We start from the raw sequence: 56,415 nt of genomic DNA on the forward strand, positions 1-56,415 counted from the left end.
CCATGCTGCTTGCCGTTTTTGAAGGTGCCTTCGTAGATGCCACCGTTTTCATATTGCTTGGTTTGTCGGTCTTGTGCACTCGCAGGTGAAACCGCGATCACGCAGGCCAGAAGAACAGGTAAAAGTCGCTGCACGGTGGTTGCCCCCAAAGATAAAATGACCAAACGGCGCATTGGTCGCTCTGCGTTTGCAGACTAAATCAGGGATAAGACAGGGACAATGCCTTATCGGCTGGCCCTTCCCCTCGGGCGGTGATCTGCTAAAGCGGGGCAAGCAATCTATGGAAGTCTGACATGAGCAACCGTTTTCGCCTGACGATGGCCCAGTTGAACCCCACCGTCGGGGACCTGAAGGGCAATGCGCAAAAGGCCCTGGACGCGTGGGCGCAAGGCCGCGATGCAGGGGCTGATCTGGTGATGCTGCCCGAGATGTTTATCAGCGGCTATCAGGTGCAGGATCTGGTTCTCAAACCGCAGTTTGTGCACGATTGTGAAGCGGCTTTGGCGCAGCTGGCGGAGCAGGTCGCGGATGGCCCCGCCCTTGCGATTGGCGGTCCGCGTATGATCGAAGGCGCGCTGTTTAATGCCTATCATGTATTGAAGGGCGGTGCGCTGGCTGTTGTGACGCTCAAACACGAATTGCCCAATTTCAATGTGTTTGATGAAAAACGGCACTACACCGCAGGTCCGATCATGGGGCCTTACAGCATCGGGCCCATTCGGATCGGCTCGCCCATATGTGAAGATGCGTGGCATGAACAGGTGCCCGAGACGATGGCCGAGACCGGGGCAGAGGTTCTTTTTGTGCCCAACGGGTCCCCGTATTTCAGTGACAAGCATGAGGTGCGGTTGAACCAAATGGTTGCGCGGGTCGTAGAGACTGAACTGCCATTGGTCTATCTGAACATGGTTGGCGGACAGGACGATCAGGTTTTTGATGGCGGCTCGTTTGTGCTGAACCGTGGCGGCGCCCTAGCGTTGCAAATGCCGTGGTTCGACGAGGCGCTGGCCCATGTGGATTTCGAAAAGACGGATGATGGCTGGACCGCACGGGACGGCGTACGCGAAACGGTGCCATCGCGCGAAGAACTGGACTACCGCGCAATGGTCGAATCCTTGCGCGACTACATGCGCAAGACCGGGTTCCAAAAGGTGTTACTGGGCTTGTCTGGCGGCATCGACAGCGCGATTGTTGCCACGATTGCTGCGGATGCCCTTGGCCCTGAAAACGTGCGCTGTGTGATGCTGCCCAGTGAATACACCAGCCGCGAAAGCCTTGATGATGCAGGCGCGGTGGCCCGCAATCTGGGATGCCATCTGGACGAGGTCAGCATCGCCGGTCCGCGTGCGGCTGTCACCCAAGCCCTTGCGCCGCTCTTTGAAGGGCTCGACGAAGGGCTGACCGAAGAAAATATCCAATCCCGTCTGCGCGGCGTGTTGCTTATGGCGCAGTCCAACAAATTCGGGGAAATGCTGCTTACCACGGGCAATAAATCCGAGGTCGCCGTGGGCTATGCCACGATCTACGGCGATATGTCGGGGGGCTATAACCCCATCAAAGACATGTATAAAACGCGGGTGTTTGAAACATGCCGTTGGCGCAACGCGCATCACCGTCCGTGGATGATGGCCCCTGCAGGCGAGGTCATCCCGACGCGTGTGATCGACAAGCCGCCCACGGCAGAGTTGCGCCCTGATCAAAAAGACAGCGACAGCTTGCCCCCTTACGAGGTGCTGGATGCAATCCTTGAATGCCTGATCGACTATGAGCAATCGGTAGCCGAGATCGTTGCGGCAGGGTATGAACGCGCTACGGTCAAAAAGGTCGAGCATTTGTTGTATATCAGCGAATATAAACGCTTTCAGTCGGCACCCGGTACGCGGCTGTCGCAAAAGGCGTTCTGGCTGGATCGGCGCTATCCCATCGTCAACAGGTGGCGCGATGAAAGCTAAGGGGCTTCTTGCTTTTGTGCTTGTCACGCCGTCGCAAGCGGTCGCACAGGTCTGTTCGACCTACCGCCCCAATTGGACGGGGTTGGACGGGGTTGTGACCCCCTTGGGCGAATTGGGCTATTTTCTGTTTTCACCAGTGGGCATCGGTGTCATCGCCTTGACGCTGCTGTGTGTTGTGCGTCCGTCCCATCTGGCGCGGTTTGTGACGCTGATCTTGATGGCCTTTGCCGCGTTTGCGCAACTCGAAGGCATCATGGGCGGGCCATCTATTCCCGCACTGGCCTATTCAGAAGGCTGCCAAGGCGCGCCTTGGGTCACCCTGCCAGTGCTTGCAGCCTTGGCAGGGGTCGTGTTGTGGCGCAAACCTGCGCCGCGGGTTACATCAACTGATAGCTGACAGGCACATAACGGAAACCGTCCTCGCGCGTATCGACAAATCCCGCACCGGGGAACGGCATGTGGTATCCGATCATCGGCATTTTTTCCGCAGCCAACATGCCCAGAACCTTGCGGCGCGACGCGGCAGCGGCGGCTTTATCGGCATCAAAGCGCACTTCCCAATCAGGATAGGCCAGTGACCAGACATAGTGGTTGGCCAAATCCGCGATCAGCATCATCTGTTGGCCACCGCTATCAAGCATGTAGGTCATATGCCCGGGCGTGTGGCCAAAGGCTGCCATGGCCCGGATACCGCCTGTTACGTCGCCGCCGTCTTCCAGAAAGCTCATTTTTTCGGCCAGTGGTTTGACCTTGCCATCAAAGCGTTCGTTGCCTGCTGCGGCCCAGTGATCATACTCGGCACGGCCTGTCACGTAGTTGGCGTTGGTGAATGTTTCCGCGCCGCTATCATCGCTCAGCCCGCCGATGTGGTCGCCGTGCATATGGGTCAGCACCACTGTGTTCACGTCGGATGGTGCATAGCCCGCAGCGGCCAGCGCATCTGTGATGCCGCCCGCGTTCAGACCAGTGTCGAACAAAATCACCTCCGAGCCTGTGTTGACGACCGTGGGTGTAAAGAAAAACTGCGCTGAATCGGTTGGCAGGAAGTTTGCTTCGCTCACCGCGTTGAATTCTTCTGCGTCCACATTCATGCCGAAAATGCCTTGGGGTTCTTCGCGCTTGGCTGACCCTGCCAGCAGCGTTGTTACTTTGAAGTCCCCGATCATGAAGTCACGCGATTTGGGCAGCGATGCGCTGTGGCCCGCAGCAAAGGTTGGCGTGCCTGCAAGAGCGGCAGCAGGAAGGGCGGCGGCACTGGTAAGCGCTTGGCGACGGGTAAATTTCATGGGTAGCTCCTGTTGTGTTGTGACCATGACGTAGGGCCGTGCAGGCGCAGGTCACATGCAAATACGCACATGTGATGAGCGTATTTGGAAAACTGGACAAAAGCGCCGCGATATGAAAAGCCGCGCTCAACAGGAGATCACCCATGACCACCACCCGTTTTGCCCCATCGCCCACTGGCTATATTCATGTCGGAAACTTGCGCACTGCATTGTTCAACTATCTGATCGCGCGTCAGGCAGGCGGCACCTTCATCTTGCGCATCGATGATACGGACCCTGAACGCTCAAAAGAAGAATATGTCGATGCGATCAAGGAAGACCTCGAATGGCTTGGCCTGACATGGGACCGCGTTGAGCGCCAGTCAGAGCGTCTGGACCGCTACGCAGAAGAGGCCGACAAGCTGCGCAGCATGGGCCGCTTTTACGAGGCGTTTGAAACACCGACCGAATTGGACCTGAAGCGCAAAAAGCAGCTGAATATGGGCAAACCGCCTGTCTATGATCGCGCAGCACTTGAGTTGTCAGACGATGAAAAGTCCAAACTACGCGCTGAACGTGGTGGCCACTGGCGGTTTTTGCTGGATCACGCGCGTATTGAATGGACCGATGGCATCTTGGGCGACCTGAGCATTGATGCGGCCTCTGTCAGTGACCCTGTGCTGATCCGCGGTGACGGGCAAGTTCTCTATACACTGGCGTCGGTCGTCGATGACACGGATATGGGCATCACCCATGTGGTGCGCGGATCCGACCACGTGACGAATACGGCGACACAAATCCAGATGATCGAAGCCATCGGCGGAACGGTCCCATCCTTTGCGCATCACTCGCTTTTGACAGGGCCGCAGGGCGAGGCGCTGTCCAAACGTCTTGGCACTTTGGCGCTGCGCGATCTGCGCGAACAAGGCGTCGAGCCGATGGCGCTGCTTTCGTTGATGGCGCGCCTTGGGTCCAGTGATCCTGTTGAGGTGCGTGGATCGATGCAGGACCTGATCGACGGATTTGATCTGTCGAAATTCGGCTCGGCGCCTACCAAGTTTGACAAAGACGACTTGTTCCCGCTGTCGGCAACTGTGCTGCACGGAACCGACCTGTCCAAGGTGAAAACGGATCTTGACGCGCTTGGCGTGCCTGCGGATTTGCAAGACCAGTTCTGGACCGTGGCACGCGAAAACATCACCACACGCCATGATATTGCTGCGTGGTGGGTGCTGTGTCGTGATGGGGCCGACCCTGTGATTGACCCCGATGATGCAGAGTTTGTGGCGCAAGCCCTGGCCATGTTGCCTGATGCGCCATTCGAGGCGGACAGCTGGAAAACCTGGACCACAGCCGTGAAAGAGGCAACGGGCCGCAAGGGGCGTGGGCTTTTCATGCCGCTTCGCAAGGCGCTGACGGGTATGGACCACGGGCCTGATATGTCGGCGCTGATGCCGCTGCTGCAAACCGTCCGCGCCAAAGCATAAAGGGGCGTGGCCATGGCAGACGCGCAAGCCAAGTTTCTGTCAGGCAATCTGTTTAGGCATGTTTCAATCATGTCGCTGACAGCCTCGCTTGGGCTGATGGCTGTCTTTTTGGTTGATTTCGTCGATATGATTTTCATTTCGATGCTTGGCAAAGCAGAGCTTGCCGCTGCCGTGGGATACGCAGGGGCGATTTTGTTTTTCACCACCTCGTTCGGGATTGGCATGGCAATTTCGGCAGGCGCCCTGGTTGCGCGTGCTTTGGGTGCAGGCGATCAGGATCTGGCCCGCCAACGCGCCACCAATGCGCTGATCTACGGTGTCTTGTTTGGATCTGTCTTTGCGCTGCTGGTCTGGCTTAACCTCGACCATCTGGCGCGGCTGATGGGGGCGCGCGGCGAAACGCTGGCGCTTACAGTGCACTATCTTGCGATCATCGTGCCGACCTTGCCTTTGTTGTTGGTGGGTATGATGGGCGGCGCAATCTTGCGGGCGCACGGCGATGCGCGTCGCGCGATGATGGCCACGCTCTATGGGGCGGGGGTGAATGCGGTTCTCGATCCTATTTTGATCTTCGGGTTGGACCTTGAACTGACAGGCGCGGCCCTTGCCAGTGTTTGCGCCCGTATCACGATTGCAGCAACGGCTCTTTTGCCGATCCTGCGCCACTACGGAGGGTTCATGCGTCCGACGCCCCAGTGTCTGCGGCTTGATCTGCCACCCGTTCTGGCGATTGCGGGTCCGGCTATTCTGACGCAACTGGCCACACCTGTTGGCCAGGCTTTTGTCACGCGGGCCATGGCCGAGTTTGGAGAGGCTGCCGTTGCCGGCATGGCGATTGTCGCACGGCTTACGCCCGTTGCCTTCGGTGTCATTTTTGCGCTGTCGGGGGCGGTCGGGCCAATCATCGGGCAAAACGCGGGTGCGGGTGATCTGGACCGCGTCAAAGGCGCGTTTCGCGCGGCGTTGCAGTTTACCGCCATCGTCATTCTGAGCGTCTCGGCGCTGTTGTTTGTGCTGCGCGGCCCGATCGGGGCGATTTTCGGGGCGGATGGTGTGACCCTTGCGTTGGTTTATCTTTTTTGTGGGCCGCTTGCGCTTTTGTATTTCTTCAACGGGCTGATCTTTGTCAGCAACGCAGCCTTTAACAATTTGGGCCATCCGTTTTATTCAACTTGGATCAATTGGGGGCGCAATACGCTTGGCACAATCCCTTTCGTGATGCTCTTTGCGATGTGGTTCGGTGCGGCGGGGGTCTTGATCGGGCAAGCCGTGGGGGGCGTTATTTTTGCAGCCGTCGCGTATCTTTTGGCACGCAAGGTAATCGCAGATGGCGCAAAGCCCCAGATCGCGCCGTTTCAGCGCCAATCGCGGCTTATGTCCATTTTGCACCTACGGCGCTGAGGTTTTCATCAACCAGCCGCGTTTCGGTGGGGCTCAGCATCTGGTGGCGCGGATAACGCGGTGCGGCACGGTCATTCAGGATCGGTGCATCCCATCCATCGGTGGTGGCGAAAAAGTCGCTGACACCTTGCACCCCAAAGACCTGAAAATATCCCTGAACGACCACATCAAGATAGCTGAGCAATATGGGGTGCTGCTGGCTTGGGGGCTGGTGATCATGGTCAATCGCATAGATGGCGGCATCACCATAGCTGGTTTTTGCCGCGTGGCGGCGGTAGGCCGCTTCGCGTTCATCCAGCGCCATCCAGTCGCCATCCGGAACAGCAGCGACCAAGCCCGATATGGTCGTGTCAGGGCAGGGCACGGCGGTCAGAAAGGCAACATCGCGCAGCCCTGTGTGCCGCCACGCGCGCCGCCAGCCTGAAACCTCGGCTGGTCGTGCATAGGGATAGGCATGGGTGCGCGTATTCACCAACGAACCGTATCCGAAAAACTGAGGGCCGTTTTGCGTGGTCACAAAGGAGAGGCCCAAACAGTGCGCATGTTGCGCCCCACGTTGGCCTGCGGGTTGGATTGTTTGGCCACAGGGATGCCTTGCGCCGTTTCAAACGCCAAGACGTTTGCACGGGTTGTCTGGTATATGTCGCGCAGAGCCCTGTCTTGCACAAAGGCCTCGCGCAGTGCTTTGGTATACCACGTGTTTGTGTTGTCATTTGAACACCCAAATGACGTTCGGTTAGAGGCTGCCGCCGTCATGATGATACGGTCAGGATTTTGCAGCGCAGGGATAAGGGCGCCCGAATAGCAAGCCTGCAGAATGATCACATGCGGCTTGCCATTCAAAGGTTGGAAAATCTGGTTCAAGGCCCGTGCGTCCACAAGGGCGTAATCTTCGTCATTGCCGGCGACCAGACCTTGGGGCAGGCCATGGGTAGTGATGAAGCTGACATAAAGATCAGCAGCAGGCAGCGATTTATAATGCGCGGCCATGATCTCAAAATTCACCAGCTTGCCGCCCTTGCCGTCAATGGCAAAGACTGTGGGTGCAATCCGCGCGTCACTGGCCTGATCCAGAGCGCGCACAACGGCGCGGGTGTCGCGGTCAAACACGGCGTCGTCCCATAGGGCAGATGCGGTGACATTGATGGTGCCCGTGGATGACCCTGTAGATGAAGCAGGCGCGCTGGTTGGCGTGTCTTGTGGTGTGACACACCCCGCCAAGGCCAAAAGGCTTAATCCTAAAAACAAGCGTCGAAACATACCGTCACCTTATCAAATTGCAGCCGCGCGCATTATTCTTTGGCACGCAAGATCTGTGCGGGTCGTGCCGCCAGCGGACGCCAAGCATATAACAGACCCGCAACCAAGGTTGCCACAATTCCGCCTGCGATGATACCCAAGGCTGATGGCCAGACAATGGCAAAGGAGACCTCCATCACTTGGGTGATGACCGCCCAGGAAAAGCCGATCCCTGCCACCAGAGCGACCGCCCCCGCAGCCCCGCCAAGCATGAGAGAGCGTAGCGCAAAACTGCTCAGGATTGCGCGCCTGCTTGCGCCAAGGGTTTTCAGCACTGCCGCCTCATAGGTGCGTGCCCCTTCGCCCGCGGCGGCCGCACCGATCAGCACCAGAAACCCGGTCAGCAAGGTGGCCGCTGCGCCGTAGGACGTGGCCGCGGCAAGGCTGGTCAGCAGATCGGCAACACGGTTGATCGCATCGCGCACGCGAATTGCGGTGATATTGGGATAGGCGCTGGCCAGATCACGCAGAATTTGCGCCTCTGCCTGTTCTTCGGCGTAGACCGTGGCGATATGTGTATGCGGCGCGCCTGACAATGCAGCGGGGTTCATCGACAAGATAAACCCGATACCAGCCGTGCTGAAATCAACCTCCCGAAAACTGGTGATCGTGCCTGTGATATCGCGTCCCAGAATGTTCACCGTCATTGTGTCCCCAAGGCTCAGCCCCATTTCTTCGGCCTCTTCAGCGGCAAAGCTGATTTGGGGTGGGCCTGTATAATCCTCTGGCCACCATTGGCCCGCTGTGACGCGGGTATTTTCTGGCAGGGCGTTGGTATAGGTCACGCCGCGGTCGCCTTCCAACACCCAGTGACCGCCCGCAACCTCGCGGGCGGGACGCCCGTTGATTTGGGTGATGATGCCGCGCAACATTGGTGCGCTATCCACGCGGCTGACAGCTGCATCACCATCCAGACGGGCGCGAAAGCCCTCAAGCTGGTCATTCTGGATATCGACAAAGAAGTAACTTGGCGCAACATCGGGCAGGTCGCGTTCGATCGCGCTGCGCAGGTTGCCGTCAATCTGCCCGACGGCTGCAAGCACGGACAGCCCGAGACCAAGGGACAGGACCACCGAGGTTGCTTGCTCTTTCGGTCCGCCAATCGCACCAAGGGCAAGCCGCAGCCCTGTGCGTCCGCGCAAGGCAGGCAGGCGTGTCAGGCGGGTTGAAAGCCAGCGGATCCCGCGGGCTGCAATTGAGAGTGCAGCAAGGACCGCCACGATGCCGCCAAAGGTCCATAGGGTCAGCATGACGGTGCTGGAAAAGAAGATCGCCACACCAACAAGAGCGGCCAGCAATACAAAGATCGCCAATAGGTAGGGCGCACGCGGCAGCGGTGCATCGTTGCTCAACGCATCCCGAAAGAGCGTGGCAGCGCGGATCGTTTCGGTCTGCGCAAGCGGCCAGAGTGTGAAAATGGCTGCCGCCAAAACCCCATAGATCGCGGCTTCGAACAAGGGGGCCGCATAGACGGTGAACACCGCTGGAACAGGCAGATTGGCCTCGATCAGGGGGGCGAAGGCAAGCGGCGCCAAGGCACCAATCAGCAGGCCAATCGCAAGCCCAAGAAGGGTAAGCACGCCGATCTGAAATCCGTAGGTCAGAAAGATCGTGCGGCGGCTTGCCCCAAGGGTTTTAAGGGTCGCAATGACGTTGGTCTTGCGCCCAAGATAGCTTCGCACAGCGGCACTGACCCCCACGCCGCCGACGGCCAGCCCAGACAGGCCCACCAAAACCAAAAAAGCCCCCAACCGGTCCACAAATTGCCGCACGCCCGGTGCGCCGTTGCGCGCGTCGGTCCACCGCAGGCCTGCATTTTCAAACTGCGCTTCGGCATCGGCCTGAATCGCTGCCAGATCGGTGCCTTCGGGCAACGTGAGCCGATACTTCGTGTCAAACAACGTGCCTTGCGCCAGAAGACCTGTGCCTTCTAATGCTTGCGTGCGCAGGATCGTGCGAGGCCCCAAAGCAAAGCCGCCGGCGGCGCTGTCTGGCTCGTTCACCAAGATGGCGGACAGGGTGAAATCCTTGGCCCCAAGGCGGAAGCGATCCCCCACGGCCAATCCCAATCGGTCTGCCAACACGCGTTGCATAATCGCGCGGTCCCCGGCCAAGGCCTGATCGAGTGGTTGCGCGGGCTCAAGCGTGACGGCACCAACAAGCGGATAGGCAGTGTCCACAGACTTGATCTGGGTCAGCGCGCGTTCTGTCACCCCGTCGCGGGCCACAACGGCCATAGACCGAAAGTCCGTGATTTCAGAGGTTTGGATGGCATTGGCGTCCATCCATGCGCGTTCTTCGTCTGTGGCAAACCGGTACGTGAAGCCAAGCTCTGCATCGCCGCCCAAAAGGGCCGCGCCTTCGCGGTCCAATCCCGTCAGGATTGCCGTGTGCACAGAGCCCACAGCGGCAATCGCGGCCACACCAAGGGCAAGGCATGCCAGAAATATTCCAAAGCCGCGCAACCCTGATGCAAAGCCTGCGCGCAATTCTCGTGCGGCCAATCGCCAAGCCGTCATCATTGCGCGGCCAATGCGCTGTCAGGGGCCAAACGCCCGTCTTGCAGGCTTATGACCCGATCGCATCTTTCGGCAAGATCGGGGGCATGTGTCACCATCACCAATGTTGCGTCATGGCGGTCGCGTAGGCCAAACAGCAAATCCATGATGGCCGCGCCGTTGGCCCCATCAAGGTTGCCAGTGGGTTCATCGGCCAGCAAAATTTCGGGGCGGGGGGCCAAGGCGCGGGCCAGGGCTACGCGCTGTTGTTCGCCCCCTGACATCTGGTTGGGATAATGATGCAATCGCCCGCCAAGTCCTACTGCGGCAAGCTCTTCTTCGGCGCGATCAAACGCATCAGGTTTGCCCGCCAACTCCAGCGGGACAGCGACGTTTTCAAGGGCGGTCATCGTTGGGATAAGATGAAAACTTTGAAAGACAACGCCCATATGATCGCGCCTGAAGCGCGCAAGCGCATCTTCATTCAGCGCCGTCAAATCGCGGCCCAAAGCGGTGATGGTGCCGCCTGTTGCCAATTCCAGCCCACCCATCAGCATCAGCAGGCTCGATTTACCTGATCCCGACGGGCCAACAAGCGCCAGTGTTTCTCCGCGCATCACCTTTAGGCTGATCTTGTGCAGAATATCGATCCGCCCCGCATTGCCATTTAGCGAAAGATCAACATCTTTAAGGGTAAGCACTGGATCGAGCATAAGGGGAGTCCTGACAATGGGGCGTTGGTTTGGATATGGGGCGCGGGGCGCATACCGCAACCTGATTGCATTGGTTTTTATATGTTTTGCAGGTGTTGTGCGTGCAGAGACCGCAACCGTCGCTGTTTTGGGCGACAGCCTTATTCAAGGCTACGGGCTGGTCCAGCAAGAGGGGCTGGTGCCGCAGCTGGAAAGCTGGTTGCACGCGCAAGGGGCAGACGTTGCGCTGATCAACGCGGGGGTGTCTGGTGATACCACGCAAGGCGGGCTGAGTCGGATCGCCTGGACGTTGACGCCAGAAGTGGATGCGGTGATCGTAGCACTTGGGGGCAATGACCTTTTGCGCGGCATCGACCCTGCGGTCAGTCGCGCGAATATCGAAGGTATTGTCGAAGTGACGCAACAGGCCAACCTTGAGGTGTTGTTGATCGGGATCGAAGCCCCGCTGAACTACGGCGCAGACTACAAAGCGGCATTTGACGCGATTTTTCCGCAAGTTGCCGAAATCTATGGCACGGCTTTCCACCCCGGTTTGTTCACCGCTTTTGACGGGCTGGATTTACAGGACGTCATGCAAAGCGACAGTATTCATCCTAATGCCAAAGGTGTTTCGCTGATTGTGGAAGAGATTGGCCCGGATGTTCTGGCTCTGATAAACCGCATCCATTAAAATCGCTGGCTTTTTTGTGGGCGCACACTCGACAAACCAAAGCGCTGCCCCATCTAACTGTCAAATAGGAAGAGGGAACCCTGACAATGACGAATATGGAAAATATGGACGCGCAGATGGCTGAAAAAGAACGTCAGCAAGCGGTCTATGAACGAGCGATGGCCGAGCTGAACGCGGCCCCGCGCCCCCGCGCGATCAAGACCTATGTGACGTCTGATGTGAAAACAGAAGAGCCGTTGATGTTTTCCGAAGGCATGTTGGGCAGCATGGCCCATAGTGCGCAATTGTTCTGCATTGCCTTTGCGATGATCACGCCTATTGTGTTCTTGTGGGCCATCATCTTCTGATCGCACAACAGCACGTAAAAAAGGCGCCGTGGCAAATGCTGCAGCGCCTTTTTCTTTGTCTTATGAGGGGCTTATGTGCCCCTTTGTCACTTACGACAGAGCGAGGTTGATCGCGCTCTCACGACCGTCACGGCCGTTTTCGATGTCGAAAGTTACTTTTTGGTTGTCAGCCAGACCTGTGAGGCCCGAACGTTCAACAGCTGAGATGTGAACAAACACGTCTTTGCTGCCGCCATCGGGTGCAATAAAGCCGTAGCCTTTAGTTGTGTTGAACCATTTTACGGTGCCAGTAGCCATCCCGTATCTCCTTAAATTATGTGCCCGCGGAAGTGCTGCACGTCGGCTTAGTCAGTGATCGAAGGACTGTAGCCGGTGAAGGTAGACAGGGATCGAGTTCTTAACGTTCGCACCCTTGCATATGGGCAGAGCCCGCCAGAAAGCAAGGGGAAACATTCAATAAGGACGATTTGGCAAAGTGTTGCGCAACACGCCACACGCCGTCTGACCCGATGTATGGCAGAGCGTCTGCTCACGGTATGGCAATGCGTCAGACGTTCGGTGGTGTAAGGATTTGGTAAGGTTTGGGGCAGGGGCCGTGGACGGAGAGCCTGAAGGTCACGATGCATGTCGGCAAAGCAACGGTACAGCTCTCCAAGGCGATGAGGCCGCGATATCAAGCGCGGCTGAGCCTTGTGCCGCGGTATTATGTGCATATGCGACTGGCGGGGTATCTGATGCCGGATGTGGAGGAAGTGAAGGAGGAGTTGGGTTAGGAGGTGAACTAGTGTATGGCTAGTGCGGAATGAAGCATCGGGTGAACTCTAGCTCTAGCTTCTGGCGTTATCGACGTTTCAGGAACGGGTTTCTGTTCTTTGAAAAACCAATGAATAGGCTCTTCCTTATGAGTGTTTAGACCAATGATCCCAGTCAAATGCATGCTTTGAAGTAACGCTCTTGCGATATCTAAAATAGCATCGTCGCTTGCCCCGCGCTTAGAATACGTTCTATCAACAAATAGATATACAGGATCTTTGAGAAATTCCTCTTGCTCTGCAAATGCCTCGATCAAGTCGTCTAAAAGTCTTGATGTGAGCAAGTTGCCTACAATGAAAGAACCCTGTTTCCCAGAAAAATATTTCAGCATTGCTTCGAGGCCTGGAAAGACTGACGACCATTCTTCGATCAATGCTGACTTTCGTTCCTCGGAATAAACACGCTCGGCTTTCAAAACTTCAGAAACTGACAATTTCGACTTGTCATTAGAAGTTCGAAAACATGCATTTAGAAATGAAATGATGTCTCGCGGCCTAAATAAAGACCGTTCCAGAATAAACTCAAATGGTCTTTTTTTATTTATTCTGTCGGGAAATAGATCAATCAAGAAGATATTTTGTGAATCGTATTTGCTTCTAAACAAGTAGTTAATTCTTGAATTAATCAATTCTTGCAGCTGTGAGGAAGACCATTTTATCCTCAAGAAGTAGTCCTCATACTTTTCGGTCTGAAAGCCATCGTGCCTTGTTTCTTGAATCACCCTTTCCAACACGTCTGATCGCAACGAAACAATAACCTTCAAGTTTCTGATTTTCTTGAGTCCTTTTAGTGCCTCAATAAGTGCCTTGATTAATTGATACTTTAATTTTTCAGATACCCATTGATCATCGAGGCCATCCACAAGAATTCGAACTGGAGGAAGGCCTTTTTGATTGCTGTATTCTGCCAGCGTCGCTGTGAGCCGTGCCAGTTCGGATAGTAAATCTCCATCCACAACTTGTTTTAAACGAGCTTGTAACTGTTGTTTCTTAATCTTGCCCAAAGTCTGAACAAATCCCGCATTGAAGCGAAATTTTTCGAGTTCCCCGCCAAAATCAGCATTTATCTTCTCAGAAAGCGCCTGCTCGACTTCCCGAAAACTCTCGTCGAAAGTGACCCAGAAGCGGTTTGAGTAGTTTTCAAGATAAGCTAGTGCCTCTTGACGCGTTTGGTCTCTTCTAAACTGATCTTTAATGGTACTAAGAATAGTTCGGGATTTGTCCTCCGAACCTACACGGAACGCGAGTCGAATATACTCAATTAATAAAACGTGCTTCCATAGAGCTTGGAAAAACAAATCTAGCGACACGTCCATTGAATAGATAAATCTAATTACATCGCTGTTAGAGATAAACGTCATCGAAACTTCGCGTAAATCAATGAAGTTTGCTTGATCATTTTCGTCGGCGATCTTTTTTAGTAAGGCCGTTTTTCCTATTCCAGTACTACCCAGAGCAAAGCATTTTGGGGAATTCATGTCTTCTAGCTCTGTTTTTGCGGGATGATCAAAAAAACACTCCTTCAAAAAATAATCATCGTTTTCTGCGGCCGTACTACCGACATTCATATTTTGGGAAAGAACTATTTCTTTTCGACGCACGCCGAACCTCGTATTTCTTGAGCTAACTAACCCTAGGGTTGCACTTAACGAAAGTCGGTTCAAGCCCGTGCTTGCACGGGCAGCGCCCGGACCTCCCCAATGGGGAGGGCGCTTCTCGCCCACCCCGAGGTCCGGGCGCTGCCCTGATGTGGTGTGTTGGGGGTAAGGGTGGTGTTGTTTGAGCGGGCGTTGAGAGCGCCTAGGTTTTCGGGGGTGTGGGAACGCGCTTTTGCTGAAGCAAAAACGCTGCCTCCCACTGCGTTAAATCCAAAAAGTGTTGTCCGCTTAGCGGGCAAACTTTTTGTATTTAACGCGCTTAGGCTCAAGCGCATCTGGGCCCAGACGACGTTTCTTGTCTTCTTCGTAGTCGGTGAACCCGCCTTCAAACCATTCGATGTGGGCCTCGCCCTCAAATGCCAGAATGTGCGTGCAGATACGGTCCAGAAAGAAGCGGTCGTGGCTGATGACGACGGCGCAGCCTGCGAAGTCGACCAGTGCGTCCTCTAGGGCGCGCAGGGTTTCGACGTCCAGATCGTTTGTCGGCTCGTCGAGCAGTAGCACGTTGCCGCCTGCGCGCAGCAGTTTGGCCATATGCACGCGGTTGCGTTCACCGCCTGACAGCACACCGACTTTCTTCTGCTGGTCGCCGCCTTTGAAGTTGAACGACGAGCAATAGGCGCGGCTGTTCATTTCGGCGTCGCCGAGCATGATGATGTCTTGGGCGTCGGTGATGACTTCCCAGACGGTTTTGTCGGCGGGCAGCGCGTCGCGCGACTGATCCACGTAGGACAGATCGACGGTATCGCCGTATTCGACCGAGCCTGAATCGGGCTGTTCCTGCCCTGTCAGCATTTTGAACAGCGTCGATTTACCCGCGCCGTTCGGCCCGATCACGCCGACGATGCCACCGGGCGGCAGCGAAAAGGACAGGTCCTCGATCAGCAGTTTGTCGCCGTAGGCTTTGGTCAGGTTTTCAACCTCGATCACCTTGTTCCCCAGACGTGGGCCGTTGGGGATGATGATCTGGGCGCGGCCGACTTTTTCACGTTCTGACTGGTTGGCCAGATCGTTATAGGCGGCGATCCGTGCCTTGGATTTGGCTTGGCGGGCTTTGGCGCCTTGGCGCATCCATTCCAGTTCGCGTTCCAGCGTTTTCTGCTTGGATTTGTCGTCTTTGGCTTCGCGTTCCATGCGTTTGGCTTTGGCTTCCAGCCATGACGAATAGTTGCCCTCGTGGGGGATGCCCGACCCGCGGTCGAGTTCCAAAATCCAGCCCGTGATCGCATCAAGGAAATAGCGGTCGTGGGTGACGATCAGGATTGTCCCTTTGTAATCAATGAGGTGCTGTTGCAGCCAAGCGATGGTTTCGGCGTCCAGGTGGTTGGTGGGTTCATCAAGCAGCAGCATGTCGGGGGCATCGAGCAAGAGCTGGCAGAGCGCGACGCGGCGTTTCTCACCGCCCGAAAGCGTTGTGACATCGGCGTCATCGGGGGGGCAGCGCAGGGCTTCCATGCTGACATCGATTTGCGCGTCGAGATCCCATAGGTTCTGGGCGTCGATCTCGTCTTGCAGCTTGGCCATTTCATCGGCGGTCTCATCCGAGTAGTTCATCGCCAGTTCGTTGTAGCGATCAAGGATGTCCTTTTTGGCCTTCACGCCAAGCATCACGTTGCCGCGCACATCCAGCGATGGGTCCAACTCGGGCTCTTGGGGCAGGTAGCCCACGCGCGCGCCTTCGGCGGCCCATGCTTCGCCCTGAAACTCAGTGTCTTGCCCTGCCATGATGCGCATGAGGGTCGATTTACCCGTGCCGTTCACGCCGACCACGCCAATTTTGACCCCGGGAAGGAAGTTCAGGCGGATGTTTTCGAACACCTTTTTGCCGCCGGGATATTGCTTGGACACGCCGTCCATGAAGTAGACGAATTGATTGGCCGCCATTGTCGCGTTCTCCTGAAGGGAAATCTGTTTTGTGCGGTGTAGCGTGATCAATCGCGGGGGGCAAACGCTTCGGGCGGCGGGCGTTAACGTTTTTTCATTGTTTTCATGGTGAAAGACAGGGCGCGCTGGATTTTGAGAGCTTATGACGAACGTTACCGGATACATGCTGTTCGATACTGTGGACGACGATCTGCTGTCGCCGGGCGATGCGGTATCGGGCGGGCAGGCGACAGCAACTGTGCCCACCGCAAGCGTGTCGCCCACCCACTTTATCTATGTTGATTACCCGTCCCTTGGGCCTGTCAGCGGGTTCGCCTATTGGAGCGGGACGGACTATTGGTTTGTGCCCGACGACCCCACGGGGTTTCCGCCCAACGAGTTGGGAACTGTCATTCGCCAAGATGATATTTCCGGCGATACGGGCACAGCCGGTAATGACAGTTTTTCGGGCGCATCGGGTGGCGAAACCTATAGCGGTCTGCAAGGTGACGACACTATCGCCACAGGGTCCGGAGATGATCGGGTCTTTGGTGATAGTGGTGATGACAAAATCCAAGCCAACAGCGGCAATGATGTTGTCTACGGTGGTCGCGGTAACGACTCGCTTTCCGGTAACGCGGGTGATGACGAGGTTTATGGCGAAGCGGGCGATGACACCCTGCGCGGACGATCGGGCCAAGATACGCTGTCGGGCGGCGGCGGTGATGACTGGATTGAAGGCGGGCTGGACAGCGAAATTGAGGCCGACACGCTGGAGGGCGGGGAAGGGAACGACACGATCTATGGCGGCGGTGGCAATGATGTCATCTGGGGTGATCGCGAGACGCTGTCTATCTCGAACTATGCCTCTGAATTCAGCGGCCCTGCGACCACCCTGACCGTTACAAATTCAACGGATGCACCAATCGAATTGCGTTGGATTGATTCCAACGGCAACGATGTTTTCTACAAAACGATCCAGCCTGGTCAGACCATCACGCAGGCCACTTGGATTGGGCACAACTGGTTTTTAGCAGATCAGGACGGCAACCCGCTACACCTGATCATCGGGGGCAATCAGACGATAGACTACGGGGCCGATGGGCTGGCGGATACGCTTGAAGGCGGCGCTGGCAACGACAGTATCCTTGGCCAGTTCGGCGATGACAGCATCGACGGTGGGGACGGGCAAGACACGATATCGGGCGGCAGCGGGGATGACCTGATCAAGGGCGGCGCGGATGCCGATAGCATCACAGGTGATGACGGCGATGACCAGATTTTCGGCGAAAGTGGAAACGATTCCATCGCCGCGGGCTCTGGCAGAGATACCGTTTATGGCGGCTTGGGATCGGACACCATCAGGGGCAATGGTGGCAATGACACGCTTTATGGCGAGGCCGACAACGACAGCATCGAAGGCAACGTCGGCAATGATTATGTTGACGGCGGTCTTGGCGACGACACGCTGTCAGGTGGAATGGGATCGGACACCGTTGTCGGTGGCACAGGCGACGATACGCTTTCCGGAGATGCTGGCGACGACACGCTGACAGGCGGTGATGGCGATGACACGTTTGTTTACACCGCGGGCGATGGCCAAGATGTGATTACAGATTTCAATTTCGGCAACACCGGTGCGCTGGGTGACGGTGACACGACAAACAACGACTTTATCAACCTGTCGCAATTCTATGACCGCCTGTCAGAGCTTCGCGATGATCTAAGGGACGACGGTGTCCTGAACCAGTCCAACGCTGACACGGTGGATTATGCCGACAACAGCCGGTTCCAATCGGGCGACAGTCTGACGTTTCAAGGGGCTCAGGCCGCAAGCTTTACGGCCGATAACACGGGCGTGCCGTGTTTTACCCAAGGCACGCTGATTGCGACGGCCAACGGTCAGGTGCCTGTCGAGCATTTGCGCATCGGGGATATGATCCAGACTGCCGACAATGGTCTGCAACCGATTTTATGGACGGGCATGCGCGAATTGCACCCTTGGCAACTGGCCCGCCGTCCCGAATTGCGGCCCGTTGTGTTGATTGGCGGGGGACCTTTTGGAAATGATTCGCCGCTGTTTGTCTCGCCGCAACATCGGGTGGTGACCAGAGGGGCGCATGGCGGTGAATGTTTTGTCGCCGCGAAAAAGCTGATCAACCTGCCAAAGGGCAAGACGCGCATCGCACGTGGGAAAACCCATGTGCGCTATGTCCATTTTATGACCCCGCGCCACGAGGTTGTCTTTGCCAATGATGTGCCATGCGAAACCTTTTGGCCGGGGGCGATGGCGCTTGGCGGGTTGCACAGCGCACAGCGCGCGGAAATCGCAGCCCTGTTTCCGTCCCTTTTGGTCAACCACGGGCACAAGGCCACCCCGCGCCTTGCCCGTGTTGGGCACCCATATGGCGCAATGGCCCGCCCGTGCCGACGACGGCTTGCATAAGGTGCGCGATTGACACGCCGCGCGAAATCGGTGCTAACGCGTGTTCTATGACGTCATCGTTTCCACATGCCGCACGTGGCCAAGTGATTGGCTTGCTTGGAGGGTCGTTTGATCCGCCGCACGCAGGGCATGTGCATATCACGCGCGAGGCGCTCAAACGGTTTGGGCTGGACCGCGTGTGGTGGCTTGTATCGCCAGCCAACCCGCTCAAACCCCATGGCCCTGCACCTTTGGCAGATCGCTTGCAAGCCGCACGCGCGATTATGCAACACCCCCGTGTGGCGGTCACCGATATCGAGGCGCATCTGGGCACGCGCTACACCGCCCAAACGCTTGATGCGTTGCGCGCGCGCTATCCGCATGTGCATTTCGTGTGGCTGATGGGGGCGGATAATCTGGCGCAATTCCATCACTGGCAGGATTGGCGCGGTATCATGGAGACCACGCCGGTGGGCGTGTTGGCGCGGCCCGGTGATCGGATATCGGCGCGGATGTCACCTGCGGCCAAACTGTATGATTTTGCCCGCCTGAAAGGACGGCGTGGTTTGCTTTTGGGGCGGCATGGCGCACCTGCGTGGTCGTTTCAAAATGTGCCGATGCGTGCGGTCAGTTCAAGCGCGATACGGGCGCGGGGAGAATGGGCTTCTGGCGTAACACCGCCGCGCTGACGCCCGAGACGATCACAAGCGTCAGCCCGATCAGGGTGGTCGTGTCCGGAAAGGTGTCAAAAATGAAAAACCCAAGGGCTGTGGCCGAGATGAGCTGGAAATAGATCATTGGGGCCAGTCGCGTGCTATCGGTGGTCGCATAGGCCATTAGCAACAACAGATTGCCAAACATGCTGCCCCATGATGACGCAAGCGTCAGCCCGATGACAGGCGCGCTGAGGGCGGGGGCATGCATCAATCCGAAAGGCGCCAGCGCAACCGCGCCCACGATGAGTTGCGTGAACAACAAGGCGCGTGCATTGCCCAACCCCACAAGCCATTTCGATGTGGTCAGGAAGGTGCCGTGAAAACATCCCGCCAGCACGGCCCACCCCAACCCGGGCGAGAAATTGGCACCCGGTTGGACAACGATCAACACGCCCGCAAAGCCCAAAAGCAGCAAAAGCGTTTGGATCAAAGTGACACGTTCGCCCAACAAAAAGACCGACAAAGTGTAGCTGACGATGGGACCGATGAAGAAGGCGGCAAAGACATTTGCCACCTCTTCGGTGCGCAGCGCGGTCAGAATGCAGGCGATGCCGCCTGTGATCAAAAGCCCGCGAAAGATGATCCGCCAGTCTTTGAGCAGCGCCAGACTTCCGCGTGGGGCAAACGGGGCGATGCACAGTGCGGCAATCGCGAACCGGGTCCATGCGGCATAGATCGGATGGGTGCCATAGTCCTGCGCCATCAGTTTGGCGGCACTGTCGGCCGAGGGGATCAGCATCTGGGCTGCGAACATCAAAAGCAGGGCGCGTAACATGACATTTGCTTTAGGGGGCATTTGAACGGTTGTCACGGGCCATGTGCTGCGCTTTAGTCTGAGATATGACGCGCTTGTATTCCCGACGATTTCTGATTGCCTCTTTGTTGGCCTCTACAGCCACGGCGGCCTGTGCCAATGCGCCCGAACGGTCGTTGCGTCCCGCGGTGCGTGGTGCGGATGCGCCACGTGTGGTGGTGGCGGGCAGCGACCGTTTGGTCGCCAACGCAGGCCTATCGGGCGACACGCAATTTGCTGTGGCTGATCTGCGCAGCGGCAAACTTCTGGAAACGCGCCGCGCAAACGCCGCCGTGCCGCCTGCCAGTGTCGCCAAGGCTGTCACGGCGCTTTATGCGATGGAGCAGTTGGGCGAGAATTTCACCTTTGTGACGTTACTTCTGGGCTCGGGTGCGGTGCAAAACGGTATCCTGCAGGGGGATTTGACGCTGGTGGGGGGTGGGGATCCAACGCTTGATACCGACCAGTTGGCAGGTATGGCCGCGGCATTGAAGGCCAAGGGCATCACAGGAATTTCAGGGCGGTTGAACGTGTATGGCGGTGCCTTGCCCGCCATCCCCTATATCGACCGCGATCAGCCTGATTATCTGGGCTATAATCCCACGATCGGCGGGCTGAATGCCAATTTCAACCGCGTGCATTTTGAGTGGCGGCGCGGGGCCGATGGGTACCGCGTGACGATGGACGCGCGCGGCAAGAATTATGTGCCGCAAATTCGCACGTCGGTCATGGACATCGTGAACCGGGATTTGCCCGTCTACGCCTATTCCAAACGCGGTGGCGTGGACCGCTGGAGCGTCAGCCGTGCGGCTTTGGGCGGTGGCGGGGCGCGGTGGTTGCCCGTGCGCAATCCTGCCCTTTACGCAGGCGATGTGCTGCGCGGCGTGGCGGCGGCCCAAGGGGTGAGCCTGCCTGCTGCGCGCGAGGTGACATCCATCCCGCAAGGCAGCGTTCTGGCGCAACACCGCAGTCCGCCGCTGCGCGATATGGCCCGCGATATGCTGTTGTTTTCGACCAATATCACCGCCGAGGTTTTGGGACTGCGTGCATCAAACCGCGATGATTTGCGGGCGTCTGCCCGCGCGATGAGCGATTGGGCCAATCGCAAATATGGCACATCGCTCAAGCTGGTGGACCACTCGGGCCTTGGCGATACAAGCCGCGTGAGCGCAGGTGATATGGTGAAGGTCATGGTGGGCGCAAAGACCGGCCCGTTGCCCCAGATCATGAAAGACATCCGCATGCGCGATGCCAATAACAAGGTGATCGCGGGCCACCCCGTAAAGGTGCAGGCCAAGACCGGAACGCTGAATTTTGTCAGTGCCCTGAGTGGATATCTGACGGCAGCCGATGGCCGTGAACTGGCCTTTGCCATGTTTGTCACAGACGTGTCGCGCCGTGCGGCCATCCCCAAGGCGCAGCGCGAGGCCCCGCGCGGGGCGAAGTCCTGGAACAAGGGTGCCAAAGCGTTGCAACAAAAGCTGTTGCAACGATGGGGCGTGGCCTATCCACGTTGAGGGGGCAAGGGCTTTGCAAAGCCCTTGAACGCGGATTTTCGAAAATCCGCCGCCCCTGAAAATCGGTGGGTTAAAGGGTCATGTGCCGTGCGCGTGCGCCACGCTCAATCGCGGCGGCATGAAGGCGGTCCAGATCCAGCTCGTAACGGATTTCTTCCAGCATCCGCAGCTCTGTTGCCTTGATCGTTCCATCGGCGGCAGCCACGTCACAGGCCAGCGCATAAGCGGTTTCGAACAAAGGTTCGGGCAGGCTTTCACGGATCAAGCCAAACAGCGCCTCAAGCCCGTCTTCTTGCTCAAACAGATCAAAAACCGTCTGGCTGATGCGTGGCAGCTTTTCGGCATCATACCCCGCAAAGACGGGCAAGTTATTGACGATATTGGTGATTTTGACCAATTCGGCCGTGCGGATATCCTCATCGCTGGCCGAAACCGCGATCATAAGGGCGGCAAGACTGTCTTGGGCGGTCATAGGGTGCGGGTCGGTCACGGGCGAAGGCTCCTTTGGGTTCATGCTCTATTTATTGACGGCACCGCGCACTCGCAATAGGGACGGGGCATGTAATCCTTGGAGAGACCTGATGACTGATCTGCGCGACGCCGCGATGACCTCGAAAGCATGGCCCTTTGAAGAAGCGCGCCGCCTGCTCAAACGGGTTGAGCGGATGGGCAAATCAGAGGTGATTTTCGAGACGGGATACGGCCCATCGGGGCTGCCCCATATCGGCACCTTCGGCGAGGTCAGCCGCACCACGATGGTGCGCCGCGCTTTTGAGGTGATCAGCGATATCCCCACACGCTTGATCTGTTTTTCTGACGATCTGGACGGCATGCGCAAGGTGCCCGGCAATGTGCCTGACGCGGAAAAACTGAATGATTACTTGCAGTTGCCGCTGACAAAAGTGCCAGATCCCTTTGGCACGCATGAAAGTTTCGGCCACCATAACAACGCCATGCTGCGCCGCTTTCTGGACACCTTCGGCTTTGAATACGAGTTTATCAGCGCCAAGGATTTCTACGAAAGCGGCCGCTTTGACGAGGTGCTGTTGCGCGCCTGCGAACGCTATGACGATGTCATGGCGGTGATGCTGAAATCCCTGCGCGAGGAACGCCGCCAGACCTATTCGATTTTTCTGCCCATGCACCCTGAAACGGGGCGAGTGCTGTATGTGCCCATCAAACATGTAGATGCCCGCGAGGGCACGGTGACCTTTGATGATGAAGAGGGCCGCGAATGGACCGTGCCTGTGACAGGCGGCAACGTAAAGTTTCAGTGGAAGCCTGATTTTGGCGCGCGGTGGGCCGCTTTGGGCGTCGATTTCGAAATGTATGGCAAAGACCACAGCACCAATACGCCGATCTATGACCGTATTTGCGAGATCCTTGGCGGCAAAAAGCCCGAACACTTCACCTATGAGCTGTTTCTTGACGATCAGGGCCACAAGATTTCCAAGACCAGTGGCAACGGCGTGTCGATTGACGACTGGCTAACCTATGCCAGCACCGAAAGCCTGTCGTATTTCATGTATCAAAAGCCCAAAACTGCAAAGCGGATGCATTTCGATGTGATCCCCAAGGCGGTGGATGAATACCATCAGCAGTTGCGCGCCTATCCGACCCAAGACGCCAAGGCGCAGGCCAACAACCCCGTGTTCCATATTCATGGCGCGGATGTGCCGGCCTCCGATATGGTGGTGCCGTTTTCGATGCTTTTGAACCTTGCAGGCGTGGCGAATGCAGAAGAAAAAGACCAGCTGTGGGGCTTTATCCAGCGCTATGCGCCTGAGGCGTCTGCAGATACGAACCCGCAGCTTGACCAGGCGGCAGGGTTTGCCGTGCGCTACTACAATGACTTTGTGAAGCCCCACAAAGTTTACCGCCTGCCCACGGATCTGGAGCGCGAGGCGCTGACAGAGCTGCGTGATGGCTTGAAATCTTGGGACAAAGGGCTGGATGCCGAAGAGCTGCAAAGCCTTGTCTTTGCCTGCGGTCGCGAGCGGTTTGACCCGCTGCGCGATTGGTTCAAGGCGCTCTATCAGGTGCTGCTTGGGGCCGATCAGGGGCCGCGCTTTGGCGGGTTTATCGCGCTTTACGGTGTGGATGAAACCATCACGCTGATTGATGACGCGCTGGCGGGCAAGCTGGTTTAATTGACGCTTCTCCCTCTCGGGCTACCGTTTTGGCAGGAAAGAGGGAGAAAAAACATGCGGTATTTACTTGTTTTGCTCGTCGCGTTCTGGGGCAGCATGGCGTCGGCGCAGTCGGACCCGACGGCGGATATCCAAAGTGTCATTGGTGGTCAGCTAAAAGCGTTTCAGGCCCAAGACGTTGAAAAAGCGTGGGTTTATGCCAGCCCGACTATCAAAATGCTGTTTCGCGACGAACAGAATTTCGGCGTCATGGTGGAACGCGGCTATCCGATGGTGTGGAATAATGCCGACGTGCGTTTTCTTGATCTGCGCACCGAAGATGGCCGTGTGTGGCAGAAGGTTCGCCTGACGGATCGTTCGGGCGCGGTTTATTTTCTGGACTATCAAATGATCCCCACCGCCCAAGGCTGGCAGATCAATGGCGTGCGTGTGTTGGATGCGCCTGATGTCGGGGCCTAGCCGTTGCGCGTTTGGCCTGCAGAGCGCACGCATCGGTTAACCCTTGTTAACCCCGTAACGCTAGTCTGTTCCAAGTAACGCAGATCTGCCCCTTTCGGGCAGGCATGACATGATGAGAACCGCTGCCCGCGCCACCGCGTGGGCCAGCGGTTCTTTCGTTTTGGAAAGGGACATACCGCTATGAATAAGGCAATTACCGATGGGCTTGTGCTGACACCGCCGGATTTTACCCAAGGTCTGGATCAATGGTCGTCGGGCGATGGGACCGCTGGCAGTGATACATATGCAAATGCGGGCAACGCGGCTTTGGTCCCATCGGACCCGGATTTTAGCGGCTGTCTTGAACTGGTCAAAACCCAAGGCGGCACGCAGCCTTTGCGCTTTATGGGGCAAACCCCTTTGATCCCTGGGTGCTATTTGCAGGTGACTGTGCGCGTCAAAGCGGTCAGCGGGGCGTTGCCGCAGGTGCGCATTGCGGCCAACCCGCGGCGCACCAACAATGCGGCGGTCAACGGTGTGCTGAAAACAGGCCCTGCCGTGCAGCTTGATACCTACGGTCAGGTGGTCGAGATCAAGGCGATCATCGGTCAGGGCGACCGTCCGGGGGTGGATATGGTCTGGGGCATGGATGCCGCCTATGCCTTTGTCGGACTGGACCTGACGGGGCCCACAGGCGGTGTGGTGCGCATTGATGACATCAAGATCGAAGACGCAACATCGGTTTTCTTGCGCGACATGATTGATGTGGTCGATGTGCGCGACTACGGCGCGATCGGTGACGGCACCACCGATGATGCCGATGCGTTTGAAGCCGCTGACGCCGCTGCAGCGGGGCGCACGCTTTTGGTGACAGGGGGGCAATTTTTCTTGGGCCGCAACACCACGATCGACAGCAAAATCCGCTTTGAAGGCACTGTTGTGCAGGCGCCCGAACATCGCCTTGTGCTGCGTCGTTCCTTTGATTTGCCGACCTATGCGGATGCCTTCGGAAGCGAGGTTGAGGGTTTCAAGAAAGGGTTTCAGGCGCTTTTGAACAATGCCGATCACGAGGAATTCAGCCTTGGCGGGCGGCAAATTCAACTGACCGAGCCGATTGATATGCAAGCGGCCGTGGCCAATCGCACGCGGTTTGAACAACGCGCGGTTATCTCGAACGGTCAGTTTGATGCGCGTCCCAGTGCGGATTGGAACACAGTGACTGTGACGTCGCAGGCCAGTTATTCGCCCAATGACCCGCTGACGCTGCGCAATGTAGGCAATATCGGCGCGATTGAGGCGGGATCCCTTGTGCAGGGGTTTGGCGTGGGCCGCGAGGTCTATGTCCACGAGGTGAACGTGGCGGCTGGCACGATCAAATTGTCCAACCCTTTGTGGGGGGCCAATGGCACGCAGAATTATACGTTCCGCCGGTTCAAATATATTCTGGATTTCAGCGGGTTCGAGGCGCTGAGCCGTGTGTTGGTGTCCAACATCGAATTTCAATGCGCGGGCAACGCCAGTGCCATAATGCTGGCGCCCCAAGGCACCGCGTTTGAGGTGAAGGACTGTCTGATCAACAAGCCCAAGGACCGTGGCATCACCTCGCTTGGGCGGGGATGTCAGGGGCTGAAGGTGGATCAATGCACGTTCATGTCGAACGAACAAAATCTGACCGTTGCCGAACGCACGACAACGGTGCTGAATGTGAATGCCAATGACCCCAAGATCCGCAACAACCGTGTGGTGTTGTTTGAGCATTTTGCGGTGCTTTCGGGTGCGGGCGGTTTGCTGGTGGGCAACCACTGGTTTCACGGTGACAGCACCACCGAAGGCCAGCGCAAAGCCGGGCTGATCCTGACCAACCCGAATTCGAAAACGCTGATCACAGGCAACTATGTCGATAACAATTTCATCCTACTGTCAAACGAACATGAGGCCTTTCCCGACCACGACAACCAGTTTTCCTTTGGCGGGCTGACGATCACGGGCAACATCTTTACCGCGCAGAACGCGGCAGATGATTTTGCCTGGATCGTGGTGAAACCGCATGGTGTGGGCCATTTCATTCACGGGCTGGTCATTCAGGGCAATGTGTTCAAAGCCCGCGGCAATAACGTGCTGCGCATGGAAAAGGTGGACGACAGTATCGCGGGTCTGGATTACAACCGGTTCCGCAATCTTGTGATCGATGGCAACACCTTCAATTCGGTTCAATCGGTCACGCAGAACCCTGTGCTGATCGACCACGACCAGAACACAGCGGCCAGCACATGGACCATCGATACTGCGGATTTGCTACCTTTCGGAGCGCGCTCGCGCACCGTGTCCAGCGTTGTGGCCACGGACCGGATCCGCACAAGCGGTGGGGCGGATGTGGGTGGTTTTCCCTATACGCAGGTCGGTGTTGGCGCGGGCGGGCGCGATGTGCGCGTGCGCTGGCCGCAAGCGGTGCGCGGCTCTGTCACCGTGGCGGTGCGCTGCGACAACCCGCTATAGCCGCAGATCGGCGGGGGTGAGGTGAAACGCTTTGCCAAAGCCCCCGTTCAGATGCGCCTCCGTGACATCGAAACGGGCGAAAACGAAGTCTGTGAAATCGATGTAGAGCTTTGATTTGGGATGCGTGGTCAGATAATGGCCGCGCATTTCGGCATAGTCTGGCGTGTGGTGTTCAATGATCTGTGCAGCGCATTGCAGCGTCAACCGCGGGTGGGTCAGCGGGTCGCCTTTTGCCTCGGGCTCACCGACCAGAAGGCTGGCCTGCGGGTTGGCGCGCAGGGCGCGGGTGTGATGGCTGAGGTCGGACATTAAGCTGATGGGCGCGCCATCGGGGGCGGTGCCAACGGCGATGCGGGTCACCATGGGGGCGCCGCCTGACAAGGTGCCAAGCGCACCAAACCGCGCGTCATGGATCAGCCGTCGCGCCAACGCGCGGGCCTCGTCATCTGTGGGGCGAATGGGGTTTGTCATGGGCAAAGGGTGGGGCTTGGCGGCGGCTTTGGCAAGGCTAAGTGTTAGGGATGAACCTGCCAATTGAAAACGTCCAAGACTATCCCCGCCCGCCTGCGCTGGAACCTGTGCCGCAACAGATCCGCATTGTGCATGGGGGGGTGGTGCTGGCCGAAACGCGTGCGGCTTTTCGGGTGTTAGAGACCCACCATGCGCCGACATACTACCTTCCCCCAGATGCATTTGCCGTGCCGTTGCACCCCGTTTCGGGTGGCACCTATTGCGAATGGAAAGGGGTGGCGCAGTATTGGGATATTCAAGCGCCTTCGGGCACGATTGCCCGTGCCGCGTGGTCTTATCCCGATCCGACCGCGGGGTTTGCCCCGATTGCTGATTATCTGGCGGTATATGCGACGAAAGTGGACCGCTGCTTTGTAGGCGAGATGCTGGTCACCCCGCAGCCCGGTGATTTTTACGGCGGGTGGGTGACGCCCAATTTGCAAGGGATCGTGAAGGGCGACGCGGCCACCCGCCACTGGTAATCAGATCGTCTGAAACAGTTTGAGCAACTCGGCCCGTAAGCCATCCAACGCGTCTTCGGCCTGCGCCAGTTTGAGGGTCGTCGGACCCGTCATCTCGCGCGGTCGTAGCGACAAACTATGCCTGATGGCTTTGATATCCGCTTCCATCCTTCTGACATTGGCCATCGCATCAAGCGTGCTGGCCTGCCACGGTGAAAGGGCAAGCTCGTGATCGGGGAGGGAGGAATGAATGCTCATGGCGCTATGGGTAGCGCAGAGGTGGTTAAGATTGGGTTAGTGCCTGTTGGACCTTGCAAAAACCGTTGTCACGGACGGCAACCATTTTTCAAAACCTGATTTACCTTTCATCGTAGCCCTAATTCGAGCAATTACCATTTCCTCGGTTTCATCGACTGTTCCATCTGCAGACGCGATATCATATAAAAATTTCACAACGGTTTTCTGTATGTGCTCAGCATTACAATCGGGGTTCTTCGCCTTGAATTCTTTCAAAGCATGAGCGGCTTGATCAATGCGTTTTGTCGTCTGATTAGCTCTGAGAATGTCTAGCGCTATTTCCACGTAGTCTTGATCCATCCCCCAATCCTGAACGAAGAAGGCAACGAGCTCTTCCTTTTCATTGTCGGAAAAGTCCCCATCCGCATAGCTGACTTTCAGTGCGAGTGTGGCGATGAAGTCGAAAAGCGAGATCGCAAGGGTGTCTAGTGGCGTGTTAATATACGTCGGTATTTCGACAACTCGGCTTGCCCCGTAGTCTTTGAGCAAGCGGGTGATCCCGTAGTATGCACCTGCACTGACGACAGCGGCGCCTGCGACCCAACCGACTGGTGTGACCGCGGATCCTCCAAGACCAACAAGGCTGAGCCAGCCCGTGGGCGCAAAAAACGTTGAGGCAACTGTAGCTGATTGGGCGAAGCCTGCGCCAGTTGCTGCTACCCCGCCGACATCCCACATGGTCTGCAAGCGTTTGCCAAGCCACATGGACGTGTAAGCATCCGACCCGATCCCAAGTTGTGCTTTGAATTTCAGCGGTTCGCGCACAACGGCCTCGATGCCATCGAGTGACGTCAATTGCCGTTGAGCCAATGCACTATCCATCACGCAACCAGTGGCTGATATTTAGCGACAAATGCGTCTATTTGCTTGGCAACCCTGCCAGATAAGAGATCAGAAAGGCCGCCTAGTCCGATGCCGAATGCAGACAGGATTGGCGCCAGAGCGCTACCTAAAACCGTCCCAAGCAACGGTACCGCCGCAATGCATGATGTAACCACTAAGGCAAGCAAACCGCCAAACAGCATTGTTGGTGCAATTTTCAGCAGATCAAAAACAAATGAAACGATAGACCGACCGATTTGGATCACAGCGGATCCAACAGTAACAGTCGTTTGGACGAGTTTATCCAATATGGCTTTCGCATCAGCCGAAAGAGCGATTTGCTCCAATTTTTTTCTTATGTCTCTAATCGGAAGTGCAGTCTCGTTCATCACCGACAGTTCGGTTTTGTCGATCTCCTGAGGGAGCGCAATAGGGGTGTTACTGGTCAATGTAGTGATCTCCAATTCATATAATTACGATGAAATCATAAATTGGCAAACTTAGCTACCGTCCCTTCCTTCTCTTATTCCCACCTCGCATACCTGCACGACCAGCCGTCGAGCGGCCTGCCGCTTTGCTGGCGTCGTCTACGGCTTTTTCGACGGCGGACTGGCGGGCCAGGGGGTCGTCGGAGACCACGAGGTCCACGGTCTCCAAGCGTTTGACCTCGTCGCGCAGGCGGGCGGCTTCTTCGAATTCGAGGTTCTCGGCGGCTTTGCGCATTTGATCGCGCAGCCCGTCGAGGTGCGCAGCGAGGTTATCGCCCGCCATCGGCTTGTCGATCGTCGCGGTCACGCGGTTCATGTCCACGTCGCCTTTGTAGAGCCCCGCAAGCACATCTTCGACGTTCTTTTTCACCGTCGCGGGCGTGATGCCGTGTTCTTCGTTGTAGGCGATTTGCTTGGCGCGGCGGCGGTTGGTCTCGTTCATCGCGCGTTCCATGCTGCCCGTGATCTTGTCGGCATACATGATAACGCGGCCTTCGGCGTTGCGCGCGGCGCGGCCGATGGTTTGCACCAGCGAGGTCTCAGAACGCAGGAAGCCTTCTTTGTCGGCGTCAAGGATCGCGACCAGCCCGCATTCGGGGATGTCGAGCCCTTCGCGCAGAAGGTTGATGCCCACCAGCACATCAAAGGCGCCAAGGCGCAGGTCGCGCAGGATTTCGATGCGTTCGATGGTGTCGATATCGGAGTGCATGTAGCGCACGCGGATGCCTTGTTCGTGCAGGTATTCCGTCAGGTCCTCGGCCATGCGTTTGGTCAGCGTGGTGGCCAGAACGCGCATGCCGTCTTGGGCGACTTTGCGGATCTCATCCAGCAGATCGTCGACCTGGGTTTCAACGGGGCGGATTTCGACCTCGGGGTCCAGCAGCCCTGTGGGGCGGATGACCTGTTCGGTGAACACGCCGCCTGATTGCTCGATCTCCCATGCGGCGGGGGTGGCCGAGACGAACACCGATTGCGGGCGCATGGCGTCCCATTCCTCGAACTTGAGGGGGCGGTTGTCCATGCACGATGGCAGGCGGAAGCCGTGTTCGGCCAGTGTCATCTTGCGTCTGAAGTCACCTTTGTACATGCCGCCGATTTGCGGCACGGAGACGTGGGATTCATCGGCGAACACGATGGCGTTGTCCGGGATAAACTCGAACAGGGTGGGGGGCGGCTCTCCCGGGGCGCGGCCCGTCAGGTAGCGGCTGTAGTTTTCGATGCCATTGCACACGCCTGTGGCCTCCAGCATCTCAAGATCAAAGTTGGTGCGCTGTTCAAGGCGTTGCGCCTCAAGCAGTTTGCCGTCGGCCACCAGTTGATCCAGCCTGATGCGCAGCTCTTTTTTGATGCCATGGATGGCCTGTTGCATCGTGGGTTTGGGGGTCACGTAGTGGCTGTTGGCGTAGACGCGGATTTTGTCGAAGGTGTCGGTTTTTTCGCCTGTGAGCGGGTCAAATTCGGTGATGCTTTCCAGTTCTTCGCCAAAGAAGGACAGACGCCATGCGCGGTCATCAAGGTGGGCGGGGAAAATCTCGAGGCTGTCGCCGCGCACGCGGAAGGCACCGCGCTGGAACGCCTGGTCGTTGCGGCGGTATTGTTGGGCGACCAGATCGGCGATGATCTTGCGCTGGTCGTACATTTTGCCAACGTGGATGTCTTGGGTCATCGCGCCGTATGTTTCGACGCTGCCGATGCCGTAGATACACGACACGGAGGCCACGATGATCACGTCGTCGCGTTCGAGCAGCGCGCGCGTGGCCGAGTGGCGCATACGGTCGATCTGTTCGTTGATCTGGCTTTCTTTTTCGATGTAGGTGTCAGACCGCGCGACATAGGCTTCGGGCTGGTAATAGTCATAATAGCTGACGAAATATTCCACGGCGTTGTCAGGAAAGAACCCTTTGAATTCGCCGTATAGCTGCGCGGCCAGTGTTTTGTTAGGCGCAAGGATGATCGCGGGGCGCTGCGTTTCTTCGATGACCTTCGCCATTGTAAAGGTTTTGCCCGTGCCCGTGGCGCCAAGCAGCACCTGATCGCGTTCCCCGTCGATAACGCCGGCTGACAACTCTTTGATGGCGGTTGGTTGGTCGCCTGCGGGCTCAAATTCGCTGTCCATGCGGAACCGGATGCCGCCTTGCAGTTTCTCGCGTTCTTTGACGTCTGGCGCGGGATTGGAGAGCACCGGCGCGTCGGGGCGTGGCGCCTGACCATCGTTATGGGCATAGGACATGTCTGATTCCTCTAAGTTACCCTAAAGATGGGCCGTTTCGCGGGGCTTGCAACCGCCATTTCCCTAGTGTCAACTTCACCTGACATCTGGCTTGCCAATTTGTCGCAGCTTATTGCGCGGCGGAAAAAAATTAACATATTCAGTCACTAAGGCGCAACTTTTGCAAAGCAAGGACTTGTCTGCCTAAAACAAAGTCGATTTGCTTTTGAGATAAGCGGTCTTTTGGTTAAATTCAAAGAGCAGCATAAGCATTTTGTATGCTAGCCGCGGATTTGACTGTCGGTATCGGTTGTTACCCTACCGCACCCTCGCTCCCCAACAGCCATGCCGACAGTCATTCTCCCCGCTTTTTCGCAGATCAGCCTGCGGCACCACGGGCCGTTGCAATTGGTTGCGATATTTCGGATATAGACCGCACCTTTGGACAAGATGGATGGGCCTGATGCGCGCACGAATTTACCAACCTGCCAAGACCGCGATGTCGTCTGGCGCGGCCAAGACACGCAAATGGGTGCTGGAGTTTGCACCCGCATCAGCGCGTGATGTTGATCCGCTGATGGGCTGGACCTCGTCATCTGATATGCAAAGCCAAGTGCACCTGACGTTTGATACCAAAGAAGCCGCGCTGGATTATGCGGCTGACAACGGCATTGAAGCCACGGTGCAAGAGCCAAAGAAACGCCGCGCCAATGTGCGTGAGCGTGGGTATGCTGAAAACTTTGCGGTTGATCGCCGTGGGGCTTGGACGCACTAGACCAAACGACCATTTAGCTGAAATAGGAACAGGGGTTCGCCACAAGTGCGCAGCCCCTTTTTCTTGTTCTGCGCAATCTGACCTATTGGAATATTATTCCTGTGATTGGGATTTCGGAAGGTTTTTGATCCAATTCATAACATTGCATGTTGGTAATTTGGAACGTATGTCCGCGATGCTGCCTCTTTGCTAGGATTACGTCTATGCTGTATGATCTTGAATTGCTTTCGATCCCGCCTGTTTTGGCTTCGGTCCTGTTTGGCCTCGCACTTGGTGCGGTCTTTGGGGGGCTGGCCCAGATTTCGCGCTTTTGTTTTCGGCGCGGACTGGTTGGAAGCGGATCAGACAGGTCGCAGGCGTTGGGACTTTGGCTTGTGGCCCTCGCGACGGCCGTGATTGGCACGCAATCGCTTGTTTTTCTGGGGTATTTGGATTTTTCGGCACACCGTCTGGCCACGGCTGATGTGCCGTGGTTGGCCATTGCAATTGGCGGGTTGCTGTTTGGCGCGGGCATGGTGCTGACGCGCGGATGCGTTTCGCGCCTGACAGTATTAGCGGGTAGTGGCAATTTGCGCGCCGTGACGGTTTTGGTGCTTTTTGCGGTGGTGGCCCACGCAACGCTGAAAGGTGTGTTGGCCCCTGTGCGTGTCGCGATCGGGTCTGTCACTGTGCCAGTTGAAGCAGGTGCCGTGTTGCCCGTGATGGCGACATTTGTTGTGCTTGCGGCGATTGCCGTGATCGTCTGGCGCAACCGGCCTTCGGTGCGCGGCGCTGCATTTGGCGTGGCGATTGGTGCGTTGGCCCCATTGGGCTGGATGGGCACGGGCGTTCTGCTTTTTGATGAGTTCGACCCCATCGCGTTGCAGTCACTGTCGTTCACATCGCCTTGGGCCGACACTTTGTTTTGGTCCATTGCTTCCAGCGCGGTGCCTGCAGGGTTTGGCACGGGTCTGATCGGTGGCGTGTTGCTTGGCGCATTCCTGAGTGCGGTGATCCGCGGTGAAGCGAAGCTGCAAAGCTTTGAAAGCCCCGAACAAACGCTGCGCTACGGTCTGGGCGCATCCTTGATGGGCGTTGGCGGTGTGCTGGCAGGCGGTTGCACAGTGGGTGCGGGCCTGTCGGGTATCCCGACATTGAGTATTGCGGCGATCGGCGCGATCCTTGCGATTGCAGCGGGTGGTTTGATCACAGACCGTCTGGTGGATCGCAGTGGTTTACATGCTGCGCCAACTTTGGCCTGATTGCGTCTTGCCTTGCGGGGGCGCTGTTGGATAGATGATGTCCAAGCGGTCCCTTAGCTCAACTGGATAGAGCAGCTGACTTCTAATCAGCAGGTTGAGGGTTCGAGTCCTTCAGGGATCGCCAATTCCGACAGATCGTTTCGCGAGTCTACGGGGTCTGCCTATAGATCAGATCGGCTGGTCGGGACTGTGCAATAACCGTCTGGGCATTGGGCAGGTCATTGCCTTGCACGCGTGCGTTCGCCTCCGATGCGGAATGATTGCGAGACAGCCAACGCTGCATCAATCGCGCTGACAGTTCGGAGAGGGGCACATCGATCTGGACGGTCATATCCCAAAGCGGATGCAGAGCGTCCCAAGGCGGCTGATCCAACAGCAGATAATTGCCTTCAACCAACACCGTTTTCGCATGGGCGGTGATGGTATGCGTGTTGGGAACGACCGCATCCATGTCACGATCAAAACCGGGGGCTTGGACGTGTTCACCTTGTTTGACGCGTTTCAACACGTCCAGCAACGCATCGACGTCGAAGGTGTCCGGGGCGCCTTTTCGGTGCAGGCGCCCGCGTTGGGCCAGCGCGTCATTATCCATATGAAACCCGTCCATCGGCAAAAGCACAGCTTGGTCCAGATCGTTTGCCAATCGTTCGGCCAATGTCGTTTTGCCGCTGGCAGGAGGGCCGCACAGCGCAATGATCTGCCGGCCATCAAGCCGACGGGTCAAGGCCTCAAGAAGCGCCTCGTAGCTTGTGAGTGCCGCGCTGCTCAAGCCTGCGCGATGTATTGAGAGATTGCCGCTTCAACACCCGAGGCATAGATTTCGCTGAGCCAACGGGCAAAGGCGTCGGCAAAGGCGGGACTGTCTGCCAGATCGCCATAGATGTTGCGCTGTTCCAGCCAAAGTGACGGGGCGTGCTGCGCGGCTTTGGCCGTTTCGACCAAAATGGCCCACTGCGGATCGTTTGCGTCGATCGTTGATCCGTTTTCGCGTGTGCCTGCGCAATACCGCGCCCAGATGGCGGAGGTCAGCGCCAGACCGCTGACAGGTGTGCCTGCTTCCACAGCTTCGCGTGCCGTTGGCAAAACGAACCCAGGCTGGCGGCTTGAGCCGTCAAAGGCCACACGGCGTGTGGTGTCGTGGATTTCGGGGTTCGAGAAGCGCGAACAAACCAGTGCCAGATAATCAAGCGGTTTGGTTCCCGGCACATCGGCGACAAGCGGCGTCACTTCGCGGCGCATGATGGCATCCAACAGATCGGCAATGCCTGTGTGGGCCATGGCACCGGCGATCGTTTCAATCCCGATCAGATCGGCGGGTGCTGCGATGATTTGGTGTCCTGCGTTCAAAATCCGCAGCTTCATAAGCTCAAAGGAATGGACATCATCGGTCAGGGTTGCGCCGACATTTTCCCATTCAGGGCGGCCCGCGCAGAAATTATCTTCGATCACCCATTGGCGGAAGTTTTCATGCGTCACGGGGGCTTGATCATCAATGCCAAACGTCTGCACCAGTGCAAGCTCGGCGGGTCCGGTGGCCGGCACGATGCAATCCACCATCGAATTGGGGAAGGTGCAATGTTCGTCGATCCAGGCAGCCAGATCAGGGTCTGACATGTTTGCAAGGGTGATGATCGTTTGGCGCAGGACTGTGCCATTTCCCTGCACGTTGTCACAGCTTAGGCCGGTGAAGGGGCCAGTGCCTGCATCGCGGCGCAGTTTCAGTGCGGCAATCATAGCACCAAAGGCCGTGCGCGGTGTGGCAGGGTTGGCCGCATCATGCTGGATGTCGGGGTGGGTGGCATCAAAGCCGCCTGTCGCGGGATCGATGAAATACCCCCCTTCGGTCACTGTCAGGGACACAATCTTGATCGCAGGATCGGCCATGGCGGTGATCAGGGGGGCGTTGTCTGCGGCCACAGGCAGAAAATCAATCATGGAGCCTGTGATCTCGGCTGACTTGCCCTTGGGGTCCAGCTCGATCAGGGTTGTCAGGCAGTCTTGTGCCAGCAGACGGTCGCGTTGGGCACCATCGGCGGCACGAACGCCTGCGCCGACAATGGCCCAGTCATATGCCTCGCCCTGCTGCATCAGGCGGTGCAGATACCACGCCTGATGACCACGGTGGAAGTTTCCAAGGCCAATATGGACTATACCTGCCGACAGATCAGCAGCATCATACTTCGGACGAGACACGTCGGCTCGGATTGCGCCAAGGTTTGCGCGGGTCAGGGGGGTGCTGTGTGTTTTCATGTCGTCCATCAACTCATCCAATTCCCGCCGTCCACATTATAGGTTTGTGCGACGACATAATTTGCATCTGGGCTGGCAAGGAAAACAGCCATCCCGGTTAAATCCTGAGCGGTGCCCATGCGTCCGAAGGGAACGCCTTGCCCCACTTCGCGCTTTTTCTGGCCCGGTTGTTTGTTTTCGTATTTGGCAAAAAACGCATCTACGCCGTCCCAATGTTCGCCGTCGACGACGCCGGGGGCGATGGCGTTTACATTGATGCCATGTTCGATCAGGTTTAGCCCTGCCGATTGCGTCAGGCTGATAATCGCGGCTTTTGTGGCGCAATACACACCAACAAGCGCTTCGCCCCGCCGACCTGCCTGGCTGGCCATATTGATAATCTTGCCGCCAGTGCCCTGTGCAATCATCTGCTTGGCAACGGCCTGCATGGTAAACAAGGTTCCTGCGACATTGATGTCGAAGGTGCGCGCGTAATCGGCGCGTGTAATTTCGGTGATCGGTGCGGCGGTAAAAACGGCGGCATTGTTGATCAGAATGTCGATGCCCCCCATGGCGGCGACGGCTTTTTCTATGCCTGCGTCGATGCTGGCTTGGTCCGTGACGTCCATATGGACGGGGATGGCGCCGAGGGTGGTTGCAGTCTCTTGGACGCGTGCTGCGTCAATGTCGGCAATGGCCACTTGCGCGCCCTCTGCCAGATAGCGTTCGGCAAACGCCGCACCGATGCCGCGTGCGGCTCCGGTGATAAATGCGCGTTTGCCGAACAGCCGTGTCATGCGATGCGCAGCCCGTCTGCACCAAAGCGGTGCATTTCGTCTGCACGTGGGTTCAGGTGGATCGTGTCACCATGTGTCAGGCTGATGTCGCCAATGGCGCGCACGGTCAGAGTTTCTGCCAGACCCGTGTTGTGGATGTGGAAGAACGTGTCCGAGCCCAAGTGCTCTGCCACGCCAACGGTGCCTTGCCATTGGCCATTCGCTTCGACCACGTCGATGTGCTCGGGGCGGATGCCGACGGAATGGGCACCAAGTTTCTGTGCCGCATCACCTTCGATGAAATTCATCTTAGGCGAGCCGATGAAACCCGCCACGAATTTGTTGCGTGGTGTGCGATACAGCTCAAGTGGCGAACCGACCTGTTCAATGACACCTGCCTGCAAAACAACGATCTTGTTGGCCATTGTCATCGCTTCGACCTGGTCATGCGTGACGTAGATCATGGTGGTCTCAAGCTTGTTGTGAAGCTCTGAGATTTCCATGCGCATGCCGACCCGAAGGGCAGCGTCTAGGTTCGACAGTGGTTCGTCAAACAAGAAGGCCGCAGGTTCACGCACAATCGCACGGCCGATGGCCACACGTTGACGCTGACCACCAGACAGTTGGCCGGGCTTGCGATCAAGATAGGCGTCGAGGTTCAGAACCTTTGCAGCTTGGTCGACGCGTGCGTCGATATCCGACTGGTCCATACCTGCCATGCGCAGCGGGAAGGCAATGTTTTTGCGCACGGTCATATGCGGATAAAGCGCATAGGACTGGAACACCATTGCCAGACCCCGTTTGGATGGTGGCACCTTTGTCACGTCGTTGCCGTCGATCTTGATGGCACCCGAGGTGCAGTCTTCCAGACCCGCAATCAAACGCAGCAGGGTGGATTTACCACATCCCGATGGGCCAACGAATACGGCGAATTCGCCATCTTCGATTGTCAGGTTCAGTGGCGGGATGACTTCTGTCTCGCCAAAGCTTTTCGTTACGTTTTCAAGTACGATACGTCCCATGATCGTTCCTTATTTCACTGCGCCAAAGGTAAGACCTTGGACCAATTGTTTTTGACAGAACCAGCCCAATACGACGATGGGGCCAACGGCTGCGGTGGAGACTGCGGAGAGGCGACCAAAGAACAGACCTTCGGGTGCGCGGTTCCCTTCGATGAGCTTTGACAGCGTCGCGGCTTCGGTGGTGGTCAAGCGGACTGTCCAGTACGCTTCGTTCCAGCAGAAGATGAAGACCAGCAAGGCAGTGGAAGCAATGCCGCCCCAAGCCAGTGGGATCAGGATCTCGCGAACCTCGCCCCATGTGGTCAGCCCGTCCATCTGGCCTGCTTCGATGATATCCTTGGGGATGTCCTTGAAGTAGGTGAACAGCATCCAGATCGCGATGGGCAGATTGATCAGGCTGAGCACCATGACAATCAGAAAGTGCGTATCATACAGACCCACTGACTTGGTCAGGAAGATCATTGGATAGAGCACCGCCGCGGCTGGCAACATCTTGGTCGACAGCATCCACATCAGGATGTCTTTGGTTCCGCGGCTTGGATTGAATGCCATTGCGTAGGCGCAAGGCACGGCCACGACCAATGTGAAGATGGTTGCCGCGACAGAGGTGATGATCGAGTTCGTGGCAAAGCGCCAGTAGTCGTAGTTCTCTGTCATGTTGGCATAGTTTTCGAGCGTCGGCGTGAACGAAAACAGCATCTCGGGTTTCACCGCATCGGCATCGGTCTTGAAGCTTGTCATGACCATGTAGGCGATAGGAAAGAAGAAGATCAGGGCAACCAACCAAGCCAGGATAGGCCAAGCGATTTTCGAAAACTTCGTGTGTTGTGCAACGATAGCCATTGAATTTACTCCATCAATGTCTTGCCGATCATCCGAAGAAGGAAGATAGCGACAATGTTGGCAAGGATGACGGCGAAGATCCCAGTAGCGGACGCGGCACCGATGTTGTTGTTAACCAATTCCCCGATGTAGTAGGGCAGGTTCTTGTTCCCGTTGCCGCGGCTGACAATTTCGATTTCAGCATAAAGCGACAGGTGGAAAATGGCCTGGATCATGACCACAATCGCGATTGGGCGACCAAGGTGTGGCAATGTCAGGAAGCGGAACTGAGACCATGCACCCGCGCCGTCCAGAACAGCAGCTTCTTTTTGCTGTTGGTCCTCTGATTGCAGCGAGGTCATGAAGATCAGGATTGCAAAGGGGGTCCACTGCCACGTCACCATCATAATAACAGCGTAGGCAGAGGTTTGCGTGGCACGGAACGAAATGGGTTCGAACTGTGGCCAGAGCGAGAAGAACCAACCCACCAGCGGCGCGTCCTTCAAACCTGCGATTGTTGTGTTGATCGCGTCGACCGCGATGCCCTGCAGGCCAAGCACCGGATCAAGCAACATGTTGATCCAAAGAACGGCGTTCACAGCGGGCATAACAAAGAAAGGCGAAATCAGAAGAACGCGCACCATGCCACGTCCCGGGAAGCTGCGGTTGATCAAGACCGCCACTGCGATACCAAGAGCGACTGTGAGGAATAGAATGCTGCAGACAATCAGCAGCGAGTTTTGAATGGCAAGCCAGAACGCGTCCTGGTTCCACACGTATTCGTAGTTTCCGAACCCGCGCCAGTTATCGATAGAAGGCGATGTCCATTCGGGGCGACGCAGGTTGTTCAAAACGTAACGGATGAACGAGAAGAACAGCGTCATGCTCAGGGGGACGAGCATCCAGAACAGCAGCAAAAGAACAGCTGGCGTCTGAAGCAGTCGGGGGATGGTACGATTGGCCATGACTAGAGACTCTCCGCAATGCGAAAGGGATTAAAAGATATGCGATTTTCGCTGTTTAGGGTCGTCTCACGGGGCTCGTTATATGGCTAACCGTTGGTGTCGACCGTGTTTCCCGCATGGGGAAGGGGTGGCGAGACCCTATAAAACAAGGGTCTCGCCGAAGGTCTAGGCTTAGTAGTAGCCTGCTTCTTGCATGATAGCGTCTGCAGCTTGCTGAGCGTCAGCCAGTGCTTCGTCTACTGTCTTGGCACCCGAGAGAGCGGCTGCAACTTCTTGTGCAACTGCCGAACCCACTTCTGGGAACTCGGGGATCGCTGCGAACTGAACGCCTACGTATGGCTTGATTTCAGTCGCGGCAGGTGCTGCGCTTTCAATCGCTGCAAGCTCGGCCGATGCGAATGCAGCAGCAGCTTGGAACTCTGGGTAAGCGTATGTCGATGCACGTGTACCTGTTGGTACCGAACCCCAACCGAACTCTGGGTGCTCAGCTACGGCTTTGATGTACTCTTTCGACGTTGCCCACTCGATGAAATCACGGGCTTGCTCTGCGTTTTCTGTGCCGGCAGGAATTGCCATGGCCCATGCCCACAACCAGTTCGCACCAACTGGGTTACCAGCGTTTGGCGACTGAGCGTATGCAACACCGTCTACTTCAAGGAACGAAGCAGCGATTGTCGCGTCGATCCACATGCCACACTTGCCTTCGTTATAAAGAGCAAGGATTTCGTTGAACGAGTTACCTTCCGAACCGGGAGGGCCATATGAACCAAGCAGGTCAACATAGAACTCGATCGCGGCTTTCCATTCGTCGCTTTCCAGCTGTGGTTTGTAGTCCGCGTCGAACCATGCGCCACCGAACGAGTTCACAACAGTTGTGACGAACGCCATGTTGTCACCCCACCCTGGCTTACCGCGCAGGCAGGCGCCGTAAACGCCAGCGTCTGGGTTGTGGATCGCAGCGGCTGCTGCTTTCACGTTATCCCACGAGTCGTTGTCGGCGATTGTGACGCCAGCTGCGTCTGTCAGGTCCTTGCGGTACATGACCATCGACGATTCACCGTAGAATGGTGCAGCGTAGAGTGTGCCGTCGTGCGACAGACCGTTGCGCATTGCTGGCAGCATGTCGTCCAAATCGTACTCAGCACCGAATTCCAGTGGTTCAATCCAGCCTGCTTGACCCCAGATTGGAGCTTCTTGCATGCCGATGTTGATGATGTCGTACTGGCCGCCACCTGTGGCGGTGTCCGAAGTGACCTGCTCGCGCAGAACGCCTTCTTCAAGCGAAACCCAGTTCAGCTTTACACCAGTTTCTTCTGTGTAAGCTTCAGCGACCTTTTGCATGTTGATCATGTGGCCGTTGTTAACAATCGCGATTGTCAGTTCGCTGTGTGCTTCTGCATAGGCGCCAGTGGCCAGCAAAGACATTGCTGTTGCTGCACGAAGTGCATTCTTCAGTTTCATAGTAATCCCTCCCTTGGATCGATGTCTTAACGATGTCGAAAACATGACGCCCCGTCAATAAAAACTTTACGAGCGTAAAAATAAAACTAGTTGCCTGACATTTTATGCAGAGTCCCGCATGATCAGTTTTCCCTCTATGTAGCTATTTTGCATGGGGATTTCCTGATCGTTCAGCTTTGCCATCAGCAAATCGAAAGATTGACGCGAAATTGCCTCAAAGTCCTGGGCGATGGTTGTGAGCGGCGGACAAGTGAACCGCGAGAAGGGATGATCGTCCTGTCCCGCGATTCGAATGTCTGTATTTGCCCCTAGCCCGACAGTGATTCCCTTTTCATAGGCGGCTGTGAGCAGACCAATGGCAATGCGATCGTTGCTGCACAGGATCGTGTCGGATGTGAAGGCTTTGTCCTCGAACGCTTTAAGGCCTGCTTGCAGTCCGATTTCTTCAAAGCTCCACCCTTCGCCATCGGCCTGAATGATCTGCGGATCGTGGCCGTTGGCCTCCATGGTTTCGATATAGCTGTTGCGGCGTTTGCGTGCGTTCGGGTTTGCAGGTGTCTTCATCTCGAAAAAACAGGGCGGTGATCCTGTGCGGCACAGGTATTCCACCATTGTTCTGGTAAATTGCGGGTTGTCTGCCCCAACAAAAGGCACGTCCAGGCCGCTTAGCTCACTATCAAAAAAGACAGTGGGGATATCATCGCAAAACCGTTCTATTTCAAGCCGATCGGACGCGCGGCCCAAGGGTGCCATCAACAAGCCAGCCGGTTTCATCGCGCGAAGGGCTTCTAAAATCTCGACCTCTTCTTCGGGGTGGCCATGTGCGGTGAAAACCGTTGGACGATAACCTGCTGAATGGCAAAGCAGCTCAATCGTGCGGGCAAATTCAGCAAACACAGGGTCGGCAAGATAGGGCACAACAATGCCGATGTTGTTCGTCAGCTTGCGGTTCTGATTCATCGCGTAGATGTTCGGACGATAGTTGAATTCGGCCAGCTTCTTTTCGATTTTATCGCGTGTCGATGCGCGAACACTATCGGGGTCATGGAAGTATTTTGACAAGGTTGGACGGGACACGCCGCTGACCTCGGCAAACTCCTCCATATTGCGTATCTTTGTCGTGGCCATTGGTCATCCTCACCTGAACCTTCCGCATCATTTTTGGCAGAAGTGTTGGGAGAAGTTTACATAAAGTTCGCAAAGTTGTCTCGAGCTAATTTATTTTTGACGCGAATTAGCCTTTCTTGCGCGGCAATGCGCGGGGGTGATCCGTGGAACCTACACCGGGTCTGCAACCTGGTGCGGTTGCATAGATTTCCCGCCATTGGAGCGTTCATTTCGACCTGCGTGCGCGACACTTCAGAATTGCTAAAGGTTGGTTTTCCGGTTCTCCGAAACTGAGTGAAAAAATTCCCTCTGCTTTGGCCATTTTGCCCCTTTAGGCTGTCTGGTGCCTTGAATGGTCCGAAGAATTCAGCACGATCGCTGTGGGACGCCGTTCAACAATCCGGCGGGTGTATTCATCTTTCAGAAGGGTCAGCAAAATGGCGCGCAGCTATTTGAAAAAAGCAATCCTAACGGCGGTTTCGGATGCGTCTGATGTCCATGACACCGTCAGCTCCATTTTGGCAGATATCGAAGCGGGCGGAGATGCAAAGGCGCTGGAATATGCCGCAAAATTTGATGGCTACGATGGTAACGTGGTGATGAGCCAAGCCGAGATTGAGGCCGCATGTGCATTGGTGCCCGAAAAACTGAAAGCAGACATTCACTTTGCACACCGCAATGTGCGCCATTTTGCCCAAACGCAAAAAGCAACGATGCAAAACGTCCAAACAGAAATATCACCGGGATTTATCGCAGGGCAAAAGGTGATCCCTGTTGACGCGGCTGGCTGCTATGTGCCTGGCGGGCGGTATAGCCACATCTCGAGTGCGATTATGACAGTCACAACTGCAAAAGTTGCAGATTGCAAGCATATCACCGCGTGTTCGCCGCCGCGCGCAGGTGTCGGGATCGCACCCGCTGTTGTGTATGCAGCTCATATTTGCGGGGCTGATGAAATCCTTGCGATGGGTGGCGTCCAGGGGATCGCTGCGATGACCTTTGGTCTATTCGATCTTCCGAAAGCCAATATTCTTGTTGGGCCTGGCAACCAATTTGTGGCCGAAGCAAAACGTATCCTGTTCGGGCGGGTCGGGATTGATATGATCGCAGGGCCAACCGATAGCCTGATCATCGCTGATAAAACGGCAGATCCGTTCATCGTGGCCACGGATTTGGTCAGCCAAGCCGAGCATGGCTACAACAGTCCCGTCTGGTTGCTGACGGACGATGCGGCTCTGGCTGAAAAGGTCATGACGCTTGTGCCGCAATTGATTAATGATTTGCCACCGCTGAACCGTGACAACGCGTTGGCCGCGTGGCGTGATTATGCAGAGGTCGTGTTATGCGATGACAGGGAGGATTTGGTCGCCTGTTCGGATGAATATGCGCCAGAGCATTTGACGGTTCAGGCGGATGATCTGGATTGGTGGTTGTCGCGTTTGTCCTGTTATGGCTCGCTCTTTCTGGGCGAAGAAACCACCGTTAGCTACGGGGACAAAGCCACAGGCACGAACCATGTTCTGCCCACATCGGGTGCTGCAAGGTATACGGGCGGGCTGTCCGTCCACAAATTTATGAAGATCGTTACATGGCAACGGGCCACCCGAGAGGGCAGCAAAGAGGTTGCTGAGGCGACCGCGCGTATCTCGCGGCTGGAGGGGATGGAAGGACATGCACGATCGGCAGATGTGCGTTTGGCCAAATATTTCCCGTCAGAGCGGTTTGATTTGTCAGCTGATTGATGAGCTACGCTGCTTCTGGCCATCCCTATCCTGCCTTTTGTGCCAAAGCGCGGCCTTGAAGCGCCAGATCCGCAATAACATCGCGCACAGCATCGTTGCCAAGCGGGTTGGACGCGTTGCCGTCCAGACTGCGCCTTAGCACACCTTGCAAGATCGCCAGAAAGCGGAAATGCGCAAATGCCAGATAAAACGTCCAATCCTTGGGGGCTGGAATGGCGCGGCGCGTGCAGTAGGCGGCGACGTATTCATCTTCAAGCGGAAGTCCAAGCGCCTTTCGGTCCAGCCCGCCAAGTCCTTTGAACACGCCTTTATGTGGCAAACGCCAATGCATGCATTGATAGGCCAGATCAGACATTGGATGGCCAAGAGTGCTGAGTTCCCAATCAAGAAGCGCGGCAACGGTCGGGGCATCGGGCGCGAACATCATGTTATCGATCCGGAAATCCCCGTGGACCAGTGACAAACTTCCGTCATCAGCGGGTTTTGCCTCTTCCAGCCATGCCCCGAGCCAGTCGGCATCTGGCAAAGCCTCTGTTTGGGAGGCGGCAAAGGCAGCGCGCCATGTGCGCAACTGGCGAGCGAAAAAGCCCGATGGTTTTCCGTAGTCGCCCAAGCCAATCCTGTCTGGTCGCACGTCATGCAAGTCTGCCAGCGCCTTGTTCATCGCGTCATAGATTGCGCCGCGCGTCTGCGGTGTCTGATCTGGCAGGGCAGGGTCCCAAAAAACGCGCCCCGCTATATGCTCCATGACAAAGAACTGACTGCCCAACGGCGTGTCGCCGTCGCTTAGGTGAAACACCTTTGGAACGGGGATGGGTGTCGCCGCCAACGCTTGCATCACACGAAATTCGCGGTCTACGCGGTGCGCCCCGGGAAGTAAGGTGCCCAAGGGTTGCGCCCGAAGGACGAACCGTTTGCGTCCCGAGGACACCAGATAGGTCGGGTTGGATTGCCCATCGCTGAACTTTTCAAATTTATCCAGCGGCCCCATGCCTTCGACATGCCGTTGCAGATACATCTGAAGTGTCGCGTGATCATAGCTGTGCATGTGTTTCCCCCTTCCCATATCTGACCGCACGGGGCAGCATGGTGCAAGATACAACGCGAGGGAGGGGCGCAATGGATTTTTCAATCAGGGCAGATGTGCAGACCCAATTAGAGGCCGTACGCGCGATGGTGCGTGATGAGATCATGCCGATGGAAGACGCCTATGCCAAAGAAGTGGCCACAGGGGATCGCTGGCAGTTCACATCACGCCAAACCGAAATTCTTGAAACCCTCAAGTCCAAGGCGAAGGACGCGGGATTGTGGAATTTTTGGCATACCGAACAGGGTGGCCCTGGTCTGAGCACAGTTGAATACGCCTATTTTGCCGAAGAAATGGGCCGGTCTGCACTGGCTGCGGAGGTTTTTAACTGCAACGCACCCGACACCGGCAATATGGAGGTGTTTGCAAAATACGGCACGCCCGAGATGCATGCGCAGTGGTTGGCGCCGTTGATGGCTGGCGATATTCGCAGCGCCTATCTGATGACAGAGCCTGACGTGGCCAGTTCGGATGCAACCAATATAGCCATGTCTGCTGTGCGTGATGGGTCCGACTATGTGCTGAACGGCGAGAAATACTGGGCCAGCGGCGCAGGCGATCCGCGCTGTGCTGTCTATATCGTTATGGTCAAAACGGGCGGCGACGAGACGCCAAAACATCAACGCCATTCGATGATTGTCGTGGATGCCAAAAGTGATGGGATCGAAGTGCTGCGCCCGATGGAAGTGTATGGCCATGATGATGCGCCCCACGGTCATATGCACCTTCGTTTTACCAATGTCCGCGTCCCCGCGGCAAACATGCTGTTGGGCGAAGGGCGTGGGTTTGAGATTGCGCAAGGCCGTTTGGGGCCAGGGCGTATCCACCACTGCATGCGTCTGATTGGTCAATCCGAATTGGCGCTGGAACATTTGTGCAGACGTGCCCTGAACCGTGAGGCCTTTGGAAAACCCCTTGCGCAGCTTGGTGCGAATTTCGACATTATCGCCGATTGTCGGATGCAGATAGAACAGGCGCGGCTTTTGTGTCTCAAAGCGGCCTGGATGATGGATCAGGGGGATGCGCGTGCCGCGGCGCCTTGGATCAGTCAGATCAAGGTCGTAGGCCCGCAGGTTGCGCTGAAAGTTATTGACGAGGCGGTTCAGGTGCATGGCGGGACGGGAATATCACAAGACACGCCTTTGGCGCGTATGTGGATCGGCGCGCGTTGGTTGCGCTTGGCCGACGGACCAGATGCGGTGCATCGCAGACAGGTTGCGCGTGCAGAACTGCGTAAATACACGCAACAAAAGGTTTAGATGGGCAGGTAGATCAGCGCTTCACTCAGCGATCCAAGCACAGGCATCACACTGCCGTCTTTGAGCGAGTAATAGACTGTTTTGCCATCGCGACGGGCCTCGACCAGTCCGTCTTCGCGCAGGCGGCTGAGCTGTTGGCTGACGGCCGATTGCCGGATGTGCAAAAGCTTTTCCAGCTCTCCAACCGATCGTTCGCCCTTTTCAAGATGGCACAGGATCATCAGTCGGCTTTCGTGCGCCAAGGCTTTGAACAATGACGCGGCTTTATCAGCATGCGGCCCAAGTCGTTCCACCAGCCCTAAAGTTTCGTCTCGCATCATGTCTATCCTACAGCCTACAAAACTGTAACGTAAACTAGACAGTCTCTCAACTTGCTTTAACGTCGCAGGTTATCTTGTTTTGGGAGGCGCGCCGCCTTCAAAGGCGTTCGGCGCGTCATATCTGATCTCACTGGCCTGCATTTCCAGATGCAACCCTTGGTCCAGGTAGGGATGATCGCGCGCAAGTTTTTCATCCACATCGATGCCCAATCCCACCGCATTCGACGGGATAATATAGCCGCCTTCAACGCAAAGCGTGTTTCTGATCAGTGCCGAATGAAAATCTGTTTCAATCGTTTCGGCCATCAAAAGGTTTGGCAGGCTGGTGGCCAAGGCGATATTGGCGGCCCACTCGATAGGCCCTGCATATAGGTGCGGCGCGATCTGTGCGTTATAGACTTCAGCCATCGCTGCGATCTTTTTTGTTTCCCAAATACCGCCTGCGCGTCCCAAAGCGGGTTGTAAGATCGTCGCAGCGCCTTGGCGCAAGACGGGGGCGAATTCCGCTTTTGTGGTCAATCGTTCTCCTGTTGCAATCGGAATTGAGGTGGCTGCCGCCACACGGGCCATTTGCGCGGCGTTGTCTGGCGGGATCGGTTCTTCAAACCACAGCGGTTGATAGGGCTCAATCGCCTTGGCCATGCGGATTGCACCGCCCGTGCTGAATTGGCCATGCGTTCCAAAAAGCAGATCCGCCCGATCTCCGACGGCGTCCCGAATGGCTTTGCAAAAGGCAACCGACAAAGAGATGTCATGCATCGAAGGCTGATGGCCGCTTCGTATGGTGTAGGGGCCCGCGGGGTCGAATTTTATCGCTGTATAGCCGCGCTCGACAGCATCAATCGCAGCCTCGGCAGCCATCTCGGGGCTACTCCAGAACTCCGCGATGTTGTGCGTTTCCAAAGGATAAAGATAGGTATAGGCGCGGATGCGATCATTCACTTTGCCACCCAAAAGCGCCCATGTGGGACAGTCACGGGCTTTGCCCAGAATATCCCAACAGGCGATCTCAAGGCCTGACCACGCGCCCATTACTGTTAGGTCGGGGCGCTGCGAAAAGCCAGCCGAATAGACCCGCCGAAACATCAATTCAATATTCGCGGGGTCTTCATTTCGCATGTGCCGTTCAAAGACATCTTCGATCACACTACGCATCGCATCAGGGCCAACAGATGCCGCATAGCATTCGCCCCAACCCACCAGCCCGTCATCGGTGGTCAGCTTCACCAAGATCCAATAGCGCCCACCCCAACCCGGCGCAGGTGGTGCGGTCACGATAATGTCAAGGTCCTGCAGCTTCATGCTCTGTTCCAATTCATTTGCTTTGACGCATCACCGCCGCACCTGATGTCATCATACTTCCTGCCGAACCCACAAGATTTCTTTTGTTTGCAAATATCCTGCAGGGGTTTGGGGATGCAAAATCCCCAATTCCGACGGTAGCTCTTTGCATGCGTTGCGATCAAAAGACGATCACGTTGCGTTTTGCACTGCCCGATTTCGTATCTGCAATGGCTTCGTTGATTTGTTCCAGCGACCAACGCCCCGAAATCAGCTCGTCCAGTTTTAGGCGGCCCTGGTCATAAAGGTCTATCATCCAAGGGATATCGCGCTGGATGACCACATCGCCCATCTTTGATCCGACCATGCCCTGACCCGTGGCAGCCAGAATCACAGGCTCATAGGAAGACGTCGCGCCGGAATGTGGCATCCCAACCATCACCACCTTGCCGCCGCCTGCAAGATAGCGTGGTGCTGTGTCATATGCGGGAATAGCCCCGACGGTCACGATGACGGCATCTGCACCGCGCCCCATGGCCTTGAACGCGGCTTTCCAAGGCTTTGCTTGCGTCGCGAGCAGGGTATCGGTGGCCCCAAACTCCCGCGCAATGGCGAGTTTATCTTCTGTCATGTCAACCGCTACAATCCGTCTTGCGCCTGCAATCCGTGCCCCTTGAATGGCATTCAGCCCAACGCCGCCTGCACCAATCACCACAACGTCCTGACCTGCGCGCAAGCCCGCAGCGTTGACCACCGCGCCCACACCCGTGATGACGCCGCACGAAAGCAAGGCCGCCGCTTCGGCGGGCATTGCGGTGTGCATCTTAACAATTTGGCTTTGATCGACGACAACGCTTTGTGCAAAAGCGCCGCAGGCCATTGCTTGGTGTAACGTGCCACCATCGACGGTCTTTAGCGGGCCATGGTCCCCGTCATAAGGGGTTTCGCAGATGGTCGGCTTGCCCCCCGAACAGGATGGGCACTGCCCACATGCACGGATCAATGTAACCACAACCTTGTCGCCTTGCGCGACCTGTGACACGCCCGCGCCGATCTGTGTGACTGTACCAGCGGCTTCATGCCCGTAAACGGCTGGAAGAGACCCGCCCCAAGCGCCTTCGGCAAAGGAGATGTCGGAATGGCAAATGGCGACCGCATCCAGTTTGACCTGCACCTCCCCTGCAAGGGGGGCGCGCAACTCGACGTCTTGGATGGTCAGTGGTTCGCCAAAGGCATGGCAAACAGCGGCTTTGATTGTGGGCATGGGCGGTATCCTGCAAGCTAGAAGTGCCCACAGTCTTTCGCGCTAAGACCCGTCTGACCAGCCCAAAAACGACCCTTTAAGTGGGCGAATGTCCCATGCGCCGCCACGTCATAAAGACGGCCAGACACACGATCATCAGGCTTGCCGACAAAGCAAAGGCCGAGCCTGGCAGATACAGCCCCTTGTCATCGGTGAAATACCAAAACGTTTGGGTCATCACCAATGGGGCAAATATCATCGCTATGGATTTGGCCGAGGCGATCACGCCTTGCAATTCCCCTTGCTGATCATCACCTGCGGCCTTGCTCATCAACCCTTGCAAGGCAGGAGTGACCACCGCACCAAAGGCAGTGATCGGGGTGAAGGCCAAGACAATCCAGCCATTGTCGACAAGCGTCAGCACAATGAAGGCAAAGAAATTGAAGGTGAAGCCATAAAGGATCGTTTTCACCTCGCCGAAACGGGGCAGAACGATGCGGATCAAGAACCCTTGAACGATCACCATCGAAATCCCGAAAGAGGCCAGCGAAAGACCCACCATCGAAGGCTCCCATCCAAAACGCTCTTGCGTGAAAAAAGCCCAGATTGCGGGGTAAACGATGAACGCAAATTCGTAGAGGAAGAACAATAAAAGGAGGGCGCTAACGCCTTTGAGCTTTGATATTTGCAGCAAGGCACCAAGCGGATTTGCGCGGCGCCATTCAAAGGGGCGGCGGATTTTATCGGTGACCGTTTCAGGCAGAACAAAGAAGCCGAGCAATAGATTGGCAAAGGCCAGCGCAGCTGCCGCATAAAAGGGCGCACGGGTGCCGAATTCGGCCAGCAATCCGCCGATTGCAGGACCAAGCACAAACCCCACGCCGAAGGCCGCGCCGATCAGCCCAAAATTGGCCGATTTCTTTTCGGGCGGTGAGATATCCGCAATGAATGCGGCGGCTGTGGATTGTGTGGCGGCTGTAATGCCGCCGACAATCCGCGCCGCCAAAAGCAACCAGATGGATCCCGCCAAGGCCATCACAACATAGTCGATCGCCATAATCAAAAGCGAAACCAGCAAAACCGGCCGCCGCCCAAAGCGGTCTGACAATCCGCCAAGAATTGGGCCAAACAGAAACTGCATCACCGCAAAGGAGGTTGCCAGCACACCGCCCCACACAGCCGCAGTGCCAAGGGTGCCCCCATCAATCTCGCGGATCAGATCCGGCATGACTGGCAGAATGAGCCCAATGCCCATCGCATCCAGCGTAAGCGTGATGAGGATGAAAACGAACGGCAGGCGCGGGTTTTTCAAGGGAATGGCAGCATCGGACATAAAGGGGGTCGGGTCAGATATGGCCCGTCTTTCGCAAAAATTCGGTCAGGATTTCTGCATACGCCTCTGGCTGGTCAACGCAAGGTAAATGCCCCGAACGCCGCATCAGATGAAATTGCGAGCCTGGTATCAGATCAACGGTTTCGCGCACCAGATCAGGCGGGGTCGAGCCATCATGCGTGCCGGCAATCCCCAGAGTGGGCAGACGCAAGCCGCTTGTCGGTGTGTAAAAATCCGTGCCCTTGATCGCACTTGCGGCCCCGATAAACCCCTGCGGGTCGGTTGCCAAAAACTGTGAGCGGATATGCGTATGGCGCGGCAGTTGTCCAAACCAGCGGTCTTCGGACGCGTCTATAACGGCTTTCATCCCGTTTAGGCGGACAGCATCGATCCGGTCGGCCCATTGGTCGACACTACCGATCTTGGCTGCCGTGTTTGACAGAACCAGCACGCGCACAAGATCGAGCCGTTTGACCGCAAGACCTTGGGCAATCATGCCACCAAGTGACAGGCCGACGACGGCCGCGTCCTTGATATCAAGCGCGCCAAGAACGTCTTCGGCGTCGCTGACAAGCTGGCCCATGCCGTAGGGCGGCGCCGTGACCTGTGAGTGTCCATGCCCGCGCAGATCGGGTCGGATCACCTGCAAGCCTTGCGGCAGATGGGGCATCACTGCATCCCACATTGCAGCAGACAGGCCTAACCCGTGCAGTAACAAAAGGGGGGCACCTTCGCCGCTTATATGCACGGCAAGATGCGCGCCGTCACGGGTGATGATGGGGCGGTAAACACGATCAGACATCAGATGGTCCAAGGCGCATATGGGCGATGATCTGCCCGTGGTCCGAGGCAAGTTTGTTGTAAGGGGCCTCGGCATGTGAGCCATCGGTCAGGTGATCGTTCAGCACATTGAAATACTCCATCTCGCCCAATGTGCCGCCTTCGTCGGGCACAAAGTGGCGGGACATGTAAATCTGATCAATGCTTTCAAATGTGCCGCCAAAGGCCGCTGTGTATACCATATCGCGGGTGGACTTGCGGATGAACTGGCGTTCAGCCGAATGAAGACGCACGGCACGGATCGCCTCTTGGATCGCCTCGTTTTCGGCGTCGGTATAGCGATCGTTTGCGCGGGTGGCATCGTGACGGCGCATCCACGCGTAATTCTTGAACGGTGTTTCGCCGCTGATGACTTCCGAGCTGACAGCGTGCTCACCATCATTGAAGTCACCAAGCACCATAACAGGGTGTCCCGCCTGCAGTTCTTTGACCACAGCGCGGCGTAGCACCCAGGCTTCGGCCATTCGGCGCAACGCGGCACGCACAGATCCCATAGCGCGGCCCGCGGGATCATAATTGGTGATATCCACTTCCTTGGGGGCAGACCCGTCAGCTGCCGGGGGGTATTCGCCAAGTTTGGATTTAAGGTGGCAGTTGAAAACGGTAATGATCACGCCATCAATCTGGATGCGGATCTTCAAAATGGGCCGCGAGATACGGGTCAGACGATAAAACCCTGCGTCTTCACCTGTTAAATCGCGAAAGGGGATATCAAGCGGTTCTGGCAGATGCTGGATCACTTCAGGCTGTCCAACAAACGGGTGTCGCGACAGCACAGCAACGCCGGGGCGCCGTTGACCTGGCCCGCCGTCCTGCGCATTGGGCGCAAAGGCAAGATGTGCATTCGTGTAGGGTGTGTATGCCAATTTGCGAAAGATCGCTTTGCGGTGGTAGCGTTTGGAGCGATCAGGCACGACCGCTTCGTTTGTGGCAATGCCCCGCGCATCTGCCTCGGCAATGACGGCACGCAGGGGGGCTTCGTCGAAAATCTCTTGGAAGCAAACGATATCGGCGTCCATTGTCAGCAGCTGATCGGCCAGCCAATCCTCTTTCCACGCGTATTCTTCGGGCGTGTATTTTTCGAAACGGTAGTATTCCTGATCAGGTCCAATCAGGTTTTTCACGTTGAAACTTGCGATAGTAAAGCGTGTCATTCAAGGCCCTTCAAGGTGTCCAATGCGCGGGCAAACATAGGCGCGTCCACATTGCCGCCGCTGGCTGTGCAGATGATGGTGTCTTGCGCGATATCGTCGTTGTGGAAAAGCGCTGCCGCAAGGGCCGAAGCGCCACCCGGTTCCAAGACCAGCTTGAGGCGCAAAAAGGCCTGTGCCATGGCGCGCAAACACTCTTCATCGCTGACCAGAACGGGTGTGGCGCAAAGCCTTTGCATGATCGGAAAGGTCATGTCGCCCGGGTGCGGCGAGATAATTGCGTCGCAAATACTGCCCGTGGTCTTTGCATTGCGTTCTATTTTGCCAGAAGCGAGCGACCTGGCCACATCATCAAACCCGACAGGCTCTATGGGATGAACGGGTATGTGTGGCGCATCGGCTTGCAAGGCAAGTGCGATACCGCTGGTCAGCCCGCCGCCGCCGCAACAGGTGAACATAGCTGCGTCCTTAATCCCGTGTTGGGCGGCTTGGGCTGCAATCTCAAGACCGATTGTGCCTTGCCCTGCGACCACGAAAGCGTTGTCGAAGGGCGCGATCAGATGCAGGTTTCGCTGCGCAGCAATTTCGGAACCGATGGCTTCGCGGCTTTCGGTCTCTCGGTTGTATAATACAACCTCAGCGCCCAATGCCCGTGTGTTGTCAATCTTCAACTGGGGCGCATCGGATGGCATGACAATCACACTTGGCAAACCCTTCAGCGCGGCAGCATAGGCCACACCTTGGGCATGGTTGCCGCTGGAAAAGGCGATGACACCATCTGTGCCCTCTGGAAGTGCCGTAATGGCTGACCATGCGCCCCGAAACTTGAAGGATCCCGTGTGTTGCAGGTTTTCGGCTTTTACAAAAATGCGCTTGCCCGCGATGTCGTCCAAAAACGGCGATGACAGAAGGGGCGTGCGCCGCGCGTGCCCCTCAAGGCGCGTGGCGGCATCGCGGATCATATCAATATTCATAGCAGGGCTGTCCACTTCTGTAGGGCGTCCAAGGCCTCTGGTTCATCCAAAAAGGGAATATGCGCGCGGTCTGGCACGGTTGCCGTGATCATATCGGGACGCCGTTTGCGCATGTCTGCAAGCGTTTGTGCCGACAGCAAATCGGAATTCGCACCGCGGATGGCGCAAATCGGCAATCCGGCCAGCGCATCAAAAAGCGGCCAAAGGTCAGGGGCGGGTTGTGCACCCGCGGCGGCCACGGCATCGGCCAAGGCCGGATCATAGGTGATGTGCAGGCCATCAGGGGTCTGATGAAACAACGTCCGCACCTCGTCTTGCCAGCGCGACAGTGGGACATTGGCAAAGCCACGCATAATATCCCCGCGGATCGCCGCAGCGTCCGCCCATGTTTTTTGCGAAGGATTCTTGCCGATATAATTCATAATAACGTCAAGACCGCGTGGATCCAATTCCGGTCCAATATCGTTCAGGCATACGCCCGTCAGCCTGTCATGCGCGATTGCAGCCAAAACCATCGCAATCAACCCACCGCGCGAGGTGCCCAGAATTGCGGTCTGTTCCAGTCCAAGATGATCCAGCAAATCCAGCACGTCCCGCGCTTCATTTGCGATTTGATAGGTTGCAGGATCTGCCCAGTCCGATTTGCCACGCCCGCGATAATCAAGGCGGATTACGCGGTGATCTGCCAGATGCGGGGCGACATAGTTAAAGTCCTGCCCATTGCGCGTCAGCCCAGACAGACACAGGATGGGCGTGCCTTCGCCGTGATCGGTGTAGTGAAGTGTGATGCCATCATGTGCGGTAAATGTGGGCATCAGATCAGGTCCATCAGAGTGGTCAGGTCGGGTAGGATATGATTGGGCGCCGCATAGAGCCGATCAAGCGGCGCACCGCCGCGATTGACCCAAACGGTCTGAAATCCGTAGCCCGCAGCACCCGCTGCATCCCATCCATTGGAACTGACGAACAGGATTTGATCGCGTGTGCCGCCAAATCGGCTCTGAACCATGTCGTAAACACGGTCATGCGGCTTGAAAATACCAACGTCATCGACGCTCAGAACATCATCCAAAAGGGACGCGATGCCTGCCGATTGCACTGCACCGTCCAGCATGTCCCTTGATCCGTTTGACAAGATTGCAGTGTTCAGTCGTTGGTCTTTCAAGGTGCGCAGCATTGTAGGCACTTCGGGGTAGGCCGAAAGCTCCCAATAGAGTTTGAGTAAACGATCGCGCAGGGCGGGTTCGGTGAGTTTGCCGGCTTCGAGCGCCCAGTCCAGGCCATCTTGGGTGACCTGCCAGAAGTCAGTGTGATGCCCTGCGATGGTGCGCAGCCATGTGTATTCCAACTGTTTCAAACGCCAGTCCGAGGCCAGTTTTTGCCACACATCTTTCAAGCCCTCATGTGCGGGGTCCTCAGCTGCTTGTCGGGCGGCGGCTGTCACGTCGAACAATGTGCCATAGGCATCGAATATACAGGTGGTGATCGTCATGGCGGGCCTTTCAAATTGGTCCGTCCACAGTGCGCAGCGCGCGTGCGGGGTCAAGTCTTTGTCGCTCGAATGTCCGTTGGTTGGTTCAGGACAGCACAATGGCGATGAGCCTTAATGGGCCGCGATCAATACCGTCAGAGGTTTTCGCTCTGTGGCATGCCAAGGACATGGTAGCCGCCATCGACGCGGATGATCTCGCCCGTGGTGCAAGCCCCTGCGTCGGAGGCCAGATAAACGGCGGTGCCGCCCACAGCCTCAAGGGTTGCATTGCTGCGCAGTGGCGCGTTCTGGTCCGTATGTTTATAGGTCTTGCGCGCGCCCCCGATGGCCGCCCCTGCCAGTGTTTTCATGGGGCCAGGGCTGATGGCGTTGACGCGGATTCCGTCTGGGCCAAGGTCATTGGCCAGATAGCGTGTCGCAGATTCCAAAGCGGCCTTGGCCACGCCCATGACATTATAAAACGGTGTGACGTGGTTGCTGCCCTGATATGTCAGGGTCAGCAGGGTGCCACCGTTTGGCATAAGCGCGGACGCGCGTTTGGCACAATCGATAAAGCTATAGCAACTGATCGTTAGCGAATTCTTGAAGTTTTCGCGCGATGTATCGCTGATGCGGCCTGTCAGTTCATTTTTGTCGGAAAACGCGATGGCATGGACCAGAAAGTCGATGCTGCCCCAACGGGTTTTCAACGCGTCAAACGCGGCGTCCATGCTGGCGTCGTCGGTGACATCCACGTCGACCATGAAGTCACTTCCGACACTTTCGGCCAAGGGCGCAAGGCGTTTGCCAAAGGCCTCACCCTGATAGGTGAAGGCCAGTTCTGCGCCCTCTCGGTGCATTTCGCGTGCAATGCCCCAAGCGATAGAACGTTCGTTTGCAACACCCATGATGAGGCCGCGTTTTCCTTTGAGCAGGTCTGCCATGGTCTGTCCCTTTGTATTTTTTTCTTAGGTGGAGGGTTTGGCGGGTCGCGTCAAGCGAGGTGTAGGGTCGCCTTCGCGCACGAAGCCGGGGATTTCGGGGCCTGCTTGGTCGTTGTCGTTCAGCCATAAGGCGTAGGAGTGGTGATGGTGATCATAGTGGGCATCGCCCGACGGGTCCCACCCCATGTCGATGCCAAAACGCACCCATTTTTCGACCACAGCGGGTGTGATGGTTTCAAGCGCGCTGCGAGGCTGGCCTTTTTCAAGGCTGTTGGGACCCATGATGCGCAGCTGGACTTTTGCGGTGCCTTGGACCACCAGTTTGCCGCGGCGTGATGTGCCCGACCAGACGTAGCGCCAGCGCAGATCATGCCCATCGAATATAATGGGACGTGATCCTTTGGTGGGCAGCGTCACGTGGGTCAGTCCTGAAATTTCGACAGCAACATTGACCCGTTGGTGCCGCCAAACCCGAAGGAGTTGGTCATGATCGTGTCCAGCCCTGCGTTGTCGACGCGGGTGGTGGCGATTTCGGCAGGGTTCAGCGCAGGATCGAGGGTTTCCACGTTGATCGACGGCGCGATGAAGTCGTCTTGCAGCATCAAAAGGCAATAGACGGCTTCGGACGCGCCAGTCGCACCCTGGCTGTGGCCCGTCATCGATTTGGTCGAGCTGATGGGCGGTGTGCTTCCTTCGCCAAATACGCGGCGCACCGCTTCGACCTCGCCCACATCGCCCACGGGTGTGGAGGTGCCATGCGCGTTGATGTAGCTGATCTTGCGGCCCTCGGGCAGGGTTTGCAGGGCCATGCGCATCGCGCGTTCGCCGCCTTCACCAGATGGGGCCACCATGTCGGCGCCGTCGGATGTTGCGCCAAGCCCTGTGACTTCTGCGTAGATTTTCGCACCGCGCGCTTTGGCGTGGTCCAGATCTTCCAGCACGACCATCGCGCCGCCGCCTGCAATCACAAACCCATCGCGGTCGGCGTCGAACGCGCGGGAGGCGCGGGTGGGGGTGTCGTTATACTTGCTACTCATCGCGCCCATCGCGTCAAAGAGGCACGACAGCGTCCAGTCCAACTCTTC

General features: G+C 56.8%; 54 protein-coding genes and 1 tRNA gene (2 of these 55 cut by a window edge). 18 read left to right on the plus strand and 37 right to left on the minus strand.

Translation table 11 applies throughout. The features are described 5' to 3' along the window. A protein-coding gene (locus L1065_RS12425; RefSeq protein WP_237095818.1) for an MORN repeat-containing protein crosses the window boundary here: on the minus strand, positions 1-173 show its beginning. The gene continues 1,297 nt to the left of window position 1, outside the view; 173 of the gene's 1,470 nt are visible here — the first part of the coding sequence; the start codon lies at positions 171-173; the stop codon falls past the left edge of the window. A 120-nt stretch (positions 174-293) separates the two neighbouring features. On the opposite strand from L1065_RS12425, the gene L1065_RS12430 reads away from it, so the two are divergent. Next, the gene (locus L1065_RS12430) at positions 294-1,952 is read left to right on the plus strand and encodes an NAD+ synthase (RefSeq protein WP_237095819.1); all 1,659 of its coding nucleotides are present in this window, start codon (positions 294-296) and stop codon (positions 1,950-1,952) included. After that, positions 1,942-2,349 carry a hypothetical protein gene (locus tag L1065_RS12435; RefSeq protein ID WP_237095820.1) on the plus strand — a complete coding sequence of 136 codons (408 nt, stop codon included), beginning with the start codon at positions 1,942-1,944 and terminating at the stop codon, positions 2,347-2,349. The genes L1065_RS12430 and L1065_RS12435 overlap by 11 nt, the downstream gene beginning before the upstream one ends. Here the strand turns inward: L1065_RS12435 and L1065_RS12440 are convergent. Beyond that, complete coding sequence (locus tag L1065_RS12440; protein WP_237095821.1) at positions 2,330-3,238, minus strand: MBL fold metallo-hydrolase; 909 nt, start codon at positions 3,236-3,238, stop codon at positions 2,330-2,332. The two genes, L1065_RS12435 and L1065_RS12440, sit on opposite strands and share 20 nt — an antisense overlap. Positions 3,239-3,381: 143 nt before the next feature. On the opposite strand from L1065_RS12440, the gene gltX reads away from it, so the two are divergent. Together gltX and L1065_RS12450 are read left to right on the plus strand one after the other, a co-directional pair. Further along, positions 3,382-4,704: a glutamate--tRNA ligase gene (gene gltX, locus L1065_RS12445; protein WP_237095822.1), complete on the plus strand. Its 1,323-nt coding sequence runs from the start codon at positions 3,382-3,384 to the stop codon at positions 4,702-4,704. Between the two features lie 12 nt (positions 4,705-4,716). Next, positions 4,717-6,105 (plus strand): MATE family efflux transporter, encoded by a 1,389-nt coding sequence (locus L1065_RS12450; protein ID WP_237095823.1) that lies wholly within the window; start codon positions 4,717-4,719, stop codon positions 6,103-6,105. On the opposite strand, the gene L1065_RS12455 is transcribed toward L1065_RS12450, so the two are convergent. The 4 genes from L1065_RS12455 to L1065_RS12470 are packed head-to-tail and all read right to left on the minus strand — an operon-like array spanning position 6,077 to position 10,615. Next, positions 6,077-6,622: a gamma-glutamylcyclotransferase gene (locus tag L1065_RS12455; RefSeq protein ID WP_237095824.1), complete on the minus strand. Its 546-nt coding sequence runs from the start codon at positions 6,620-6,622 to the stop codon at positions 6,077-6,079. The genes L1065_RS12450 and L1065_RS12455 overlap by 29 nt on opposite strands. Next, a complete protein-coding gene (locus L1065_RS12460; RefSeq protein WP_237095825.1) occupies positions 6,619-7,365 on the minus strand; it encodes a C13 family peptidase in 747 nt (248 codons plus the stop codon). Before L1065_RS12460 ends, L1065_RS12455 begins: the two co-directional genes overlap by 4 nt. A gap of 32 nt (positions 7,366-7,397) precedes the next feature. Further along, positions 7,398-9,926, minus strand: a complete 2,529-nt coding sequence (locus L1065_RS12465) for an ABC transporter permease (RefSeq protein ID WP_237095826.1) — start codon at positions 9,924-9,926, stop codon at positions 7,398-7,400. Next, positions 9,923-10,615, minus strand: coding sequence for an ABC transporter ATP-binding protein (locus tag L1065_RS12470; RefSeq protein WP_237095827.1), 693 nt, complete (start codon positions 10,613-10,615; stop codon positions 9,923-9,925). Before L1065_RS12470 ends, L1065_RS12465 begins: the two co-directional genes overlap by 4 nt. Positions 10,616-10,631: 16 nt before the next feature. Between L1065_RS12470 and L1065_RS12475 the strand changes: the two genes are divergently transcribed. Then, complete coding sequence (locus L1065_RS12475; RefSeq protein WP_237095828.1) at positions 10,632-11,285, plus strand: arylesterase; 654 nt, start codon at positions 10,632-10,634, stop codon at positions 11,283-11,285. Between the two features lie 86 nt (positions 11,286-11,371). Next, positions 11,372-11,632 carry a hypothetical protein gene (locus L1065_RS12480; protein WP_237095829.1) on the plus strand — a complete coding sequence of 87 codons (261 nt, stop codon included), beginning with the start codon at positions 11,372-11,374 and terminating at the stop codon, positions 11,630-11,632. 90 nt (positions 11,633-11,722) lie between these two features. Here L1065_RS12480 and L1065_RS12485 read toward each other — a convergent pair whose 3' ends face one another. The 3 genes from L1065_RS12485 to ettA form a co-directional block, all read right to left on the minus strand. Further along, entirely contained in the window at positions 11,723-11,929 is a 207-nt protein-coding gene (locus L1065_RS12485) for a cold-shock protein (protein ID WP_237095830.1), read from the minus strand. Positions 11,930-12,413: 484 nt separating this feature from the next. Further along, positions 12,414-14,168 (minus strand): P-loop ATPase, Sll1717 family, encoded by a 1,755-nt coding sequence (locus L1065_RS12490; protein ID WP_237095831.1) that lies wholly within the window; start codon positions 14,166-14,168, stop codon positions 12,414-12,416. A gap of 162 nt (positions 14,169-14,330) precedes the next feature. Beyond that, positions 14,331-15,986, minus strand: coding sequence for an energy-dependent translational throttle protein EttA (ettA, locus tag L1065_RS12495; protein ID WP_237095832.1), 1,656 nt, complete (start codon positions 15,984-15,986; stop codon positions 14,331-14,333). Positions 15,987-16,128: 142 nt separating this feature from the next. On the opposite strand from ettA, the gene L1065_RS12500 reads away from it, so the two are divergent. Both L1065_RS12500 and L1065_RS12505 read left to right on the plus strand, forming a co-directional pair. Further along, positions 16,129-18,411: a Hint domain-containing protein gene (locus L1065_RS12500; protein ID WP_237095833.1), complete on the plus strand. Its 2,283-nt coding sequence runs from the start codon at positions 16,129-16,131 to the stop codon at positions 18,409-18,411. A gap of 47 nt (positions 18,412-18,458) precedes the next feature. Further along, positions 18,459-19,079 carry a nicotinate-nucleotide adenylyltransferase gene (locus L1065_RS12505; RefSeq protein WP_237095834.1) on the plus strand — a complete coding sequence of 207 codons (621 nt, stop codon included), beginning with the start codon at positions 18,459-18,461 and terminating at the stop codon, positions 19,077-19,079. Here the strand turns inward: L1065_RS12505 and L1065_RS12510 are convergent. Then, positions 19,018-19,881 carry a DMT family transporter gene (locus tag L1065_RS12510; protein ID WP_237095835.1) on the minus strand — a complete coding sequence of 288 codons (864 nt, stop codon included), beginning with the start codon at positions 19,879-19,881 and terminating at the stop codon, positions 19,018-19,020. The two genes, L1065_RS12505 and L1065_RS12510, sit on opposite strands and share 62 nt — an antisense overlap. A 107-nt stretch (positions 19,882-19,988) precedes the next feature. Here L1065_RS12510 and L1065_RS12515 point away from each other — a divergent pair, with 107 nt between their 5' ends. Further along, positions 19,989-21,416: a D-alanyl-D-alanine carboxypeptidase/D-alanyl-D-alanine-endopeptidase gene (locus tag L1065_RS12515; protein WP_237095836.1), complete on the plus strand. Its 1,428-nt coding sequence runs from the start codon at positions 19,989-19,991 to the stop codon at positions 21,414-21,416. 70 nt (positions 21,417-21,486) lie between these two features. Here the strand turns inward: L1065_RS12515 and L1065_RS12520 are convergent, their stop codons facing one another. Next, positions 21,487-21,930, minus strand: coding sequence for a tellurite resistance TerB family protein (locus L1065_RS12520; protein ID WP_370641187.1), 444 nt, complete (start codon positions 21,928-21,930; stop codon positions 21,487-21,489). A gap of 67 nt (positions 21,931-21,997) precedes the next feature. On the opposite strand from L1065_RS12520, the gene L1065_RS12525 reads away from it, so the two are divergent. From L1065_RS12525 to L1065_RS12535, 3 genes are all read left to right on the plus strand, one after another. After that, the gene (locus L1065_RS12525; RefSeq protein ID WP_237095838.1) at positions 21,998-23,566 is read left to right on the plus strand and encodes a lysine--tRNA ligase; all 1,569 of its coding nucleotides are present in this window, start codon (positions 21,998-22,000) and stop codon (positions 23,564-23,566) included. A gap of 54 nt (positions 23,567-23,620) precedes the next feature. Then, positions 23,621-24,025 carry a DUF4864 domain-containing protein gene (locus L1065_RS12530; RefSeq protein ID WP_237095839.1) on the plus strand — a complete coding sequence of 135 codons (405 nt, stop codon included), beginning with the start codon at positions 23,621-23,623 and terminating at the stop codon, positions 24,023-24,025. Between the two features lie 180 nt (positions 24,026-24,205). Continuing rightward, positions 24,206-26,500: a right-handed parallel beta-helix repeat-containing protein gene (locus tag L1065_RS12535; RefSeq protein WP_237095840.1), complete on the plus strand. Its 2,295-nt coding sequence runs from the start codon at positions 24,206-24,208 to the stop codon at positions 26,498-26,500. Here L1065_RS12535 and L1065_RS12540 read toward each other — a convergent pair. After that, positions 26,495-26,971, minus strand: coding sequence for a HugZ family protein (locus L1065_RS12540; RefSeq protein WP_237095841.1), 477 nt, complete (start codon positions 26,969-26,971; stop codon positions 26,495-26,497). The two genes, L1065_RS12535 and L1065_RS12540, sit on opposite strands and share 6 nt — an antisense overlap. A gap of 50 nt (positions 26,972-27,021) precedes the next feature. Here L1065_RS12540 and L1065_RS12545 point away from each other — a divergent pair, with 50 nt between their 5' ends. After that, complete coding sequence (locus L1065_RS12545; RefSeq protein ID WP_237095842.1) at positions 27,022-27,492, plus strand: DUF427 domain-containing protein; 471 nt, start codon at positions 27,022-27,024, stop codon at positions 27,490-27,492. On the opposite strand, the gene L1065_RS12550 is transcribed toward L1065_RS12545, so the two are convergent. From L1065_RS12550 to uvrB, 4 genes are read right to left on the minus strand one after another with little or no spacing between them, the layout of a single operon-like run. Then, complete coding sequence (locus L1065_RS12550; protein WP_237095843.1) at positions 27,493-27,729, minus strand: hypothetical protein; 237 nt, start codon at positions 27,727-27,729, stop codon at positions 27,493-27,495. Positions 27,730-27,765: 36 nt separating this feature from the next. Beyond that, complete coding sequence (locus L1065_RS12555; RefSeq protein ID WP_237095844.1) at positions 27,766-28,590, minus strand: TerB family tellurite resistance protein; 825 nt, start codon at positions 28,588-28,590, stop codon at positions 27,766-27,768. Then, positions 28,590-29,039: a hypothetical protein gene (locus L1065_RS12560; protein WP_237095845.1), complete on the minus strand. Its 450-nt coding sequence runs from the start codon at positions 29,037-29,039 to the stop codon at positions 28,590-28,592. The genes L1065_RS12555 and L1065_RS12560 overlap by 1 nt, the downstream gene beginning before the upstream one ends. A gap of 55 nt (positions 29,040-29,094) precedes the next feature. Continuing rightward, a complete protein-coding gene (gene uvrB / locus L1065_RS12565) occupies positions 29,095-31,308 on the minus strand; it encodes an excinuclease ABC subunit UvrB (protein ID WP_237095846.1) in 2,214 nt (737 codons plus the stop codon). A 442-nt stretch (positions 31,309-31,750) separates the two neighbouring features. Here uvrB and L1065_RS12570 point away from each other — a divergent pair, with 442 nt between their 5' ends. The 3 genes from L1065_RS12570 (at position 31,751) to L1065_RS12580 (ending at position 33,427) form a co-directional block, all read left to right on the plus strand. Then, the gene (locus L1065_RS12570; RefSeq protein WP_237095914.1) at positions 31,751-32,062 is read left to right on the plus strand and encodes an ETC complex I subunit; all 312 of its coding nucleotides are present in this window, start codon (positions 31,751-31,753) and stop codon (positions 32,060-32,062) included. Between the two features lie 203 nt (positions 32,063-32,265). After that, positions 32,266-33,303: a YeeE/YedE family protein gene (locus tag L1065_RS12575; protein WP_237095847.1), complete on the plus strand. Its 1,038-nt coding sequence runs from the start codon at positions 32,266-32,268 to the stop codon at positions 33,301-33,303. Positions 33,304-33,350: 47 nt separating this feature from the next. Then, positions 33,351-33,427, plus strand: a tRNA-Arg gene (locus L1065_RS12580). 24 nt (positions 33,428-33,451) lie between these two features. On the opposite strand, the gene L1065_RS12585 is transcribed toward L1065_RS12580, so the two are convergent. From L1065_RS12585 to L1065_RS12620, 8 genes are all read right to left on the minus strand, one after another. Continuing rightward, the gene (locus L1065_RS12585) at positions 33,452-34,072 is read right to left on the minus strand and encodes an AAA family ATPase (RefSeq protein WP_237095848.1); all 621 of its coding nucleotides are present in this window, start codon (positions 34,070-34,072) and stop codon (positions 33,452-33,454) included. After that, positions 34,069-35,562: a mannitol dehydrogenase family protein gene (locus L1065_RS12590; protein ID WP_237095849.1), complete on the minus strand. Its 1,494-nt coding sequence runs from the start codon at positions 35,560-35,562 to the stop codon at positions 34,069-34,071. Before L1065_RS12590 ends, L1065_RS12585 begins: the two co-directional genes overlap by 4 nt. Continuing rightward, on the minus strand, positions 35,562-36,329 hold the full coding sequence (locus tag L1065_RS12595; protein ID WP_237095850.1) for an L-iditol 2-dehydrogenase: 768 nt from the start codon (positions 36,327-36,329) through the stop codon (positions 35,562-35,564). The genes L1065_RS12590 and L1065_RS12595 overlap by 1 nt, the downstream gene beginning before the upstream one ends. Continuing rightward, entirely contained in the window at positions 36,326-37,330 is a 1,005-nt protein-coding gene (locus L1065_RS12600; protein ID WP_237095851.1) for an ABC transporter ATP-binding protein, read from the minus strand. The genes L1065_RS12595 and L1065_RS12600 overlap by 4 nt, the downstream gene beginning before the upstream one ends. Positions 37,331-37,339: 9 nt before the next feature. Continuing rightward, on the minus strand, positions 37,340-38,173 hold the full coding sequence (locus tag L1065_RS12605; RefSeq protein ID WP_237095852.1) for a carbohydrate ABC transporter permease: 834 nt from the start codon (positions 38,171-38,173) through the stop codon (positions 37,340-37,342). A 5-nt stretch (positions 38,174-38,178) separates the two neighbouring features. Then, positions 38,179-39,117 carry a carbohydrate ABC transporter permease gene (locus tag L1065_RS12610; RefSeq protein ID WP_237095853.1) on the minus strand — a complete coding sequence of 313 codons (939 nt, stop codon included), beginning with the start codon at positions 39,115-39,117 and terminating at the stop codon, positions 38,179-38,181. Between the two features lie 171 nt (positions 39,118-39,288). Continuing rightward, positions 39,289-40,578: a sugar ABC transporter substrate-binding protein gene (locus L1065_RS12615; RefSeq protein ID WP_237095854.1), complete on the minus strand. Its 1,290-nt coding sequence runs from the start codon at positions 40,576-40,578 to the stop codon at positions 39,289-39,291. A gap of 102 nt (positions 40,579-40,680) precedes the next feature. Further along, complete coding sequence (locus tag L1065_RS12620; RefSeq protein ID WP_237095855.1) at positions 40,681-41,706, minus strand: LacI family DNA-binding transcriptional regulator; 1,026 nt, start codon at positions 41,704-41,706, stop codon at positions 40,681-40,683. Positions 41,707-42,122: 416 nt separating this feature from the next. Between L1065_RS12620 and hisD the strand changes: the two genes are divergently transcribed. Next, the gene (hisD, locus tag L1065_RS12625) at positions 42,123-43,427 is read left to right on the plus strand and encodes a histidinol dehydrogenase (protein WP_237095856.1); all 1,305 of its coding nucleotides are present in this window, start codon (positions 42,123-42,125) and stop codon (positions 43,425-43,427) included. A gap of 25 nt (positions 43,428-43,452) precedes the next feature. Here the strand turns inward: hisD and L1065_RS12630 are convergent, their stop codons facing one another. Then, positions 43,453-44,475 carry a phosphotransferase family protein gene (locus L1065_RS12630; protein ID WP_237095857.1) on the minus strand — a complete coding sequence of 341 codons (1,023 nt, stop codon included), beginning with the start codon at positions 44,473-44,475 and terminating at the stop codon, positions 43,453-43,455. Between the two features lie 71 nt (positions 44,476-44,546). Here L1065_RS12630 and L1065_RS12635 point away from each other — a divergent pair, with 71 nt between their 5' ends. Next, a complete protein-coding gene (locus L1065_RS12635; protein WP_237095858.1) occupies positions 44,547-45,773 on the plus strand; it encodes an acyl-CoA dehydrogenase family protein in 1,227 nt (408 codons plus the stop codon). Here the strand turns inward: L1065_RS12635 and L1065_RS12640 are convergent. The 12 genes from L1065_RS12640 to fabB form a co-directional block, all read right to left on the minus strand. Then, a complete protein-coding gene (locus L1065_RS12640) occupies positions 45,770-46,093 on the minus strand; it encodes a helix-turn-helix transcriptional regulator (protein WP_237095859.1) in 324 nt (107 codons plus the stop codon). The genes L1065_RS12635 and L1065_RS12640 overlap by 4 nt on opposite strands. A 69-nt stretch (positions 46,094-46,162) precedes the next feature. After that, on the minus strand, positions 46,163-47,395 hold the full coding sequence (locus L1065_RS12645) for a mandelate racemase/muconate lactonizing enzyme family protein (protein ID WP_237095860.1): 1,233 nt from the start codon (positions 47,393-47,395) through the stop codon (positions 46,163-46,165). A gap of 160 nt (positions 47,396-47,555) precedes the next feature. Continuing rightward, positions 47,556-48,638, minus strand: a complete 1,083-nt coding sequence (locus L1065_RS12650) for a Zn-dependent alcohol dehydrogenase (protein ID WP_237095861.1) — start codon at positions 48,636-48,638, stop codon at positions 47,556-47,558. 76 nt (positions 48,639-48,714) lie between these two features. Further along, a complete protein-coding gene (locus L1065_RS12655; protein WP_237095862.1) occupies positions 48,715-49,950 on the minus strand; it encodes a TCR/Tet family MFS transporter in 1,236 nt (411 codons plus the stop codon). Between the two features lie 13 nt (positions 49,951-49,963). Further along, entirely contained in the window at positions 49,964-50,752 is a 789-nt protein-coding gene (gene pcaD, locus L1065_RS12660) for a 3-oxoadipate enol-lactonase (protein WP_237095863.1), read from the minus strand. After that, complete coding sequence (locus L1065_RS12665; RefSeq protein ID WP_237095864.1) at positions 50,745-51,944, minus strand: endonuclease/exonuclease/phosphatase family protein; 1,200 nt, start codon at positions 51,942-51,944, stop codon at positions 50,745-50,747. The genes pcaD and L1065_RS12665 overlap by 8 nt, the downstream gene beginning before the upstream one ends. Next, the gene (locus L1065_RS12670) at positions 51,941-52,915 is read right to left on the minus strand and encodes a threonine/serine dehydratase (RefSeq protein ID WP_237095865.1); all 975 of its coding nucleotides are present in this window, start codon (positions 52,913-52,915) and stop codon (positions 51,941-51,943) included. The genes L1065_RS12665 and L1065_RS12670 overlap by 4 nt, the downstream gene beginning before the upstream one ends. Next, positions 52,912-53,730: an alpha/beta fold hydrolase gene (locus L1065_RS12675; RefSeq protein ID WP_237095866.1), complete on the minus strand. Its 819-nt coding sequence runs from the start codon at positions 53,728-53,730 to the stop codon at positions 52,912-52,914. The genes L1065_RS12670 and L1065_RS12675 overlap by 4 nt, the downstream gene beginning before the upstream one ends. Then, positions 53,730-54,407, minus strand: a complete 678-nt coding sequence (locus tag L1065_RS12680) for a haloacid dehalogenase type II (protein ID WP_237095867.1) — start codon at positions 54,405-54,407, stop codon at positions 53,730-53,732. The genes L1065_RS12675 and L1065_RS12680 overlap by 1 nt, the downstream gene beginning before the upstream one ends. Positions 54,408-54,541: 134 nt before the next feature. After that, positions 54,542-55,330 (minus strand): enoyl-ACP reductase, encoded by a 789-nt coding sequence (locus L1065_RS12685; protein ID WP_237095868.1) that lies wholly within the window; start codon positions 55,328-55,330, stop codon positions 54,542-54,544. A gap of 24 nt (positions 55,331-55,354) precedes the next feature. Continuing rightward, positions 55,355-55,747 carry a hypothetical protein gene (locus L1065_RS12690; protein WP_237095869.1) on the minus strand — a complete coding sequence of 131 codons (393 nt, stop codon included), beginning with the start codon at positions 55,745-55,747 and terminating at the stop codon, positions 55,355-55,357. Positions 55,748-55,752: 5 nt separating this feature from the next. Further along, a protein-coding gene (fabB, locus tag L1065_RS12695; RefSeq protein WP_237095870.1) for a beta-ketoacyl-ACP synthase I crosses the window boundary here: on the minus strand, positions 55,753-56,415 show its 3' portion. It continues 567 nt past the right edge of the window; the window shows 663 of its 1,230 coding nt (coding positions 568-1,230); its start codon lies beyond the right edge, outside the window; its stop codon occupies positions 55,753-55,755.

This window comes from Nereida sp. MMG025 (assembly GCF_021654165.1).
Taxonomy (GTDB): domain Bacteria; phylum Pseudomonadota; class Alphaproteobacteria; order Rhodobacterales; family Rhodobacteraceae; genus Nereida.

Excerpts from the sequence above, each read along its gene's own strand:
- L1065_RS12510 (WP_237095835.1), bottom strand. The coding sequence starts at position 19,881 with ATGTTACGCGCCCTGCTTTTGATGTTCGCAGCCCAGATGCTGATCCCC.
- gltX (WP_237095822.1), top strand. The coding sequence starts at position 3,382 with ATGACCACCACCCGTTTTGCCCCATCGCCCACTGGCTATATTCATGTC.
- L1065_RS12450 (WP_237095823.1), top strand. The coding sequence starts at position 4,717 with ATGGCAGACGCGCAAGCCAAGTTTCTGTCAGGCAATCTGTTTAGGCAT.
- L1065_RS12575 (WP_237095847.1), top strand. The coding sequence starts at position 32,266 with ATGCTGTATGATCTTGAATTGCTTTCGATCCCGCCTGTTTTGGCTTCG.
- L1065_RS12645 (WP_237095860.1), bottom strand. The coding sequence starts at position 47,395 with ATGAAGCTGCAGGACCTTGACATTATCGTGACCGCACCACCTGCGCCG.
- L1065_RS12470 (WP_237095827.1), bottom strand. The coding sequence starts at position 10,615 with ATGCTCGATCCAGTGCTTACCCTTAAAGATGTTGATCTTTCGCTAAAT.
- L1065_RS12475 (WP_237095828.1), top strand. The coding sequence starts at position 10,632 with ATGGGGCGTTGGTTTGGATATGGGGCGCGGGGCGCATACCGCAACCTG.
- L1065_RS12640 (WP_237095859.1), bottom strand. The coding sequence starts at position 46,093 with ATGATGCGAGACGAAACTTTAGGGCTGGTGGAACGACTTGGGCCGCAT.
- L1065_RS12535 (WP_237095840.1), top strand. The coding sequence starts at position 24,206 with ATGAATAAGGCAATTACCGATGGGCTTGTGCTGACACCGCCGGATTTT.
- L1065_RS12650 (WP_237095861.1), bottom strand. The coding sequence starts at position 48,638 with ATGCCCACAATCAAAGCCGCTGTTTGCCATGCCTTTGGCGAACCACTG.
- L1065_RS12680 (WP_237095867.1), bottom strand. The coding sequence starts at position 54,407 with ATGACGATCACCACCTGTATATTCGATGCCTATGGCACATTGTTCGAC.
- L1065_RS12485 (WP_237095830.1), bottom strand. The coding sequence starts at position 11,929 with ATGGCTACTGGCACCGTAAAATGGTTCAACACAACTAAAGGCTACGGC.
- L1065_RS12540 (WP_237095841.1), bottom strand. The coding sequence starts at position 26,971 with ATGACAAACCCCATTCGCCCCACAGATGACGAGGCCCGCGCGTTGGCG.
- L1065_RS12530 (WP_237095839.1), top strand. The coding sequence starts at position 23,621 with ATGCGGTATTTACTTGTTTTGCTCGTCGCGTTCTGGGGCAGCATGGCG.
- L1065_RS12655 (WP_237095862.1), bottom strand. The coding sequence starts at position 49,950 with ATGTCCGATGCTGCCATTCCCTTGAAAAACCCGCGCCTGCCGTTCGTT.
- L1065_RS12630 (WP_237095857.1), bottom strand. The coding sequence starts at position 44,475 with ATGCACAGCTATGATCACGCGACACTTCAGATGTATCTGCAACGGCAT.
- L1065_RS12440 (WP_237095821.1), bottom strand. The coding sequence starts at position 3,238 with ATGAAATTTACCCGTCGCCAAGCGCTTACCAGTGCCGCCGCCCTTCCT.
- L1065_RS12570 (WP_237095914.1), top strand. The coding sequence starts at position 31,751 with ATGCGCGCACGAATTTACCAACCTGCCAAGACCGCGATGTCGTCTGGC.
- L1065_RS12465 (WP_237095826.1), bottom strand. The coding sequence starts at position 9,926 with ATGATGACGGCTTGGCGATTGGCCGCACGAGAATTGCGCGCAGGCTTT.
- L1065_RS12555 (WP_237095844.1), bottom strand. The coding sequence starts at position 28,590 with ATGGATAGTGCATTGGCTCAACGGCAATTGACGTCACTCGATGGCATC.
- L1065_RS12435 (WP_237095820.1), top strand. The coding sequence starts at position 1,942 with ATGAAAGCTAAGGGGCTTCTTGCTTTTGTGCTTGTCACGCCGTCGCAA.
- L1065_RS12685 (WP_237095868.1), bottom strand. The coding sequence starts at position 55,330 with ATGGCAGACCTGCTCAAAGGAAAACGCGGCCTCATCATGGGTGTTGCA.
- L1065_RS12675 (WP_237095866.1), bottom strand. The coding sequence starts at position 53,730 with ATGCCCACATTTACCGCACATGATGGCATCACACTTCACTACACCGAT.
- L1065_RS12665 (WP_237095864.1), bottom strand. The coding sequence starts at position 51,944 with ATGACACGCTTTACTATCGCAAGTTTCAACGTGAAAAACCTGATTGGA.
- L1065_RS12520 (WP_370641187.1), bottom strand. The coding sequence starts at position 21,930 with ATGAACCCAAAGGAGCCTTCGCCCGTGACCGACCCGCACCCTATGACC.
- L1065_RS12480 (WP_237095829.1), top strand. The coding sequence starts at position 11,372 with ATGACGAATATGGAAAATATGGACGCGCAGATGGCTGAAAAAGAACGT.
- L1065_RS12610 (WP_237095853.1), bottom strand. The coding sequence starts at position 39,117 with ATGGCCAATCGTACCATCCCCCGACTGCTTCAGACGCCAGCTGTTCTT.
- L1065_RS12605 (WP_237095852.1), bottom strand. The coding sequence starts at position 38,173 with ATGGCTATCGTTGCACAACACACGAAGTTTTCGAAAATCGCTTGGCCT.
- L1065_RS12590 (WP_237095849.1), bottom strand. The coding sequence starts at position 35,562 with ATGGACGACATGAAAACACACAGCACCCCCCTGACCCGCGCAAACCTT.
- L1065_RS12505 (WP_237095834.1), top strand. The coding sequence starts at position 18,459 with ATGACGTCATCGTTTCCACATGCCGCACGTGGCCAAGTGATTGGCTTG.
- L1065_RS12550 (WP_237095843.1), bottom strand. The coding sequence starts at position 27,729 with ATGAGCATTCATTCCTCCCTCCCCGATCACGAGCTTGCCCTTTCACCG.
- L1065_RS12615 (WP_237095854.1), bottom strand. The coding sequence starts at position 40,578 with ATGAAACTGAAGAATGCACTTCGTGCAGCAACAGCAATGTCTTTGCTG.
- pcaD (WP_237095863.1), bottom strand. The coding sequence starts at position 50,752 with ATGTCTGATCGTGTTTACCGCCCCATCATCACCCGTGACGGCGCGCAT.
- L1065_RS12525 (WP_237095838.1), top strand. The coding sequence starts at position 21,998 with ATGACTGATCTGCGCGACGCCGCGATGACCTCGAAAGCATGGCCCTTT.
- L1065_RS12545 (WP_237095842.1), top strand. The coding sequence starts at position 27,022 with ATGAACCTGCCAATTGAAAACGTCCAAGACTATCCCCGCCCGCCTGCG.
- L1065_RS12595 (WP_237095850.1), bottom strand. The coding sequence starts at position 36,329 with ATGACACGGCTGTTCGGCAAACGCGCATTTATCACCGGAGCCGCACGC.
- L1065_RS12500 (WP_237095833.1), top strand. The coding sequence starts at position 16,129 with ATGACGAACGTTACCGGATACATGCTGTTCGATACTGTGGACGACGAT.
- L1065_RS12635 (WP_237095858.1), top strand. The coding sequence starts at position 44,547 with ATGGATTTTTCAATCAGGGCAGATGTGCAGACCCAATTAGAGGCCGTA.
- L1065_RS12620 (WP_237095855.1), bottom strand. The coding sequence starts at position 41,706 with ATGGCCACGACAAAGATACGCAATATGGAGGAGTTTGCCGAGGTCAGC.
- L1065_RS12670 (WP_237095865.1), bottom strand. The coding sequence starts at position 52,915 with ATGAATATTGATATGATCCGCGATGCCGCCACGCGCCTTGAGGGGCAC.
- L1065_RS12600 (WP_237095851.1), bottom strand. The coding sequence starts at position 37,330 with ATGGGACGTATCGTACTTGAAAACGTAACGAAAAGCTTTGGCGAGACA.
- ettA (WP_237095832.1), bottom strand. The coding sequence starts at position 15,986 with ATGGCGGCCAATCAATTCGTCTACTTCATGGACGGCGTGTCCAAGCAA.
- L1065_RS12460 (WP_237095825.1), bottom strand. The coding sequence starts at position 7,365 with ATGTTTCGACGCTTGTTTTTAGGATTAAGCCTTTTGGCCTTGGCGGGG.
- hisD (WP_237095856.1), top strand. The coding sequence starts at position 42,123 with ATGGCGCGCAGCTATTTGAAAAAAGCAATCCTAACGGCGGTTTCGGAT.
- L1065_RS12430 (WP_237095819.1), top strand. The coding sequence starts at position 294 with ATGAGCAACCGTTTTCGCCTGACGATGGCCCAGTTGAACCCCACCGTC.
- uvrB (WP_237095846.1), bottom strand. The coding sequence starts at position 31,308 with ATGTCCTATGCCCATAACGATGGTCAGGCGCCACGCCCCGACGCGCCG.